Here is a 57,671-nt window from a genome sequence, read left to right as displayed (position 1 = left end):
CTTCGCGGGCCACAAGACCACGGCGTACCAGATCGGCAACACCGTCTACCACCTGCTCAGCCGCCCGGAGCAGAAGCGGCTGGCACTGCGGGACGACGCCTCACTGGCCGCGGCGATCGAGGAGGTCTTCCGCTTCGAGAGCTCCGTGGAGAACTCCACCTTCCGCTGGGCGAAGGAGGACATCGTCATCCGCGACCAGCTCATCCCCAAGGGTGCGCTCGTCCAGATCTCGATCACCGGCGCCAACCGTGACCCGGAGGTGTTCGCCGACCCGAACGAGCTGGACGTCCAGCGTCCGAACGCCCAGGCGGCGCATCTCGCCTTCGGCTACGGCCCGCACTACTGCGCCGGCGCACCGCTGGCCCGGCTGGAGATCCAGCTCGCCCTCGGCACCCTGTTCCGGCGGCACCCGCACATGGCCCTGGCCGTGGCACCGGAGGACGCGCGCTGGATGACCGTGCCGTTCCCCGCCTTCCGCGGACTCGCGGAACTGCCGGTCGTCCTCGACCCGTCCTGACGGGAGCACCATGGAACGCGTGCGGGTCATTCGGCTGCTCCATGTGCGCGAGGGCCGGGAAGCGGACTTCGTGGACTCCTATCAGGGCGTGCGCGAACGTGCCGCGCGTGCCCCCGGGCACCTCGGCGAACAGTTGTGCCGCTCCCTCGACGATCCCGCTCGATGGCTGCTCACCAGCGAGTGGGAGAGCATGGACGCCGTCAAACGGTGGCGGACCGACCCCGACCACCAGATGCTGGTCGAGCCGATGAACGCCTGTCTGCACGACGACCGGTGGACAGGGGCCTTCCAGGTCCGGGGCCTGGTGGCCGAGTAGCGCGGCGGCGGGGCAGGGGACCGAAGGGCGAGACGGGGCTGACCAGCATGTGACCGGCCGGTAGGGTCGGTGCCGTGCCGAAGCCGCTCAGTCTTCCCTTCGACCCCATCGCCCGCGCCGACGAACTCTGGAAGCAGCGCTGGGGAAACGTGCCGTCCATGGCCGCCATCACCTCGATCATGCGCGCACAGCAGATCCTGCTGGCCGAGGTGGACGCGGTGGTCAAGCCGTACGAGCTGACGTTCGCGCGGTACGAGGCACTGGTGCTGCTCAACTTCTCCAAGGCCGGGGAACTGCCGATGTCCAAGATCGGCGAGCGGCTCATGGTGCACCCCACATCCGTGACGAACACCGTCGACCGGCTGGTCAAGTCGGGTCTGGTCGACAAGCGGCCCAACCCCAACGACGGACGCGGCACCCTCGCCTCCATCACCGACAAGGGCCGGGAGGTCGTCGAGGCGGCCACCCGTGACCTCATGGCCATGGACTTCGGGCTCGGGGCGTACGACGCCGAGGAGTGCGCGGAGATCTTCGCGATGCTGCGCCCGCTGCGGGTGGCGGCCCACGACTTCGACGAGAGCTGACTTCGCGGCCGGGGGCGGGGCAAGATCTCCCGGAACGCCTGGTTACGCTCTTCGCATGAAGAAGAGCGTCCTGACCCGCTACCGGGTGATGGCCTACGTCACCGCCGTGATGCTGCTCGTGCTGTGCACCTGCATGGTGTTCAAGTACGGCTTCGACATGGGCGAGGACGTCACCTTCGCCGTCTCCCAGGTCCACGGCTTCCTCTACATCATCTACCTGGTCTTCGCCTTCGACCTCGGCTCCAAGGCCAAGTGGTCGTTCGGCAAGCTGCTGTGGGTGCTGCTCTCGGGGACCATCCCCCTCGCCGCCTTCTTCGTGGAGCGCAAGGTCACACGAGAGGTCGAACCGCTGGTCGGGGACCCGGCGCCGGCTGTCGCCAAGGCCTGACGACACCGCCGTACGCATGCGTACGGCGGTCTGCCATCGACATTTACTTGGACGTCCTAGTAAATTTGAAGCATGGACGCTGACGCCATCGAGGAGGGCCGCCGTCGCTGGCAGGCCCGCTACGACGCTTCGCGCAAGCGCGAGGCCGACTTCACCACGCTCTCCGGGGACCCCGTGGAGCCGGTGTACGGGCCCAGGCCTGGGGACAGGTACGAGGGCTTCGAGCGGATCGGATGGCCCGGGGAGTACCCCTTCACACGCGGGCTGTATCCGACCGGCTACCGAGGGCGGACGTGGACCATCCGGCAGTTCGCCGGGTTCGGGAACGCCGAGCAGACCAACGAGCGGTACAAGATGATCCTCGGCAACGGCGGAGGCGGTCTCTCGGTCGCCTTCGACATGCCGACGCTCATGGGCCGCGACTCCGACGACCCGCGCTCGCTGGGCGAGGTCGGGCACTGCGGTGTCGCCATCGACTCGGCCGCCGACATGGAGGTCCTGTTCAAGGACATCCCGCTCGGTGACGTGACGACCTCCATGACCATCAGCGGTCCGGCCGTGCCCGTCTTCTGCATGTACCTGGTGGCCGCCGAGCGCCAGGGCGTCGACCCGGCTGTGCTCAACGGCACGCTGCAGACGGACATCTTCAAGGAGTACATCGCCCAGAAGGAGTGGCTCTTCCAGCCCGAGCCGCACCTGCGTCTCATCGGCGACCTCATGGAGCACTGCGCGGCCGGCATCCCCGCCTACAAGCCGCTGTCCGTCTCCGGCTACCACATCCGCGAGGCCGGAGCGACGGCGGCGCAGGAGCTGGCGTACACGCTGGCGGACGGGTTCGGGTACGTCGAACTGGGGCTCTCGCGCGGGCTGGACGTCGACGTGTTCGCCCCCGGGCTGTCCTTCTTCTTCGACGCGCACCTCGACTTCTTCGAGGAGATCGCCAAGTTCCGGGCCGCCCGCCGCATCTGGGCGCGCTGGATGCGGGACGTGTACGGGGCGCAGAGCGACAAGGCGCAGTGGCTGCGCTTCCACACGCAGACCGCCGGTGTCTCGCTGACCGCCCAGCAGCCGTACAACAACGTCGTACGTACGGCCGTGGAGGCGCTCGCCGCCGTGCTCGGCGGGACGAACTCGCTGCACACCAACGCCCTCGACGAGACCCTCGCCCTGCCCTCAGAGCAGGCCGCCGAGATCGCCCTGCGCACCCAGCAGGTCCTCATGGAGGAGACCGGGGTCGCCAACGTGGCCGACCCGCTGGGCGGTGCGTGGTACGTCGAGCAGCTGACCGACCGCATCGAGGCCGACGCCGAGAAGATCTTCGAGCAGATAAGGGAGCGCGGACTGCGGGCGCACCCCGACGGCCGGCACCCCATCGGGCCGATCACGTCCGGGATCCTGCGGGGCATCGAGGACGGCTGGTTCACCGGGGAGATCGCCGAGTCGGCGTTCCGGTATCAGCAGTCGCTGGAGAAGGGTGACAAGAGGGTCGTCGGGGTCAACGCCCACACCGGCTCCGTCACCGGCGACCTGGAGATCCTGCGGGTCAGCCACGAGGTGGAGCGGGAGCAGGTACGGGAGCTGGGCGCCCGCCGCGACGCCCGGGACGACGCGGCCGTACGCACCGCGCTCGACGCGATGATCGCCGCCGCCCGCGACGGGTCCAACATGATCGAGCCGATGCTGGACGCGGTACGGGCCGAGGCGACGCTGGGCGAGATCTGCGGCGTGCTGCGGGACGAGTGGGGGGTGTACACGGAGCCGCCGGGGTTCTGACCCCGCACAGCTCTACGCGGCGCCGGTGAGGCCGAGGAGCAGCACGCGCGTGAAGCCGTGCACCCACTCCTCGTCGGCCGGCTCCGCGCTGACCAGGGTGCGATGCACCACCGCACCCGCCACCACGTCGAAGATCAGGTCCACGGTGCGCGCGGCTTCCTCCGGATCATCCGTCTCCGGGGGGAGCTCGCCGCGTTCCTGGGCCCGGCAGCGCCCCCGCAGGACCAGGCCCTTCTGGCGCTCGACGATGGACTGGCGGATGCGCTCGCGCAGGGCGTCGTCGCGTGTCGACTCGGCGACCACCGCCATCAGCCCGCTCTTGGCCTCCGGGCGGGCCAGAATCGCCGCGAATTGCAGGACCACGCCCTCGATGTCGGCGGCCAGGGAACCGCGGTCGGGGAGCTCCAGCTCGTCGAAGAGCTCGGCCACCGCGTCGACCACCAGCTCGTTCTTGCCGGACCAGCGGCGATAAAGCGTCGTCTTTGCAACCCCCGCGCGTGTTGCCACGTCTCCCAAAGTGAGCTTGGACCAGCCCAGTTCGACCAGAGCCTCGCGCGTCGCAGCCAGGATCGCGGCGTCCGCGGCGGCGCTGCGCGGGCGGCCGGGACGGGGGGCGGTGGTGCGGCTCTGCATCCCATGACCATATCCGGGGGGTTCCTGTGTGGTCGTGAGGGAGATCACGGGATGGTGGTGTTCCGGAACCCCGCTCTGCCATTACGCTACGAGTCGTAGCGAAAGCGATGACCACTGACGCGGGTGGGGACCCGGCGTCGAACAGCAGCGGGCCGGACCGGCTTTCGGGCCGTTTTTCACATGCGCGGGCGGATCGGGGGAGGATAGACGCATGCAGCCACGGAACATGTCCATGAGCGGAGTCGTCGACCTCGCCGCGGTGAAGGCGGCCCAGGAGGCCAAGGCAAAGGCGGAGCAGGCGCGTGCCGAGTCCGCCCGGCAGGGCGGGGGAGGGGCCGTGTCGCCCGCCGACCTCGTCATCGATGTGGATGAGGCGGGGTTCGAGCGGGACGTCCTGCAGCGGTCCGCCGAGGTGCCCGTCGTCATCGACTTCTGGGCCGAGTGGTGCGAGCCCTGCAAGCAGCTCAGCCCGCTGCTGGAGCGGCTCGCCGTCGAGTACGCCGGGCGGTTCATGCTCGCCAAGATCGACGTCGACGCCAACCAGATGCTGATGCAGCAGTTCGGCGTGCAGGGGATTCCGGCCGTGTTCGCCGTCGTCGCCGGACAGGCGCTGCCGCTCTTCCAGGGCGCCGCGGGCGAGGCGCAGATCCGCGAGACGCTGGACCAGCTCGTCGCCGTCGCCGAGCAGCGCTTCGGCCTGACCGGTCTCACCGTCGACCCGGACGCCGAGCCCGGGGGCGCCCAGTCCGCTCCCGCCGAGCCGGCCGGTCCGTACGACGCGTTGCTGGAGGCCGCCGTGCAGGCCCTGGACGCGGGCGACTTCGGCGGTGCCGTCCAGGCCTACCAGAACGTGCTGAGCGAGGACCCGGCGAACATGGAGGCCAAACTGGGTCTCGCGCAGGCCGAGTTGTTGCAGCGCGTGCAGGGTCTCGACCCCCAGCAGGTGCGCAAGGACGCCGCCGAGAAGCCGGCCGATGTGCAGGCGCAGATCGCCGCCGCCGACCTGGACCTGGTGGGCGGCCATGTCGAGGACGCTTTCGGACGGCTCATCGAGACCGTGCAGCGCACGGTGGGTGACGACCGGGACGCCGTACGGCTTCGTCTGCTGGAGCTCTTCGAGGTCGTGGGCGGCGAGGACCCGCGCGTGGCCGCTGCCCGCCGGGCGCTGGCGCGCGCCCTGTTCTGACCGGGGCTTCGAGCGGGGCGGTGGCCCCGTTCTGACCAGTAACTAAACGCGAGGGCGCGTGTTGCCCGAGTGAAGGGTTTGCCCTGGAGGGCATCAGAGCGGCCGCGCTTTACCAAATCTTGGTAATCGCGGCCGCAGTTACTGCGGGTAAGTCGAAGCCGTCGTTCTGTCGGAATCTGTCCGGTGATTAATGGACTTGTCCGGTCGCCCGACAACACCCTGCGTCGCTGTCCGAGACCGGCAGGTCGTTGTTCGGTTATCCGCCCGTTACTACCGAGTAACGAAGCCCCTTGTGCGGGCGGCGAGAATGCACCACGATCGGCCACGCTCGGTCCATTCCCGCACCCCGACAGCCGGTTGGGTCACGGGAGTTCCTGGGTCCCCACCGAGCAGAGTCGGCGGCAGTGGCGCCGGCTCTTGGACAGGGGGGTCTTCGCCCACCCGGCGAAGCCTGTCCAGCAAGGTTGTGCGTGATGCGTGTCAGGCGCGACCAGTGGTTGTCGCTCGGGGGTGATCGCCGGTGATCGGTGCGCGGTTCGCGCCTCCGAGGACGGGCGCTCTCCTTCCCGAGGACGTAGCACTTCTCCCATCCCTGCCCGGCTGAGCCGTCGAGCTGACGGTGGCAGCCAGGGCCAGGAGATGTACGTCCGAGAAGGAGGAAATATGGAGTCCCAGGTGCGTGGCGGGACCAGATGGAAGCGGTTCGCTGTGGTCATGGTGCCCAGCGTCGCCGCCACGGCTGCGATAGGTGTCGCCCTCGCGCAGGGCGCTCTCGCCGCGTCGTTCAGTGTCTCCGGTCAGTCGTTCAAGGTGACCACCGACAAGCTCGTCGGTACGGGCTTCTCGCAGTACGGCGCTCTTGACGAGGGCTACACGCTCTCCGGCAAGAAGACGGTTCACCCCGTCGCCGTCTCGGGGTTCAAGTCCGCGACGATCAGCAACATGTGCCAGTCCGTCGTCACCCCGGACATCCCGATCCTCGGGAGTGTCAGCCTGATCCTGCGGGCGGGCCAGGGCGACACGCCGGTCGAGGCCAAGAACCTGTACATCGACGTGGCCGACCTTCAGGCCGACGCCACGTTCGAGAACATCGACATCGGTGTGGCCGCAAAGGACGCCAACAAGGGTCCGGGCATGAAGGGCGGCGGCGAGCAGGCCAACCCCTTCGGCTTCGCCCAGCAGGCCGACAAGGCCACGCTGAGCAACGTGAAGCAGACGGCGTGGGCGACCACCGCCGGAACCTTCAAGCTCAGCGGTCTGAAGATGTCGCTGTCGACGGGTGTCAAGGAGTGCTACTAAGCACTCACCGACGGGCGGGGGAGCCGATGGCGCCCCCGCCCGTCCACTCTCCGCCCGCTTTCTTCACAAGCGGTCACATGCACCACAACTCACCACCACCGCACCACCATCACAGCAAGCCGTAGCAGGGAGCTGTTTTCCATGAGCGCCGAGACTCCTGCCGTATCCGGCCAGTTCGCCCACCGCAGGACGCAGTTCGCCGCCTGGCGGGGTACGCGGCCGTTCTGGGCCGGTCTGTTCGTCATGCTCGGCGGACTCCCCATCGCCTACTTCCCATACGCGAACCTTCAGATCGGCCACCTGACGCTGGCGATGCAGACCGCGGGGGGCTCCAGCTCCCTGATCATCGGTGTGCTGCTCGTCGTCCTCGGCTTCACTCTCTGGTTCCAGAAGCACGTCCGCACCTTCGCGGGCGTCGCGGCGATCCTGCTGGCGCTGGTGTCCATCCCGCTGTCCAACCTCGGCGGCTTCCTGATCGGCTTCCTCCTCGCCCTTGTCGGCGGGGCCATGGCCGTGTCGTGGGCGCCCGCCGGAGACTCCGACGCGCAGCCGGCGCAGACGGACACGACGGGCGGGGAGAGCGCACCCGCGGGTGCCGCGGACCCCGACACCACCATCCTCAAGCCCGTGGTGGGCGAGCCGAACGATCTGTCAGGAACGAGCCCGGCGAACGGGGCGAACGGGAGGCACAGTGCCGGCTGACGAGGTGACCCACGGGACTGAGGTGGACAAGTCCCGTGTGAGAACCGGGCCGCGTCACGCGGCGCCCAAGAAGCCGCTGTTCACCAGGTTCCAGATGCCGGCGGGCAAGGCGATAGCCCTGGCGGCGATGCCGACGGCGGTCCTCATGGGCATGGGCTTCACGCCCACGCTCGCGCAGGCCGACAGCGACAACGCCACCAAGCCGACGTCCAACAGCCTCACCGCGGACGAGTACAAGGAGTGCGTGGCGGCACTGGAGGACGACGCCTCGGCGTCCACGTCCCCCAGCGCCGGCGAGTCCACGGACAAGGACGAGACGGCCGAGCCGACCCCGTCGGCCTCCTCCGGCCAGGACTCCTCGGACTCCAACTCCTCCGACGACTCCTCGGACACGTCGGGTTCTTCGGACTCCGCGGGCGACTCCTCCTCGTCGGATTCAGGTTCCGACGACGCGGCCGAACCCACGCCGACCCCGTCGCCGAGCAAGGCGGGCGAGGAGCAGTCCGGCGACTCGGCCACGGCGTCCCCCTCGCCGTCCGAGAGCGGCGGCAACGTGCTGGAGGAGATCGGCGACGCCATCGAGGGCATCTTCACGGGCGGTTCGAAGGACGAGGAGTCCGCGAGCCCGACGCCGACGACCTCCGCGAGCGCGAGCGAGGAGACGTCCTCCGGATCCGCCGATTCCGGCACGTCCGGCAAGGACACCTCCGAGTCGTCCGACCCCGTCAAGGAGACCGCCGACAAGGCCACCGACGCGGTGAAGGACACCGTCGAGGGCGCCACCGACAAGGCGTCCGAGGCGGCCGAGGACACCACCGAGGCGGCCCAGGAGGCGGCCGACGAGGCCACCGCCACGCCGAGCCCGTCCGCGAGCTCCACCACGGACCCGGAGAACTGCCCGGCCGCCACGGACGAGGAGGGCGGCGTCGACAACCCCGTGCCGCTGCCCGACGACCCGTGGTTCCTGAATGCCAGCTCGCTGCTGCTGAAGGGCGCCGACTACCAGGGCGTCGTCAAGGTGAAGACGGCCGACGGCACCACCAAGAAGGTGCTGAAGTACGTCATCTCCGACGGCACCGACATCGGCGACCTGCACCAGACGGTCCAGGACAAGCAGTCCGGCAAGACCTACCACGTGCAGGCGGCCGAGGGCTCGACGTCCACGATCCGCAACGGCACGACGGTGATGTACACCGAGAGCATCTCCGGCAACCTGCTGGGTCTGATCCCGGTGACGTTCGACCCGGAGCACCCGCCGCCGCTGAACATCCCGCTGATCTACTTCACGAAGGTGAAGGTCACGCAGGCCGGCCAGTTCGGCGGCACCCTGCACGTGCCCGGACTGCACAACTTCGTGACCGACTGAGCCGGGCGCCTCGATCAGACGCCCCCACAGACCCGTTCGGGAGCCGCACAACCGGCCGTGGCCCGGTCCTCCAAGCGAGGGCCGGGCCACGGCTGTGCGCGGCTCACGCGAAGACCATGGGGGACGGAGAGCCGTGTGAAAACCCAGTTGAAGGTGACCCGCGACGGTGACGCGTTCATCGCCCGGCTCACGCCCCGTCAGGTCTCGGCGATGTACGAGGCGCTCAGCCATCTGCGCCATCGGAACCGCGGTGACACGGAGCTGACCCTGTTGGTCGGGGCGGGCCGGGAGGCGGTCGACGCCCTCGTGGAACGCCTGGCCGGACGCCACACGGAGTCACGCGACTTCCGCCTCACCATGGAGGAACTCCACATGGTGCACAGCGCGCTGACCGCCGCGCCCACCATGTTCGTCGACCGCGGTGGCGTCTTCCCGCAGGAGCCGTTCCACATCCGGCTGGGCTTCTACCGGGAGAACTTCGACGCCCTGGCATATGCCGTCGTCCGGGCGGTGGCCGAGGCGTGACACCCGGCGTGGGCCACTCAGTGCGGGGCACCGAGTGTGCAAACGGGCGAGGGCGCCCCCTGCGAGCAGGGGGCGCCCTCACATGCCGTATCAGGGCCTCACAGCGGTCGGCGGCCCGTGCGGTCAGTCCCGCGGGCGGCCGCCGAGGTGGTGGACGCGGACCATGTTGGTGGTGCCGGGGACGCCGGGCGGGGAGCCGGCGGTGATGACCACGATGTCGCCCTCGTTGAACAGACCGAGCTTGACGATCTCCTGGTCGACCAGGTCGACCATCTCGTCGGTGCTGTTGACGAACGGGACCACGTGCGGCTCGACACCCCAGCTGAGCGTCATCTGGTTGCGCGTGGACTCGTCCGTGGTGAACGCGATGATCTGCTGGGCCGCGCGGTAGCGGCACAGGCGGCGGGCGGTGTCGCCGGACTGGGTGAAGGCGACCAGGCCCTTGCCGCCGAGGAAGTCGGCGATCTCGCAGGCGGCACGGGCCACCGAACCACCCTGGGTGCGGGGCTTCTTGCCGGGGACCAGCGGCTGCAGGCCCTTGGACAGCAGTTCCTGCTCGGCCGCGGTGACGATCTTCGACATCGTCTTGACGGTCTCGATCGGGTACGCGCCCACGCTCGACTCCGCGGACAGCATGACCGCGTCGGCGCCGTCCAGGATCGCGTTGGCCACGTCGGAGGCCTCGGCGCGGGTCGGGCGGGAGTTGGTGATCATCGACTCCATCATCTGGGTCGCCACGATCACCGGCTTGGCGTTGCGGCGGCACAGCTCGATGAGCCGCTTCTGCACCATCGGGACCTTCTCGAGCGGGTACTCGACGGCCAGGTCGCCACGCGCGACCATCACGGCGTCGAACGCCAGCACGACGTCCTCCATGTTCGCCACCGCCTGCGGCTTCTCCACCTTGGCGATGACCGGGACGCGGCGGCCGACCTCGTCCATGACCTTGTGCACGTCCTGCACGTCGTTGGCGTCCCGGACGAAGGACAGCGCGACCATGTCGCAGCCCATGCGCAGCGCGAACCGCAGGTCCTCGACGTCCTTCTCGGACAGCGCCGGCACGTTCACGGCCGCGCCGGGCAGGTTGATGCCCTTGTGGTCGGAGACGACGCCGCCCTCGATGACGATCGTCCGCACCTGCGGGCCCTCGACGTCCAGGACCTTCAGCTCGACGTTGCCGTCGTTGATGAGGATCTGGTCGCCGCGCGAGACGTCGCCCGGCAGGCCCTTGTAGGTGGTTCCGCAGATGGACTTGTCGCCCGGGACGTCCTCGGTCGTGATGACGAACTCGTCACCGCGCTCCAGCTCGACCGGGCCCTCGGCGAAGGTCTCCAGGCGGATCTTGGGGCCCTGTAGGTCGGCGAGCACACCGATGGCACGCCCGGTCTCCTGGGCGGCGGCCCGGAGCCGCTCGTAGCGGCCCTGGTGGTCCTCGTGCGTGCCGTGGCTGAAGTTGAAGCGGGCCACATTCATGCCCGCCTCGATCAACGCGACGAGCTGTTCATGGGAGTCGACCGCGGGGCCGAGAGTACAGACGATTTTCGAACGGCGCATGGGACGATCCTATCGGTTTGTTTCGCCGCGGAATATTCCGTCTGGCGGAAGATACAAATGAGCTGCGTAATGCTCAGCCGTGTTACTCGGCCGTTGCTTCAACGGTGTTCTCCCCGACCAGTGCGTAGGTCTGCGTCGCGATCTCCAGTTCTTCATCCGTCGGCACCACCGCGACCGCCACCCGCGCGCCCGGGGGCGAGATCAGCCGCGGCTCGTCACCGCGTACGGCGTTCAGCCCGGCGTCCACCGCGAGGCCCAGTTGTTCCAGGCCCGCCACGGCGGCTTCCCGCACCGGTGCCGCGTTCTCGCCGACGCCGGCCGTGAACGCGATCGCGTCCACCCTGCCGAGCACCGCGTAATAGGCGCCGATGTACTTCTTCAGTCGGTGAATGTAGATGTCGAAGGCCAATTGGGCCCGCTCGTCACCTTCGTCGATCCGCCGGCGGATCTCCCGCATGTCGTTGTCGCCGCACAGGCCGATCAATCCGCTCTTCTTGTTGAGAAGAGTGTCGATTTCCGCGATGGACATTTCGCCAACACGCGCCAAATGGAAGATGACGGCGGGATCGGTGTCACCGGATCGCGTACCCATCACGAGTCCCTCCAAAGGCGTCAGCCCCATGGAGGTGTCCACGCACTCGCCGCCCCGTACGGCGGACGCGGACGCGCCGTTGCCGAGGTGCAGCACGATGACGTTCACGTCCTCGGGCGCCTTGCCCAGCAGCTTCGCCGTGGCCCTGGAGACATACGCGTGCGAGGTGCCGTGGAAGCCGTACCGGCGTATCCGGTGCCGGTCGGCGGTCTCCACGTCGATCGCGTAGCGGGCGGCCGACTCCGGCATCGTGGTGTGGAAAGCGGTGTCGAAGACGGCGACCTGGGGCAGGTCCGGGCGCAGCCCCATGGCCGTACGGATGCCGATGAGGTTGGCCGGGTTGTGCAGCGGGGCCACCGGGATGAGCCGCTCGATCTCGGCGAGTACGGCGTCGTCGATGACGGTCGGCTCGGTGAACCGCTTGCCGCCGTGCACGACCCGGTGGCCGATCGCGGCCAGCTCGGGCGAGTCGATCCCGAGGCCGTCCTTGGCGAGCTCCGCCGAGACGGCCTTCAGGGCGGCGTCGTGGTCGGCGATGGGCCCGGTCCACTCGCGGGCCCCGCCGCCGCTCGCCAGCGGCGTGTGCTTGAGCCGGGAGGTCTCCTCGCCGATCCGCTCGACGAGGCCCACGGCCAGCCGGCTGCTGTCGCGCATGTCGAGCAGCTGGTACTTCACCGACGAGGAGCCGGAGTTGAGGACGAGGACGCGGGTCGCGGTCACTGGGCGGTGGCCTTCTCGGTGGGGGACAGGGCGGGGGACTGGGCCTGAATGGCGGTGATCGCCACGGTGTTCACGATGTCCTGGACCAGGGCGCCCCGGGACAGGTCGTTGACCGGCTTGCGCAGACCCTGCAGCACCGGGCCCACCGCGATCGCGCCGGCCGAGCGCTGTACGGCCTTGTACGTGTTGTTGCCGGTGTTGAGGTCCGGGAAGATCAACACGCTTGCCTGGCCGGCGACTTCGGACTCCGGCAGCTTGGTGGCCGCGACCGACGGCTCGACGGCGGCGTCGTACTGGATCGGCCCCTCGGTCTTCAGGTCGGGCCGCCGCTCGCGCACCAGCTCCGTCGCCTCGCGCACCTTGTCGACGTCGGCGCCCGAGCCGGACGTACCCGTCGAGTACGACAGCATCGCGATGCGCGGCTCCACGCCGAACCGCTGGGCGGTGGCCGCCGACTGGATGGCGATGTCGGCCAGCTGCTCGGCGTTCGGGTCGGGGTTCACCGCGCAGTCGCCGTAGACGAGCACGCGGTCGGCCAGGCACATGAAGAAGACGGACGAGACGATGTCGGCGTCGGGATTGGTCTTGATGATCTCGAAGGCCGGGCGGATGGTCGCCGCCGTGGAGTGCACGGACCCGGAGACCATGCCGTCCGCGAGTCCCTCCTGCACCATCAGCGTGCCGAAGTAGTTCACATCGGAGACGACGTCGTACGCCAGCTCCACGGTCACGCCCTTGTGGGCGCGCAGCTGGGCGTACTTCTCGGCGAAGGTGTCGCGCAGCTCGCTGGTCGCCGGGTCGATCAGCTGGGTGTCGCCCAGGTCGATGCCGAGGTCGGCGGCCTGCTTGCGGATCCGGTCGACCGGCCCGAGGAGGGTGAGGTCGCAGACATTGCGGCGCAGCAGCACCTCCGCGGCATGCAGGACGCGCGGCTCGGTGCCCTCGGGCAGCACGATGCGGCGCATGTCCGAGCGGGCCTGCTCCAGCAGCTTGTGCTCGAACATCATCGGCGTGAGCCGGTCGCTGCTCGGCGCCGAGACCCGCTTCAGCAGGTCGCCGGTGTCGACGTACCGCTCGAAGAGGCCGAGGGCGGTCTCCGCCTTGCGCGGGGTGGCCGCGTTCAACTTCCCCTCCATGGCGAAGAGCTGCTCCGCGGTGGGGAAGCTGTAGCCGGGCACCGAGAGCACCGGGGTGCCCGGGGCGAGGCGGGCGGCGAGGGTGAGGATCTCGTCGCCGGGGCGCTCGTCCAGGGTGAGAAGGAGGCCGGCGATCGGCGGGGTGCCGGCGCTGTGCGCGGCCAGCGAGCCGACGACCAGGTCGGCGCGGTCGCCCGAGGTGACGACGAGGCAGCCCGGGGTCAGGGCCTTGAGGAAGTTCGGCAGCATGGCGCCGCCGAACACGAAGTCCAGGGCGTCACGCGCGAGCCCCGAGTCGTCGCCGAGCAGGACCTTCGCGTCCAGGGCCTGGGCGATCTGCCAGACGGTCGGCGCGGCGAGGGCGGGCTCGTCCGGGACGACGTAGCAGGGCACCGGCAGCCGCGACCGCAGCGCCTGGGCGATCTCGTCCCGGTCGTCCCGGGCGACCCGGTTGGCGACCATGGCGAGCACGTCACAGCCCAGGCCCTCGTAGGCCCGGAAGGCGTTGCGCGTCTCGGCGAGCACCGACTCGGCGGCCTGCTTGCGGCCGCCCACGACGGGTATCACGGACGCGCCGAACTCGTTGGCGAGCCGGGCGTTGAGGGAGAGCTCGTCCGGGAGCTGGGTGTCGGCGTAGTCGGTGCCGAGGACGAGGACCACGTCGTATGTGCGGGCGACGGCGTGGAAGCGGTCGACGAGCGTGGAGACCAGCTCGTCCGTGCCGCGCTCGGCCTGCAGGGCGGACGCCTCGTGGTAGTCCATGCCGTAGACCGTCGCCGGGTCCTGCGAGAGGCGGTAGCGGGAGCGCAGCAACTCGAACAGACGGTCGGGGACGTGGTGGACCAGCGGCCGGAACACCCCCACCCGGTCGACCTGCCGGGTCAGGAGCTCCATGACTCCCAGTTCGACGACCTGGCGGCCGTCGCCGCGGTCGATGCCGGTCACGTACACGCTGCGCGTCACGCGTGCTCTCCGTTTCGTCTGGGGGACCGCAAAATCGCCCACCAGGGTGAGCGAAACCCTCTTGACAATACCCTTGCCGGTAGATAAGGCGCCCGTCAGGTTCGTGGGCCCGACATCCCCCTGGGGACATGAAACAATCGGACTGGCTCACCGGTATCAACAGCGAGCAGGAGACACAGCACGATGCGTATCGGAGTTCTCACCGCAGGCGGCGACTGCCCCGGCCTGAACGCCGTGATCCGGTCGGTCGTGCACCGTGCCGTCGCACAGTACGGCGACGAGGTGATCGGCTTCGAGGACGGGTACGCGGGCCTGCTGGACGGCCACTACCGCAGCCTCGACCTGGAGGCGGTCAGCGGCATCCTGGCCCGCGGCGGCACGATCCTCGGCTCGTCCCGGCTGGAGCGCGACCGGCTGCGCGAGGCCTGCGAGAGCGCCCCCGACATCGCCCGCGACTTCGGCATCGACGCGCTGATCCCGATCGGCGGCGAGGGCACGCTGACGGCGGCCCGCATGCTGTCGGACGCCGGCCTGCCCGTGGTCGGCGTACCGAAGACCATCGACAACGACATCTCGTCCACGGACCGGACGTTCGGCTTCGACACCGCGGTCGGCGTCGCCAGCGAGGCCATGGACCGGCTGAAGACGACGGCCGAGTCCCACCAGCGCGTGATGGTCGTCGAGGTCATGGGCCGCCACGCCGGCTGGATCGCGCTGGAGTCCGGCATGGCGGCGGGCGCCCACGGCATCTGCCTGCCCGAGCGCCCCTTCGACCCCGCCCTCCTCGTCTCGATGGTCGAGGAGCGCTTCGCGCGCGGCAAGAAGTTCGCGGTGATCTGCGTCGCCGAGGGCGCCCACCCGGCCGACGGCACCATGGACTACGGCAAGGGCGACATCGACCAGTTCGGCCACGAGCGCTTCCAGGGCATCGGCACCGCGCTGGCGTTCGAGCTGGAGCGCCGCCTCGGCAAGGAGGCCAAGCCGGTCATCCTCGGCCACGTCCAGCGCGGCGGTGTGCCCACGGCGTACGACCGCGTCCTCGCCACCCGCTTCGGCTGGCACGCGGTGGAGGCTGCCCACCAGGGCCAGTTCGGCAGGATGACCGCGCTGCGCGGGACCGACATCGTCATGGTGCCGCTTGCGGAGGCGGTGACCGAACTGAAGACGGTGCCGAAGGACCGCATGGAAGAGGCGGAGTCGGTGTTCTAGCACCGGACTGCCGGCTGCGCGTCACAGGCTTCAAGAAGGAGACGCAGGCCGGCCGGGACAACCTCCAGTCGAGTACGACCACTGAGACGTCAGGGGGCATCCCCTTGGACGGTCCTCCAGAAGTGCTCCACGATCCGGTCCAGGAACTCACGGCCGGCCGCGCTGGAGTCACTGCCGCCCCCGCCCCAGCTGAGCGTGGCGGTCATCTGACCCTGGTAGTTCTGGTGCAGCTCCTGAAGGGCGTCCTCCAGGACGCGCCGGTCCAGGGGCACCATCTTCCCGACGGGGCGTACGTACGCCTGCCAGCGCGTCGTCACGGCACTGCGCAGCAAGTCGGCGAGCTTCGCGTCACGGCCGGTGACGGTGATGAAGTCCGGCACCGTCAGGCCGAGGGTCTCGGCGAGGGCGGCGGACTGCCGGTCGGTGCCCTGCCAGTCGTCGCTCTCCTCCATGCGGAGGTACGTGCCGAGGTCGTGCCCGACGGTGCGGGCCACGTCCTCGGGGGCGAGGCCACGGGCGATGCGGTGCTCGCGCAACGTCCGAGGCTTGCCGAGCAGTTCACCGGGCGAGCACCACAGCACGCCCGCCAGAGCGGTCAGCTCGCTGTTGTCCGGTGAGGCGATCTCGCGTTCCCAGGCGATGACGAGGTCCTCGGTGACGTAGGGGAGTCCGTACGAGGTTCGCATGCCGTAGGCGACGTGCTCGGGCCGCATGTTGAGGGCGGCGCGCAGTCTGCGGGCGGCGGGGGCGTTGAAGGGGGGAGTGGGCGGGGTACGGCGGCTGGAGCGGTTGGGGGGCTGGTTCGGTTGGGCTTGGGGTCGGCGCACGGGCCACAACGTAGGGCGGCCGGAGTGGGGTGACTACGGTCTGTTCAGCCAGGATCACGGATTGTAGGAAGCTACGGCTACCGGCGGGTTCGACGCCCGGCGGACGCCGTCCGGGGCTGCGCGGGAGATGGGCGGGCGATCGCTCCGACGGGCGGTGGCATTCCCCGCATGGCAACCTCGGTGGGCATATTCGCAGGCGCCGCGCGGTGTCGATCTTCAGATGTCCGCCGGCGGTGCGGCGGGAGGGCATGGCGTGGGTGTCGGGCGTGCGAGCGGGCGTCGAAGGTGAGTACGTCCGACGGCGAGGGCATCGGGCCCGTGGCGGTGGACGGCAGGCGGCTCAATCCCGACGCTCGCCGCGCGCGACGGGACGCCCCTACCCCTTGACCGCCCCGCTCAACGCGAACCCGCCGCCCAGCCGCCTCGCCACCAGCACGTAGAGCAGAATCACCGGCGTCGAGTAGATGATCGAGAACGCCGCCAGCTGCCCGTACACCACCGTCCCCCGATTCCCGAAGAACTCGTTGATGCTCACCGCGGCCGGCATCTGGTCCGGCGTGAGCAGCAGCATGAACGGGACGAAGAAGTTCCCCCACATCATCACGAACGAGAACACCGTCACCACCGCCACCCCGGGCCCCATCAGCGGCAGTACGACCCGCGCCAGCGACTGGAGCGACGACGCCCCGTCCGTCCAGGCGGCCTCCTCCAGTTCCTTCGGCACCCCGTCCATGAAGTTCTTCATCAGCCAGATGGCGAACGGCAGTTGGGAGGCGGCGAAGAAGAAGATCGTCCCCTCCATGGTGTCGATGAGGTTCACCTGCACGAACAGGGCGTACACCGGCACCATGATCGCCGTGATCGGCAGGCTCGTCGCGAACAGGATCGTGAGCAGGAACGGGCGGTTGAAGCGGGACCGGAACCGTGACAGCGGGTAGGCGGCGAGCGCCGCGCACGCAACCGTCAGTGCCGTGCCCCCGCCGCACAGCAGCAGGCTGTTGAGCAGCGGTGTGAAGGTGATGTCCGGGGTGAGGACCGCGTCGAAGTTGTCCAGCGTGACGCCGTCCGGGACCTTCACCTGGAGTTTGGCGTTCGTGTCCAGCGAGGAGAGGAGCACCCACGCCAGCGGGAGTACGAAGGCCGCGGCCACCACCAGGAGGCCGGCGTCGGCGGCCAGGCGGTGCGAGGTGCGCCGGGACGAGAGAGTGCGGGGCATCGGGCGTCACACCTCCGTTCGCAGCAGACGCAGGTAGACCACCGAGAACAACGAGCCCACCACCAGGAGCAGGAGGGCGACCGCCGTGCCGTAACCGATCATGCTCTTCTGGAACGCCTCCTCGTACATGAACAACGGCAGTGTCTGGCTCTTGCCGCCCGGACCGCCCCTGGTCATCACCCAGATCAGGCCGAAGACGGACAGGGTCTGGAGCGTGATCAGCATGAGGTTGGTGCCGATGGAGCGGCGGATCATCGGGAGGGTGATGTGCCACATGCGGCGCCAGCCGCCGGCGCCGTCGACCTCGGCCGCCTCGGTGATCTCCTTGGGGATCTCGTTCAGTGCGGCGGAATAGACCAGCATCGAGAAGGCGGTGCCGCGCCAGACGTTCGCGAACGACACCGCCAGGATCGGGAGGGTGAACAGCCAGTTCTGGGTGGGGAGATGGAGCCAGTCCAGGATGGCGTTCAAGGTGCCCTCGCGGCGGAAGAAGGCGTAGAGGAGAAAGCCCGCGACGACCTCCGGCAGCACCCATGCCGTGATGACGACGGCGCCCACCAGGGTGCGAACGGGCTTCGACGCACGCTGCATCAGCGCGGCCAGGGCCAGGCCCAGGGTGTTCTGGCCGAGCAGGGCCGAGATGACGGTGAAGACGAGCGTCAGCCAGACCGCGTTGCGGAACGCCTCGTCGTCGAACGCCGCACGGAAATTGTCGAAACCGACGAACGAATCCTCGGCCTGGCCGGTGAGCTGAAGGTCGGTGAAGGCGATGTAGGCGCAGTAGGCGATGGGGCCGGCGAGGAAGAGGATCAGCAGGACGACGGCGGGCGTGACGGGCAGGGCCCGCAGGAACGGGACGTGACGAGGGCGGGCGCCGGGCGCGGCCGGTGCGGGGGCCCGGCCCGGCCCCTTCGCGAGGCCGGGGCCGGTGGCGGTCTTCATGAGTGGTGACTCACTTCTCGATCACCTGGCCGTCCGTCGCCGATTTCAGCTCCTCGTCGTACGACCTGGCCGCGTCCTCGACCGAGGCGTCACCTGTCGTCACGCCCTCCATCGCCTCCTGGATCGCGGTGGACACCTTCGGGTACGCCGGGTAGGCGGGCCGGTAGTGCGTCGACGCGACGAGGTCGGTGAAGAACTTGATGCCGGGCTGGGCGTCGACGTACGCGGGATCGGCCGCGACGTCCTTGCGCACCGCGATGCCCGAGTTGGCGATGTACCACTTCTGAGCGTTCGCCTTCGTCTGCATCGTCTTGATGAACTCGAAGGCCATGTCGGGATTGCCCGCCTTGGCCGGGATGGACCAGGTCCAGCCGCCGGACATGCTCACCTTGCCGGGGGCCTGGCCGTTCTGGGTGGGCATGTGGGCGAGGCCCAGCTTCCGCGACCACTCGGGCCATTCGTGGCCGCTGCCCTCCAGCCAGTCCTGCGGGAGCCAGGAGCCGTCCAGGTCGATGCCGAGCTTGCCCTCGGGGAGCAGTTCACCGCGCACGCGGGTACCGAAGTTGGGGTCGAGGGCGTCCGAGACGTCCGGCCCCAGCTTCTCCTTGTACACCGTCTCCACGAACGCGAGGGCGTCCTTGAACCCCTTGCCGCCGGTGATCCACTTCTTGGATGCCTTGTCATAGAGCGGGTCCGTGGCGCCGTCGTTCGTGCCGTAGAGCAGCATCTCGAAGCCCTGCATGGTCGCCGCCTCACCGGCGGGCTTGCCGGTGTAGACGTTGAGGGGGGTGACACCCGGGACCTTCTTCTTGATCGCTCGGGCGGCTTCGAGGACGTCGTCCCAGGTCTTCGGCTGCCAGTCGGCGGGCAGACCGGCCTTCTTGAAGATGTCCTTGCTGAACCACAGGCCCCGCGTGTCCGTCCCGTCCGGGACGCCGTACGTCTTCCCGTCCTCCCCCTTGGCCGCCGCCTTCGCCGTGTCGATGAACTGGCCCCAGTCCTTCCACTTGGCGAGGTAGGGGTCGAGCGGCTTCAAGTACCCGCTGGTGATGTCCGAGTTGATGAGGAACGTGTCCTCGTAGACCAGGTCCGGGGCGGTCTTGGGGGAGCGGAGCATCTGCTGGAGCTTGGTGTAGTACTCCGAGTCCGGGGCCTTGATCGGCACGAACTCGACCTTCTTGCCCGGGTTCGCCTTCTCGAACTGCTTCTTGATGTCCGCGAGGTAGGTGTCCATCACCTTGATGGAGTTGTCCGTGGACTGCTTGAAGGAGACCTTCAGGGTGTCGGGGTCGCTGCCGGATCCCCCACCACAGGCGGTGAGCGTGCCTGCGGCGGCGAGGGTGAGGGCGAGGAGCGAGGGGAGGGCGGGGCGAATTGGGCGGGCGGCTCGGACGGGGCGGGCGGTGGGGCGCACGGGCATGACCTCCTGGGGCCTACGTCGTTGTGGCCTGGGGTTGTCTGCCCGGTGAACCTAAGAGGAGTGGTCTAGTCAGGTCAATGAGTGTGCGTGGGATTGGGCGGTGGATCGGGAAGCTGCTCGGGAAGCTGCTCGGGCCGGGTGACGTCGTTACCGGACCGACCCCGCCGCCGGCACCCACCGATACACCAACTCCGGCCTACCCACCTGCCCATAGACCGGCGCCCGCTCGGCCCTCCCGGCCTCCACCAGGTGCTCCAGATACCGCCGAGCCGTGATCCGGGAAATCCCCACGGCCTCGGCCACCCCCGCCGCGGTGAGCCCCTCCTCGGCCTCCCGCACAGCCCCGGTCACCCGCTCCAGCGTCGGCCCGCTCAACCCCTTCGGCAACGCCGCCGGCCCCGGTGCCCGCAGTGTCGCCAGGGCCCGGTCCACCTCGTCCTGTCCGCTGGCCTCACCGACCGCCGCATGGAACTCGGCGTAGCGCACCAGGCGGTCCCGGAGCGTGGCGAACGTGAAGGGCTTCAGCACGTACTGCACGACCCCCAGCGACACGCCCTCGCGGACCACGGCGAGATCCCGAGCCGACGTCACCGCGATCACGTCCGCGTGGTGGCCGGCCGCTCGCAGCGACCGCGCCAGTTGCAGCCCGTGCACATCCGGCAGGTGCAGGTCCAGCAGCAGCAGATCCACCGGCGTACGCTCCAGCGTGCGCCGCGCCTCCGCACCGGTGTGCGCCTTGCCGACGGCGACGAAGCCCGGTACCCGGCCGACGTACATCATGTGTGCGTCCGCCGCGACCGGATCGTCCTCCACGACCAGGACCCGAATCGCCTGCTCGGCCGACGCCGTCATACGTCACCTCTCGAAACCACCGCACCACCGGAACCCGGGCGGGGCTCGGACTGCTGGGATTGCTGAGATCGCTGGGACTGGTGGGACTGCTGCGCAGGCTCGGTGTCGGGCAAGGGCTCGGCGCCCCCGATCGGCTCCGTGCCCGGCTGGGACTCCGTGCCCGGCTGGGGGGCGGCGTCCAGTTGGGCCTCGGCGCGGGGTTGGGGGCCGGCGTCCGGCCGGGAGCGGGCGTGTGGTTGGGGCTCGCTGCCGTGCAGCGGTCCGGTATCCGGCAGCGGTTCTGCGTCCGGCTGGTGTTCGCCGCCGTGCAGCGGCCTGGCATCCGGCAACGGTTCCGGGTTCGGCTGGTGTTCGCCGTCCGGCAGCGGCTTCGTGCGCGGCTGGGGTCCGCTGTCCGGCAGTGGCTTCGTGCCCGGCATGGGCTCGCCGCCGTGCAGCGGTCCGGTATCCGGCAACGGTTCTGCGTCCGGCTGGTGTTCGCCGTCCGGCTGCGGCTTCGTGCGCGGCTGGGGTCCGCTGTCCGGCAGTGGCTTCGTGCGCGGCTGGGGTCCGCTGCCCGCCAGGTGCTTCGCGTCCGGCAGGTGCTCGCCGCCGTGCAGCGGTCCGGCGTCCGGCTGGTGCTCGCCGCCCCGCAGCGACTCCGCGCCCTCCAGGTGCTCGCCGCCCTCCAGGTGCTCGCCCCCCTCCAGGGCCGCAGCACCTGGCACAGGTTCCGCCCCTTCCCCCCGAACCCCCTCCCGCAAGCGCCCCTCGCCCAGCGGTAGCCGCGCCTCGAACTCTGCCCCGCCCCCGGCAGCCGCCGCCACCGACAGGTCGCCGTCGTGCCGGTGTACCGCCTGTCGGACCAGCGCCAGTCCCAGGCCGCGCCCGCCCGGTCCCGCCGGCTTCGTCGAGAAGCCGCGCTCGAACACCGCCTCCGCGTGGGCGGGATCCACCCCGGCCCCCGTGTCGGACACCCGCAGGACCAGCTCTCCGCCCTGCGTGTACGCCGTCACCGTCACTCGCGCCCCCACACTGCCCTGCGCGGCGTCCACCGCGTTGTCGATCAGGTTGCCGAGGATCGTCACCAGATCCCGGGACGGCAGGGACGGCGGCAGCAGGCGGTCGTCCAGTCTGCTGTCCTGCGAGACGACGAGTTCGACGCCCCGCTCATTCGCCTGTGCCGTCTTGCCCAGCAGAAGCGCCGCCAGCACCGGTTCGCTGACCGCAGCGACGACCTGGTCCGTCAGCGCCTGCGCCAGCTCCAGCTCGGCCGTCGCGAACTCCACCGCCTCCTCGGCGCGTCCGAGTTCGATCAGCGAGACCACCGTGTGCAGTCGGTTCGCCGCCTCGTGCGCCTGTGACCGCAGCGCCTGGGTGAAACCCCGCTCGGAGTCCAACTCGCCCATCAGGGACTGCAGTTCGGTGACATCGCGCAGGGTCACCACCGTGCCGCGGCGCTCACCGCCCGACACCGGTGACGTGTTCACCACCAGCACCCGCTCCGCCGCGAGGTGCACCTCGTCCACCCGCGGCTCGGACGCCAGCAGCGCCCCGGTCAGCGGGGCCGGCAGGCCGAGCCGCGCGACCGACTGCCCCACCACATCGCCGGCCACGCCGAGCAGCTCGCGCCCGCCGTCATTGATCAGCGCCACCCGGTACTGCCCGTCCAGCATCAGCAGCCCCTCACGCACCGCGTGCAGGGCGGCCTGGTGGTAGTCGTGCATACGGCTCAGCTCGGCGGCGTTCATACCGTGGGTGTGCCGCCGCAGGCGGGCGTTGATGACGTACGTGCCGATCGCCCCCAACGCGAGGGCGCCCGCCGCCACCCCGATCAGGGCCGTCAGCTGGTCCTGCACCCGCTTGCTGATCTCCTCGACCCGGATGCCCGCGCTCACCAGCCCGACGATGTGCGAGGGCCGGTTCCCCCCGTCGTAGATCGGTACGACCGCCCGCACGGACGGGCCGAGCGTGCCGGTGTACGTCTCCCTGAAGGGCTCCCCGCGCAGGGCGCGCTCCGTGTGGCCGCGGAAGTGCTGCCCGATCTGCTTCTCGTCGGGGTGCGTCCAGCGGATGCCCTTTGGACTCATGATCGTGACGAAGTCGACCTCGGCGTCGCGCTGGACACGGAGCGCGTACGGCTGGAGCTCGGCCGTCGGATCGGCCGTACGGATCGCCTCCCCCACGGACGGGGCATCGGCTATCGACTGCGCCACCGCCATGGCCTGCCGGCCCGCCGCGTCCTCGGCCTGCCCGCGGTCGCTGACGTACGTGAACACCGCATACCCGGCGACGAGCACCGCTATCAGCACGGCCTGCATGGCGAAGAGCTGGCCGGCCAGGCTGCGGGGTCGCGGGACGGGGATGCGCATGCCGTCAGTGTGCCCCATGGCCGATTTTGGCCGACCAGCCTGTGGATAAGTGGTTCCCGTGGCTCAAGGACGTGACTTGATGTGAGTCACGTCACGTCACTGCCCAGGCCCCGTCTTCGGGTCAGGGTCCTCGGGTCAGGGTCCTCGGGTCAGGGTCTTCGGGTCATGGCTTCCGTCGGCGTCCGCCTTTTCCACCGCCACCGCCGCCACCGGCGAGCGCGGCCACCCCGACAGCGAACTCGCCGGTTGCCACGTGCATGCCGATCTGAAGGTCCGTGATCGGCTTGTGGATGTCGAAAAGGGTGGTGACACCCACGACGATCGAGCCCCGCGAACGCGCGAGCCGCTCCGTCTCCGGGGCCACCGGGATGTCCGGCCAGTGATGGTGGACCTCGCCGCTACGAACCGTCACGGAGACCCTCCGGTCCGCGATCGATGCGGTCAGGCCCCTGGTCGGGACGGCGTCCGGCGACAGCGCGTGCAGCCCACCGTCGAGCCCCAGTTCCTTGAAGACCTCCACCGTCCACACCTGCCACCCCCGAGCGGTCTCCCCGTTCTCCCGGTTCTCCTCGTTCTCCCCGTCCTCCCCCCTCTCCCCGTCGACGTACTGGAGAAGCGCGGCCTCGTAAGACGGATTCACCAGGAAGAACGGGGTGCCGTCGGAGGCCGCGCCGAGCGTCAGCAGGGCCGGCATGACGAACGTCCCCGCACGCCACGTCAGATGCGGAACGTCCGAGACCGGCGCCATCGGCCCCTCGTGCCAGCCGGGCGGGCGGCAGCCGGTGTGATGCAGCGATGCGTTGGCCAGCTCGCCGTCGGCGTACACGGCGAGCGCAGGCCGCCGCCACCGCCGTAGCGGACGGCCGCAGCTCTGGCAGTCGATCGCGCGCAGCTCCTCGCGGAGGTCGGAGAGCACGGACTCCCCGAGCTTCGACCGGGTCACCGGGTCGGTTCGTACCTTGATGCCGGCCATCGCGTTTCTCCGTCCACCGTTTCCGACGCCGCTCGTCCCGGTGCGGAACCTAGCCGCGTGCCACCGGGACCGGTCCCGGTGAACTAAATGAACGGAAGGGTGACCGCCCTCACATGACGGGAGATAGTCACCGCATCGCTGAGTACGACCCCGTCCCCCCTGGGGCTCGCCAGCCGATCAGCGAACCCCCCACCCCGGACGTGAGCCGCACGCCGGTGATACCGACGAAGACGTCAAGGAGGGCAGCCGTGGCCGCCGCCAGTTCCCCCGACAAGGCACCTGCCGCACCCGTCGCCAAAACCAAACGGGACCGCACGCACTACCTCTACATCGCGGTGATCATCGCGGTTGCCCTCGGTATCGCCGTGGGTCTGGCCGCGCCCGACTTCGCGGTCGAGCTGAAGCCCATCGGTACGGGCTTCGTGAACCTGATCAAGATGATGATCTCGCCGATCATCTTCTGCACGATCGTCCTGGGCATCGGCTCGGTACGGAAGGCGGCCAAGGTCGGCGCCGTCGGCGGTATCGCGCTCGTCTACTTCCTGGCGATGTCGCTGGTCGCCCTCGCCATCGGTCTCGTCGTCGGCAACATCCTGGAGCCCGGCACCGGACTCGCGGTCACCGACGCCATCAAGGACGTCGGTCACGCGCAGGTCGACGCCGAGGCCAAGGACACCACCGAGTTCCTGCTCGGCATCATCCCGACCACGATGGTCTCCGCCTTCACCTCGGAGTCGGTCCTTCAGACGCTGCTCATCGCGCTGCTCGCCGGTTTCGCGCTCCAGGCCATGGGTTCGGCCGGGGAGCCGATCCTCCGCGGCGTGCAGCACATCCAGCGGCTCGTCTTCCGCATCCTCGCCATGGTGATGTGGGCCGCGCCGATCGGTGCCTTCGGCGCCATCGCCGCCGTCACCGGTTCCGCCGGTGTGGACGCCCTGAAGAGCCTCGCCGTGCTGATGCTCGGCTTCTACGTCACCTGCTTCCTGTTCGTCTTCATCGTGCTCGGCGCGCTGCTGCGGGTCGTCGCGGGCCTCAACATCTTCACGCTCTTCAAGTACCTGGGCCGTGAGTTCCTGCTGATCCTTTCGACCTCCTCCTCCGAGTCGGCGCTGCCGCGCCTCATCGCGAAGATGGAGCACCTCGGCGTCAGCAAGCCGGTCGTCGGCATCACCGTCCCGACCGGCTACTCCTTCAACCTCGACGGCACCATGATCTACATGACCATGGCGTCCCTGTTCATCGCAGACGCCATGGGTACGCCGATGTCGATCGGCGAGCAGATCCCGCTGCTGCTCTTCCTGTTGGTCGCCTCCAAGGGCGCCGCGGGTGTCACCGGAGCCGGCCTCGCGACCCTGGCCGGTGGCCTCCAGTCGCACAAGCCGGCCCTGGTGGACGGCATCGGCCTCATCGTCGGCATCGACCGCTTCATGAGCGAGGCCCGCGCCCTGACGAACTTCGCGGGCAACGCGGTGGCGACGGTGCTGATCGGGACGTGGACGAAGGAGATCGACCGCGGGCGCGTCGACGAGGTGCTCGCCGGTCACATCCCGTTCGACGAGAAGACGCTCCTGGACGACGGGCACGGGGGTTCGGCGGACGCCGATGGCGATGCCGATGCCGTGCCGGGGCAGGGCGGGGAGAAGGAGCTCGCCAAGGCGTAAGCGCTCTGCTGGGAGAGCCGATGTGAGCTCGGGGGGTGCTGTTGTCGGCGGGCCGCAGGTCGTCTGTGGCTGGTCGCGCAGTTCCCCGGGCCCCTTGGGGCCTTCGGCCCCCGGGGACCGAAGGCCCCAAGGGGCCCGGCCTCCCCTCCGTTCTCCGGACGTCCGGCCCCGCCTGAACCGGGGCCGGACGTCCGGCATGTGCGCCGGGCGGCTGAGATGCTCCCCCGTCTCTCAGCCGCCCGGTCTCGTCGGCAGGGCCGCGTCGTTCAGCCGCGCCAGGTCCCGCGTGCTCAGCTCCAGGTCCGCCGCTGCCGCCGAGTCCCGGATCGTTCCCGGGCGGCTGGCGCCCGGGATCGGGATCACGGACGGGGACCGTGCCAGCAGCCAGGCCAGGGCCGTCTGCTGCGGGCTGACACCGCGTTCGGCGGCGATGGCGTGGAAGGCACTCGGGCGCGCCTCGCCCTCGACCTGTGACGGACCGTCCAGCGAGCTGCGGGAGATGCCGCCCAGCGGGCTCCACGGCAGGAACGCCAGCCCGAGTTCCGCGCACAGGCGGAGCTCGGCCTCACCGTCCCGGACGGCGGGCGAGTACCGGTTCTGCACCGAGACCAGGCGGTCACCGAGGATCCGGTGGGCCGCGCGGATCTGGTCCACGTCCGTGTTGGAGATGCCGGCCAGGCGGATGGTGCCCGCGTCGAGAAGGTCGCGCAGCGCGCCGACCGACTCCTCGAACGGAATCGCCGGATCGGGCTTGTGCAGCTGGTAGAGCCCGATCGCCTCGACGCCGAGCCGCCGCAGCGAGGCCTCGGCGGCCGCCTTGAGGTGACGGGGGTCGCCGTTCACCGTCCAGCTGCCGTCGGCAGGTCTGCCACGGCCGCCCTTGGTGGCCACCAGCAAGCCGTCCGTGTCGCCGCCGTACGCGGCCAGCGCGCGGCCCGCAAGGAGTTCGTTGTGACCGGGCCCGTCGCCCGGCAGATGGTACGAGTCCGCCGTGTCCAGCAGCGTCACCCCCGAGTCCAGGGCGGCGTGCACGGTCGCCAGGGCGCGCTTGTCGTCGGGGCGGCCCTCGATGGACAGCGGCATCAGGCCGAGGCCGATCGCGCTCACTCGGCGGGGTCCGAGAGTGCGGTGGCGCATGTCAGTCGTCGTCCTTTCCGAGGGTCTCGGCGACGGCCTCGGGAAGCCACTGCCGGGCGTGGGTGAACCGGAACCCGAGCCGGGTGGCACGCGAGTTGTCCATGCCGTGGGCGCGGGTGAAGGAGAACGGGGAGACCTCGCCGACCTCGACCCGCCGGAAGACGGCCGCACCGTGCGGGAGGTGCGCGGCGATGGCGTCGCACAGTTCCTCGGTGGTCAGCAGGCCGTGGGAGGCGGCGTTGACCGGACCCGTGAAGTCCTGGCCCACGGACCAGAACAGGAAGTCGGCGATCTCCTCGACATGGATGTACGTCGCCGGATGGTTGGCCACCGGTACGGCGATCGGTGTGCCGCTGCGGATGCGGCTCGCGTAGTGGGCCATACGGCCCGTGAAGTCGTCGTCCCCGCCCAGCACATGGGCGACGCGCACCGCCGCGCACGGAAAGGCCGGGTCGGCGGCGAACACCGCCTCCGCCTGCCGCTTGCCCTCGCCGTAGTGGGTGTCGAGGAACTCCGGGTCGTCCCACGGGAGTTCGAGGTCCACGGCCACACTCAGGGCGTCCACGTCCGGCTCGCGCACGGGGGCGATCGAGTCCTCGTACTCGTACACCTCGACCGTCGACGTCAGTATGTAGCGACGCGTACGGCCGGTGAGGACGCGGCGGGCGATCTCCGCCTGCCGTGGCGTGTAGCAGACCTGGTCGACGACGGCGTCGAACGTCCGCGAACCCAGCGCCGCCGTCAGGGACTTCTCGTCGTTCCGGTCGGCGACGAGGTGAACGGCGCCCGGGGGCGGCGCCGACGAGCCGCGATTGAGAACCGTCACCCGGTCCCCGGCGGCCAGCAGCCGTGCGATCAGCCGCTTGCCGAAATAGCGGTTGCCGCCGATGACCAGTACCTCTCGTGCCTGTCGCATGGCCATAATTCTCCTGGCCCTGCACCGCGTTCTGAAGGGGAAGACATGGGAGATCAGGCCACCACGCCGAAAGAACCGCGGCATCTGCGCTCAGCCGCCAACGAAACATCGGTGGCCTTCGACGCCCTGGACCGGCAGATCCTCGAACTGCTCCAGACCGACGGCCGGATCAAGCTGAGCGAGCTGGGCCGCCGGGTGCGCCTGAGCCCGGCAGCCGTCACCGAGCGCGTACGGCGGCTGGAGACGGCCGGCGCGATCACCGGGTACGGCGCCCATGTCGCCGCCGCCCGGCTCGGCTACGGCATCCAGGCCTTCATCCGGGTCAACCCGCACGGCGGCTACACCCTCCGACACCCGCGCACCCTCGAACTGCTCGACCGCCCGGAGATCACCGAGGTCCATCACGTCGTCGGCGAGGACTGCTGGATCCTCAAGGTGGCCGTCGAGGACACCGCCCACCTGGAGGAGATCCTCGAACAGACCTCGGCGCTGGGCCGTACGACGACGTCGATCGTGCTGTCCTCCCCGGTGCGCAGAAAGCCTCTCCTGCCACGGTTGCCCTGACGTCGGCGTCAAGGATTACGTTCGTATGCATGCGAATCGGCGAGCTGGCCGCGCGGGCCGGGACCACGACGCGCACGTTGCGCTACTACGAGTCGCGGGGGCTGCTGCCCGCGCGAAGGGGCGGCAACGGCTATCGGACGTACGACGAGAACGACCTGAAGCTGCTGCGGCAGATCAGGACGTTGCAGGACTTCGGGTTCGACCTGGAGGAGACCCGGCCCTTCGTGGAGTGTCTGCGGGCCGGGCACCCCGAGGGCGACTCGTGTCCCGCCTCGCTCGCGGTCTACCGGCGCAAGCTGGACGAGCTCGACGCCCTGATCGGCGAGTTGCAGGCCGTGCGGGCCAAGATCGGCCTGCGGCTGGCGATGGCCGAGGGGGATCCACCGTTGTGCGAACTGGGAGGGCAGGAGCTGTGATCAAGGCGGCGGGCGTGGCCGAGGTGACGGACGCGGACTTCGAGGCGGAGGTGATCGGGGCGGAGCTGCCGGTGCTGGTGGAGTTCACCGCGGACTGGTGCCCGCCGTGCCGGCAGATGGGGCCGGTGCTCACGGCCCTCGCCCGAGAGGAGGGCGAGCGGCTGAAGGTGGTCCAGCTGGACGTGGACACCAACCCCGAGACCACCAACGCGTACAAGGTGCTGTCGATGCCGACGTTCATGGTCTTCCGGGGCGGCGAGCCCGTGAAGGCGATGGTGGGCGCCCGGCCCAAGCGGCGGCTGCTGGAGGAGCTGTCCGACGTGTTCGAAGCGGACTGACCTGAGGCGACCTGGCGCAATACGAAGAAATCCCCCGAGCAATTGCGCTCGGGGGATTTCTTTCGTATATTTAATGGTTCGCGACTTCAGTGGAATTGAGTCGCGGAAAAGTTCAGTGAGCACAGTATATCCGGGCGGGAGCTGAATTGTCAAACACCGAATTTCAAGACGGTGAAATGCGGCGGGAGCAGGAATTCATCGACGGCCTGTACGCACGCGTGGACCTGCTGCGCGGCGACACCGAGGACTCCGTCACGGACGCGCTCGGCCAGGGCAACACGCCGATGCAGGCCCGCCTGGAGCGGGACATCCTGGTCGCCGAGCGCTCGGGGCTGCTCGCCGCACTGAATGCCGTGGACGGTTCGCTCTGCTTCGGCCGGATCGACCTGGCCTCGGGCACCACCCACCACATCGGCCGGATCGGCCTGCGCACCGACGACGCCGAGCGCACGCCGATCCTCATCGACTGGCGGGCCGACGTCGCCCGCCCCTTCTACCTGGCCACCGGCCACACCCCGATGGGGCTCAGGCGCCGCCGGCACATCACCACCAGCGGCCGTACGGTGTCCGCCCTGCACGACGAGATCCTCGACCTGGGGGACCAGGAGCGGACCGGCCACGAGGACCCGACCGGCGACGCCGTCCTGCTCGCCGCGCTCAACACCGCGCGCACCGGCCGCATGAACGACATCGTGCAGACCATCCAGGCCGAACAGGACGAGATCATCCGGGCACCGCACCGCGGGGTCCTGGTGGTGGAGGGCGGTCCGGGCACCGGCAAGACGGCGGTCGCCCTGCACCGCGCCGCGTTTCTCCTCTACGAGCACCGCGAGCTGCTCGCCAAGCGCGCGGTCCTGATCGTCGGCCCCAACCCCGCCTTCCTCGGCTACATCGGCGAGGTCCTGCCCTCGCTGGGCGAGACGGGCGTCCTGCTGGCCACGGTCGGCGAGCTGTTCCCCGGCGTACGGGCGACCGCGACGGACACGCCGGAGGCCGCCGCGGTGAAGGGCCGGGCCGAGATGGCCGACGTCCTCGCCGCCGTCGCACGCGACCGGCAGGCGCTGCCCGACCCGGTGATCGCGATCGAGCACGACCGCGAGGTCCTGATGCTCGACGACGACCTGGTGAAGGTGGCCCGCGAACGCACCCGCGACGCGGGGCTCCAGCACAACGTGGCGCGTGAGCACTTCGAGGGCCACATCCTCAACACGCTCACCGAGCTGTACGCCGAGCGCGTCGGCACCGACCCCTACGACGGCTCCAGCCTGCTGGACCCCGCCGACGTCACCCAGATCCGCGACGAGATCGCCGACAACCCCGAGGTGTGGTCCGCCATCGACCAGCTGTGGCCGGTGCTCACCCCGCAGCGGCTGGTCGCGGACTTCCTCGCCGACCCGCAGGACTACCTCTCCGACACGGACGCCGCCGCCGTCCGCCGCCCGGTGACGCGGGCGTGGACGGTCGCCGACGTGCCCCTGCTGGACGAGGCCGCCGAACTGCTGGGCGAGGACGACCGAGTGGCGCGGGCGCGCGCGGACCGCGAACGCGAGACACAGATCGCCTACGCGCAGGGCGTGCTGGACGTGTCGTTCGCCTCCCGGACGTACGAGTTCGAGGACAAGGAGGACAGCGACCCCGAAGGCTCCGAGGTGCTGTCGGCCCACGACATCATCGACGCCGAGCGCTTCGCGGAACGCCACGAGGAGGACGACCACCGCAGCGCCGCCGAGCGCGCGGCGGCCGACCGCACCTGGGCGTTCGGGCACATCATCGTCGACGAGGCGCAGGAGTTGTCGCCGATGGCCTGGCGGCTGCTCATGCGGCGCAGCCCGACCCGCTCGATGACGCTGGTCGGCGACCCCGCCCAGACGGCGGAGGCGGCCGGCGTGGGCTCCTGGTCCAAGATCCTGTCCCCCTACGTCGAGGACCGCTGGGACCACACCCGCCTCGGCGTCAACTACCGCACCCCCGCCGAGATCATGGAGCTGGCCGCGGCGGTCGTACGCGCGGAGCACCCCGGCTTCGAACCGCCGAGTTCCGTACGGTCCACAGGCGTACGTCCCTGGATCCGCGCCACCGACGACCTGCCCGGCGCCGTCGCCAAGGCGATCGCCGAACTCACCCCCGCCGAGGGCCGCCTGGCCGTCATCGCCCCACGCGACCTGCACCGGTCGCTGGCCTCGCGCCTGGACGGCATCACGGCCGGCACCGAACCTGACCTGACACGGACGGTCGTCCTCCTCGACCCCCGCCAGGCGAAGGGCCTGGAGTTCGACTCGGTCCTGGTCGTCGAGCCGGGGCTGTACGGCACGAGCGACCTGTACGTGGCCCTGACCCGGGCGACCCAGCGGCTGGGGGTGCTGCACACGGGGTCGCTGCCGCCGGGCTTGGCCGAGGGCGTGCCGGCGTCGGGGTGACCGCCCCTGGGGGTCGCCGCCCCCAGACCCCCGCTTCGGCCTGAACGGCCTCGTCCTCAAACGCCGGACGGGCTGGGTGGGTCAGCTCGTCCGGCGTTCGAGAGGGTGTCTACGCCGGTCGCAACCACACCGTCGCCAATGGCGGCAGCGTCAGCCGGATGCTGGCCGCCCGCCCGTGCCAACCCTGCGGCTCGGGCTTGACCGGATCAGGGTTGGTGACGTCGCCGCCGCCATACCGCGCCGCGTCCGTGTTCAGCGCCTCGTGCCACGCGGGCACGTCGTCCGGCACCCCCAGCCGGTACTCGTGCCGCACGACCGGCGACAGATTCGACACCGCCAGCAGCGGAGCCCCCTCCGCGTCGTAGCGCAGGAACGCGAGCACGTTGTCGTCGGCGGCGTCTCCCACCACCCACTGGAACCCGGCAGGGTCGGCGTCCCGCTGCCACAGGGCAGGCGTGTGCCGGTACACCGTGTTCAGATCGCGGACCAGGTCCCGCACCCCGCGATGGTCCGGCTCCGCCCCGTACGCCGGATCGAGCAGCCACCAGTCCGGCCCGTGCGCCTCCGACCACTCCGCCCCCTGGGCGAACTCCTGCCCCATGAAGAGCAGTTGCTTGCCCGGGTGGGCCCACATGAAGCCCAGGTACGCGCGGTGGTTGGCGCGCTGCTGCCACCAGTCGCCCGGCATCTTCGAGACCAGCGACCGCTTGCCGTGCACGACCTCGTCGTGGGAGATGGGCAGCACGTAGTTCTCGCTGTAGGCGTACACCATCGAGAACGTCATCTCGTTGTGGTGGTGCTTGCGGTGCACGGGCTCCTTCGCCATGTACTCCAGCGAGTCGTGCATCCACCCCATGTTCCACTTCAGCCCGAAACCGAGACCCCCGAAGCCACCCGGGCCGGCCACATGCGTCGGGCGCGTCACACCGTCCCAGGCCGTGGACTCCTCCGCGATCGTCACGACTCCCGGCACCCGCCGGTACACCGTCGCGTTCATCTCCTGGAGGAACGCCACCGCGTCCAGGTTCTCCCGCCCGCCGTGCTCGTTCGGGACCCACTGCCCCGGCTCGCGCGAGTAGTCGAGGTACAGCATGGAGGCGACGGCGTCGACCCGCAGCCCGTCGATGTGGAACTCCTCGCACCAGTAAATGGCGTTGGCCACAAGGAAGTTGCGCACCTCGCGCCGGCCGAAGTCGAACTCCAGGGTGCCCCAGTCGGGGTGGGCGGACCGCAGCGGGTCCTCGTGCTCGTACAGCGGACGCCCGTCGAACTCGGCGAGCGCCCAGTCGTCGCGCGGGAAGTGCGCCGGGACCCAGTCCATCAGGACGCCGATGCCGGCCTGGTGGAGGGAGTCCACCAGGTACTTGAAGTCGTCGGGGGTGCCGAGCCGGGCCGTGGGCGCGTAGAAGCCGGTGACCTGGTAGCCCCAGGAGCCGCCGAAGGGGTGCTCGGCGACCGGCATCAGCTCGACGTGGGTGAAGCCCAGGTCCTTGACGTACGCGGGCAGCTGCTCGGCGAGTTGCCGGTACGTCAGTCCCGGCCGCCAGGAGGCCAGATGGACCTCGTAGACCGACAACGGCGCCTCGTGCGTCGGCACCGACCCGCGCCGCGCCAGCCACTGAGCGTCGCCCCACTCGTGCTGCGAGGCGTACACGATCGACGACGTGTGGGGCGGGGCCTCGGTCCGGCGGGCCAGCGGGTCGGCGCGCAGGGTCTTCGAACCGTCGGGCCGGGTGATCTCGAACTTGTACAGCTCGCCCTCGCCGATGCCCGGCACGAACAGCTCCCACACGCCCGTACCGCCGAGCGAGCGCATGGGATATCCCGTGCCGTCCCAGAAGTTGAAGGTGCCGGCCAGCGACACACCCCGCGCGTTCGGCGCCCACACCGTGAACCGGGTGCCGGTCACGCCCTGGTGGGTCATCGGTTCGGCGCCGAGCGCCTTCCACAGCTCCTCGTGCCGGCCCTCGCCGATCAGATGCAGGTCGAGCTCGCCCAGCGCGGGCAGGAAACGGTACGCGTCCTCGGTCTCCTGCACCGAGCCCTCGTACCCCACCAGGAACTGGTAGCCCGCCGGCACCTCCAGAAGCGGCAGCAGCCCGGAGAAGAACCCCTCCCCGTCGTCGTGCAGTTCGGCCCGCAGGCTGTCCACGACGACGGTCACCGACAGGGCGTACGGCCTGAAGGCCCGGAAGGCGACACCGCCGGGCACCGGATGCGCGCCGAGGACGGAGTGCGGGGCGTGGTGGGTGCCGTTGAGGAGGCGGTCGCGGTCGGCGGCGTCGAGGGCGGGGGACACGGCCACGTCCGCGGGGGCGGCCGGCAGTTCGACGGGGACCGCTTTTTGGGCGGGGATCTTCTTGGGCGCCGTCTTCTGCGCGGGAATCCTCTTGGCGGAGGCCTTCTTCCCCGCCGTGCTCTTCGACGTGGTCGTGCTCTTCGCGGCGGTGGTCTTCGCGCCCGCCTTCTTGGCCACGGCTTTCTTGGCCACGGCTTTCTTCGCGGTCGCCTTCTTCGCCGGGGCCTGCTTCGCGGCCGTCTTCTTCGCCGTCGTCTTCTTGGCGGTCGCCTTCTTCGCCGCGTCCGCCTTGGCCGCGGTGGCCTTCTTCGTCCCCTTCCTCATGGCGTCCGCGGCCTTCTCGGCGGCATTGGCCGTCTTCGCGGTCGCCTTCTTCGCGACGCTCGTCTTCTCGGCGGCCTGCTCCTGGGACTTCTCCACGGCCGGCTTCTCAGCCGTCTTCTTTGAATCCGAACCGCTGGAGGGAGTGGTGCGGGGGGTCACGGGCGGGGCCTCCTAGGCGAAGGTGGGGAAGAGGGGATGGAGGAGATGGAGGGGGTGGCGGGGATCGCGGAAGGCGAGGTGTCCGCGCCCGCGGCCAGTCGGCTTATGGCGGACAGCGGTACCGGGAGCCAGTCGGGGCGGTGACGGGCCTCGTAGACGACCTCGTAGATCGCCTTGTCGGTCTCGTACGCACGCAGCAGCACCGGATCGGTCCGCGGATCGGCGCCGCTGACCTGTGCGTATCCGGAGCAGTAGGCGGCCCGGCAGGTGTCGGCCCAGCCCGGTACCGAAGGGTCGGCCGAGTGGGCCGCGTAGTCGAAGGAACGCAGCATGCCCGCGACGTCCCGTACCGGCGGCTGTGGCATCCGCCGTTCGGCCAGCGGCTTCGACGGCTCGCCCTCGAAGTCGATCAGCCACCACTGCCCGCCGGGCGAGCGCAGGCACTGTCCGAGGTGCAGGTCACCGTGGATGCGCTGGGCGGTCCAGGTGCAGCCCTCGGCGGCGAGACCGGCCAGCGCCTCGAAAGCGGACCGCAGGCCGGGCGCGTACGGCCGCAGCGCGGGCACCGCCTGCGCTGCCGCGTCGAGCCGCTCGACCATGCCGTCGACCAGTTGCTGCACCTGCGTGTGCCCGAGGGTGACGGTCGGCAGCGTGCGGGCCAGTGCGGTATGCACCTCGGCGGTCGCGCGCCCGAGCGCCCGTGCCGCGGACGCGAAGTCCTCGCCCTTGGCCAGCTCGCGCAGCGCCAGCTCCCAGCCGTCCGCGGCGCCCTGCACGAAGGGCTGCAGCACGCCCAGCACATACGCCTCGTCCGCCGGTGCTCCGGCAGGTGCGAGCTCCGCCCGGATCCACGCCGTCGGCGCGGGCACCCGGTCGCAGCCCTCGCGGGCCAGTGCCAACGGAAGCTCCAGGTCGGGGTTGACGCCGGGCACGACCCGGCGCAACAGCTTCAGGATGAACGTATCGCCATAGATGACCGACGAGTTCGACTGTTCGGAGGTGACCAGGCGCGGCACCAGACCGGACCGGATCTCCTGGCTGTCGTCCCGCTCGAAGCGCAGTCCGCCGATCCGGGCTCCGGTGCGCAGCGCCTCGAGGAGGAGCTCGGTGGGACGGGTGTCGTACAGGGCGTCGTACACCGTGCGTCCGGCGAGCGGGCCGTCGGCCACGTGTCCGATCAGCGCGGGCGCCAGCCGGGGCGGCAGGGCCTCGCGCTCGCCTATCAACAGCTGGTAGCAGTCGGCGGGCTGCTCGGGCGCGCCCGGCACCGGCGCGATGGCCTGGTGCGCGCGCACGAGCAGGTGGTACAGGCCCAGCTTGCCGCCGGGCGGAAGCAGTTCGGTGGCCGCCACCAGAGAGAACCCGGTGACCGGACGGCCCTTGCCCGCGAACCAGCGCTGCCGTGGCAGCCACTCCCGCAGCAGGGGGTCCAGCGAGGCGAGAAGACCTGGTGAGGTCGTGAGGGTGCGGGTGACGGCTTTCGACATGGCGTCACGTCCTTTCCCCGGGCCGGGCGGGGTGGTTACTGATGCGTGCCCCGGGCGGGGCGGGAGAAACCGCCCCGCCCGGGCTCTCAGGCGGCGTCCTTGCGCAACCGGAACCAGTAGAAGCCGTGGCCTCCGAGGGTCAGCAAGTACGGCAGGTCACCGATGGCCGGGAATCGCACCCCGCCGAACAGCTCGACCGGATGGCGCCCGTTGAACCGGCGCAGATCCAGCTCCGTCGGCTGCGCGAACCGCGAGAAGTTGTTCACGCACAGCACGAGATCGTCCTCGTATTCGCGCAGGAAGGCGATCACGGCCGGATTCGACGACTGGAGTTCCGTGTAGGAGCCGAGTCCGAACGCCGGATTCTGCTTGCGGATCTCGATCATGCGGCGGGTCCAGTGCAGGAGAGAGGACGGCGAGGACATGGACGCCTCGACATTCGTCACCTGGTAGCCGTGGACGGGATCCATGATGGTCGGCAGATACAGCCGTCCCGGGTCGCACGACGAGAATCCCGCGTTGCGGTCCGGCGTCCACTGCATGGGAGTCCGTACGGCGTCGCGGTCGCCGAGCCAGATGTTGTCGCCCATGCCGATCTCGTCGCCGTAGTACAGGATCGGCGAGCCGGGGAGCGACAGCAGCAGGGCGGTGAACAGCTCGATCTGATTGCGGTCGTTGTCCAGCAGGGGTGCCAGCCGGCGCCGGATTCCGATGTTGGCGCGCATGCGGGGGTCCTTGGCGTACTCCGCCCACATGTAGTCGCGTTCCTCGTCGGTGACCATCTCCAGGGTCAGCTCGTCGTGGTTGCGCAGGAAGATGCCCCACTGGCAGCCGGACGGGATGGCCGGGGTCTTGGCGAGGATTTCGGAGACGGGGTAGCGGGATTCCCGTCGCACGGCCATGAAGATCCGCGGCATCACCGGGAAATGGAAGGCCATGTGGCACTCGTCGCCACCGCCGGCGTAGTCGCCGAAGTAGTCGACGACGTCCTCCGGCCACTGGTTGGCCTCGGCGAGCAGCACCGTGTCCGGGTACTGGGCGTCGATCTCCTTGCGCACCCGCTTGAGGAGTTCGTGCGTCGCGGGGAGGTTCTCGCAGTTCGTTCCCTCCTCCGCGTACAGATACGGCACCGCGTCCAGCCGGAATCCGTCGATTCCCAGGTCCAGCCAGAATTTCAGCGCCGAGAGGATCTCCTCCTGGACGGCCGGGTTCTCGTAGTTCAGGTCCGGCTGGTGGGAGAAGAAGCGGTGGAAGAAGTACTGCTTGCGGACCGGGTCGAAGGTCCAGTTGGAGGCCTCGGTGTCGACGAAGATGATGCGGGCGTCGGCGTACTGCTTGTCGTCGTCGGCCCACATGTAGTAGTCGCCGTAGGGGCCGTCGGGGTCGCTTCTCGATTCCTGGAACCACGGGTGCTGGTCGCTGGTGTGGTTCATGACGAAGTCGATGATGACCCGCATGCCGCGCTGGTGGGCGGAGTCGACGAATTCGACGAAGTCGGCGAGGTCTCCGAATTCGGGCAGGACGGAGGTGTAGTCGGAGACGTCGTATCCGCCGTCGCGCAGGGGTGATTTGAAGAAGGGCGGCAGCCACAGGCAGTCGACGCCGAGCCATTGCAGGTAGTCGAGTTTGGCGGTGAGGCCTTTGAGGTCGCCCACGCCGTCGCCGTTGCTGTCCTGGAAGGAGCGGACCAGGACCTCGTAGAAGACGGCGCGTTTGAACCAATCCGGGTCACGATCCTTGGCAGGAGTGTCCTCGAAGGTGTCCTGAACGGGCTCGTTGACGATCATTTTATGGGTGACCCTCCGATCTGCGGGGTGGACGGTCGCAGGACGGTGAGGATGTGCGCGGGACGAGTGCCCGGTTCGAGACGCACGTAATTCGCCCTGCCCCAGTGATAGGTCTCGCCGGTGAGCTCGTCGCGCACCGGCACCGACTCGTGCCAGTCCAGGCCGAGTTGCGGCATGTCCAACGAGACCGTCGCCTCCTGGGTGTGGTGCGGGTCGAGGTTGGCGACCACCAGAACCGTGTTCGATCCGCTGCGCTTCGAGTACGCGATCACCGCTTCCTGGTCCGCGTGGTGGAAGTGGAGATCGCGCAACTGTCGCAGGGCCGGATTCGCCCGCCGGACGGCGTTGAGCTGGGTGAGCAGGGGTGTGACGGTGCGGCCTTCGCGCTCCGCCGCCTCCCAGTCGCGAGGACGGAGCTGGTACTTCTCCGAGTTCAGATACTCCTCGCTGCCCTTGCGCAGGGGGGTGTTCTCGCAGAGCTCGTAGCCGCTGTAGATGCCCCAGGTGGGGGAGAGGGTCGCGGCCAGCACCGCGCGCACCTCGAAGGCGGGCCTGCCCCCTTCCTGGAGGAATTCGTGCAGGATGTCGGGGGTGTTGGCGAAGAAGTTGGGCCGCATGTAAGAGGCCGTTTCGCCGGAGAGTTCGGTGAGGTACTCGGTGAGTTCCTGTTTGCCGTTGCGCCAGGTGAAGTACGTGTAGGACTGCTGGAAGCCGATCTGGGCCAGGGTGTGCATCATCGCGGGGCGGGTGAAGGCCTCGGCGAGGAAGATGACGTCGGGGTCGGTGCGGCCGATGTCGGCGATGACCTGCTGCCAGAAGACGACGGGTTTGGTGTGCGGGTTGTCGACGCGGAAGATGCGCACGCCGTGGGCCATCCAGTGGCGCAGGATGCGCAGGGTTTCCTCGACCAGGCCGTCCATGTCGGCGTCGAAGGCGATGGGGTAGATGTCCTGGTACTTCTTCGGCGGGTTCTCGGCGTGGGCGATGGTGCCGTCGGGGCGGTGGTGGAACCACTCGGGGTGTTTGTCGACCCAGGGGTGGTCGGGGGAGCACTGCAGGGCGAAGTCGAGGGCGACTTCCAGGCCGAGTTCGCTAGCCCGGGCGACGAACCAGTCGAAGTCGTCGAGGGTGCCGAGGCCGGGGTGGACGGCGTCGTGGCCGCCCTCGGGGGAGCCGATGGCCCAGGGCACGCCGACGTCGTCGGTGCCGGCGGAGAGGGTGTTGTTGGGGCCCTTGCGGAAGGTGGTGCCGATCGGGTGGATCGGCGGCAGGTAGACCACGTCGAAGCCCATGGCGGCGATGGCGGGCAGTCGGCGGGCGGCGGTGCGGAAGGTTCCGTGGGGCTGCTCGGGGGTGCCCTCGGAGCGGGGGAAGAACTCGTACCAGGAGCCGAACAGGGCCCGCTCCCGTTCCACCAGCAGGGGCAGTGGGTCCGAGGCGGTGACCAGGTCCCGCAGCGGATACCGCCCCAACACCGCGTCCACCTCGGGCGTCAACGCGGCCGCCAGCCGCCAGGCGGCCGGGCGGTTCTCGTCCCGCAGCGCCTCGACGGCCGCGAGGATCACCGACCGCCCCTCGCTCTCGGGGATCTCGGCGGCCGCACGCCCGTACAGCCGCGCGCCCTCCTCCAGGACCAGTTCCGTGTCCATCCCGGCCGGGATCTTGATCTGTGCGTGGTGCCGCCAGGTGGCCACCGGATCGCCCCAGGCCTCGACCCGGTAGGTCCAGTGGCCCGGCTCGCCGGCGGTGACGGTGGCGCCCCAGCGGTCGGTGCCCGGGGCGAGTTCGCGCATCGGCGTCCAGGGGCCGGGCCGGCCGTCCGGGTCGGTCAGTACGGCGTTGGCGGCGACGGCGTCGTGTCCCTCCCGGAACACGGTCGCCGAGATCTCGAAGGTCTCGCCGGTCACGGCCTTCGCGGGCCTGCGCCCGTGCTGGACGACCGGGCGGACGTCGAGGACGGGTATGCGCCCGACACCGGCCGCCGTGTCGTTCGCGGAGGATCGCTCCGGAGCCGGCGGTCCGGGGTCGGCGCGTGCGGTGCGGGGGGCTGGGGGTGCTTCGGTGCGCGACGTCGGGGGTGAGGACGACTGGTGGTGCATGGCGGGCATGACCGCTCCTGTCCGCGTCATCTTGGGTGGGCGGATGGCTGTGGGGAGGTGGGTCCTGCGTGGTTCGTTCCGGCGCGCGCCCGGGGGCGCACGGGTGGGGTTACCGCTGGAGCCTTCCCACCCTATTCGGGTACGCAATCCGGCACTTTGTTAACTACTCACGCGTATGTCTACACACAAGACCGGCCCCGTTCCTGAAGAACGGGGCCGGTGCCGGTAATTCGGCGTGAAGAGGCCGCTATGAGCCCGGTACCTGCAGCAGTTTGTTCGGCGAACCGAGCCCCCGCCCGGAGACCTTCCCGGTCACGGCCTGCGCCACCAGCGCCTTGGACACCTGTGCGGGCTTCGCCTTGGGATGGCCGGCCAGATAGAGCGCGGCCACACCCGCGGTGTGCGGCGACGCCATCGACGTCCCCGAATAGGTCGCCTTGCCGGTGTCACTTGCATACGACGCCGAAGTGATGGACACGCCCGGGGCGAATACGTCCAGAACCGAACCGAAGTTGGAGAAGCCCGCCCGCGCGTCCTTTCTGTCGGTGGCGCCCACGGTGATCGCCTCCCGCACGGCAGCGGGGGAGTACTGGCCGGCCGGCAGCCCGTCGTTGCCCGCCGCGACCGTGTAGGTCACGCCGGACGCGATGGAGTTGCGTACGGCGGCGTCCAGTTGCGAGTTGCGGTAGCCGCCGAGGCTGACGTTGGCGACGGCCGGCTTCCTGGCGTGCCTGGTCACCCAGTCGATACCGGCGATGACGTCGGCCGTACTGCCGCCGCCGGCGTTGTCTAGGACCCGCACGGCGACGACCTTGGCCTTCTTGGCGACGCCGTACTGCTTGCCCGCGATGGTGCCGGCGACATGGGTGCCGTGGCCGTTGCCGTCGCTCGCTGTCCTGTCGTTGCCGACGAAGTCCCACCCGTGGCTCGCCCGGCCGCCGAAGTCCTTGTGCGAGATGCGGATGCCGGTGTCGATCACGTACACCGTCACGCCCGCGCCCGCCGACTCCGGCCAGGTGTAGCTCCTGTCCAGCGGCAGGTTCCGCTGGTCTATGCGGTCCAGTCCCCAAGTTGGCGGGTTCTTCTGCGTGTGGTCCAGGGTCACTCGGGTGTCCTGGACGACCGACGCGACCCGGGAGTCGGCCGCGAGCCGCTTGGCCTGTCTCTCGTCGGCCTGGACGGCGTAGCCGTTGAGGACCGTGCCGTAGGTATGGCTTATTTTCGCCCCGTACTTCTCGGCGAGGCTTTTTCCGGCCCCCGACGGAGCCTTCGTTCCCCCCTTGAGCGTCACCAGGTAACTGCCGCTGACGGAGCCGGGGTCCCCGGCGCCGAGTATCTGTCCCTCCGGTGCGGCGTGCGCGGGCATGGTGGTGGCCGAAAGTGCGATGACACAGGTCACCGCGGTCAGACCACCGGCCCGGCGCAGACGCCGGATGCGCGTCCGTGCCATGGTGTGAGTTCCCCTCCTCAACTCGGCGCACCACGGCCCCGGAACACGGGGTGCACCCCGCCTGGGCCGGCGCGCCACCGCTCAGCCTCTCGTGGTGTGAGAAGTCGCCACAAGGAGGCCTACGGGGGCGGAATCGGCCATACCGGGCGCCGGGGATCCGTAAAGGTTGCGGCGTTTTCCGGACGTACGTGCTCTGTTCGCCGCGCTTGACACTCACAAAAACGCACGGTGGTTGCGAACCCCCGCATACCGATACTGTCGGTGGCGATGACGGGACCCACACCGCCGTGTGTCCCCTGCCACGCGCTGCCCGAGGTGGAATGTGAAGGCGATCCGTCGATTCACCGTCCGTCCAGTGCTCCCCGAACCCCTCCGGCCCCTCAGCGATCTGGCGCGCAATCTGCGCTGGTCCTGGCATGCGGAGACCCGCGATCTCTTCCAGTCCGTCGACCCCGAGTGCTGGGCCGCCTCGGGCAACGACCCCGTACGGCTGCTGGGCAGCGTGTCGCCCGGGCGGCTCGCGGAGCTGGCCGAGGACCGCCGCTTCCTGCGCCGGCTGGCCGCGGTCGCCGGTGACCTGAACGACTACGTCACGGGCGGGCGCTGGTACCAGGACCAGTCCGCCGAACTGCCCACCGCCGTCGCCTACTTCTCACCCGAGTTCGGCATCACGGCCGCCCTGCCGCAGTACTCCGGCGGCCTCGGCATCCTCGCCGGCGACCACCTCAAGGCGGCCAGCGACCTCGGCGTACCGCTCATCGGGGTCGGCCTGCTGTACCGGCACGGCTACTTCCGCCAGACCTTGTCCCGCGACGGCTGGCAGCAGGAGCACTACCCGGTCCTGGACCCCAACGAGCTGCCGGTCGCGCTCCTGAAGGAACCCGACGACACCCCCGCGCAGATCTCCATCGTCCTGCCCGGCGGCAGGCAGCTGCACGCCCGCGTCTGGCTCGCCCAGGTCGGCCGCGTCCCCCTGCTGATGCTCGACTCGGACGTCGAGGAGAACGACCTCGGCGAACGCGGCGTGACCGACCGGCTCTACGGCGGCGGCAGCGAGCACCGGCTGCTGCAGGAGATGCTGCTGGGCATAGGAGGAGTGCGGGCGGTCCGGACGTACTGCCGTCTGACCGGCCACCCCGAACCCGAGGTCTTCCACACCAACGAGGGCCACGCCGGCTTCCTCGGCCTGGAGCGCATCGCCGAACTCTGCGCGGCGGGCATGGACTTCGACCCGGCACTGGAAGCCGTCCGCGCCGGCACGGTCTTCACCACCCACACGCCCGTCCCGGCCGGCATCGACCGCTTCGACCGTGAGCTGGTCGCCCACCACTTCGGCCCCGACGCCGAACTCCCGGGCATCGAGGTCGGGCGGATCCTCCAGCTCGGCATGGAGACCTACCCGGGCGGCGAGCCCAACCTGTTCAACATGGCCGTGATGGGCCTGCGCCTGGGTCAGCGCGCGAACGGCGTCTCGCTGCTCCACGGCAACGTCAGCCGTGAGATGTTCTCGGGCCTGTGGCCGGGGTTCGACCCCGACGAGGTGCCGATCACCTCCGTGACCAACGGCGTCCACGCCCCGACCTGGGTCGCCCCCGAGGTCTTCCGCCTCGGCGCCCGCCAGATCGGCGCCCAGCGCACCGAGGACGCCATGAGCGTCGGCGGCTCGGACCGCTGGGACGCGGTCGCGGAGATCCCCGACCAGGACGTCTGGGAGCTGCGCCGGAACCTGCGCGAGCAGCTGGTGACGGAGGTACGGGACCGTCTGCGCACCTCCTGGCGCCAACGCGGCGCCGGGACGGCCGAGCTGGGCTGGATCGACGGCGTCCTCGACCCCGACGTCCTGACGATCGGATTCGCGCGGCGGGTCCCCTCGTACAAGCGGCTGACGCTGATGCTGAGGGACCGCGACCGGCTGATGGACCTGCTGCTGCACCCGGAGCGGCCCATCCAGATCGTGGTGGCGGGCAAGGCGCACCCGGCGGACGACGGCGGGAAGCGGCTGGTCCAGGAGCTGGTCAGGTTCGCCGACGACCCGCGGGTCAGGCATCGGATCGTCTTCCTCCCGGACTACGGCATGGCGATGGCCCAGAAGCTCTACCCGGGCTGCGACATCTGGCTCAACAACCCGCTGCGTCCCCTGGAGGCCTGCGGCACCTCCGGCATGAAGGCGGCGCTGAACGGCTGCCTCAACCTCTCCGTCCTGGACGGCTGGTGGGACGAGTGGTTCCAGCCGGACTTCGGCTGGTCCATCCCCACCGCGGACGGCACCGGCACGGACCCGGACCACCGCGACGACATAGAGGCGGCGGCGCTGTACGACCTGCTGGAGCAGCGGGTGACCCCGCGCTTCTACGAGCAGGGCCAGAACGGCCTGCCGGACCGCTGGATCGAGATGGTCCGCCAGACCCTGACCCTGCTCGGCCCGAAGGTCCTGGCGGGCAGGATGGTCCGCGAGTACGTGGAGCGCCTCTACACCCCGGCCGCCCACGCCCACCGCGCGATGACGCCGGACGCGGCGCGTGAGCTCGCGGGCTGGAAGGCGCGAGTGCGTTCGGCCTGGCACGGCGTCACGGTGGACCATCTCGAGACGTCGGCGGCGACACCCACCGCGGAACTCGGCTCCACGCTCAGCCTCCGGGTCCGCGTGGGCCTCGGTGACCTCGGGCCGGACGACGTCGAGGTCCAGGCGGTCTCGGGCCGCGTCGACTCCCAGGACCGCATCGCGGACGCCTCGACGGTTGCGCTGAAGCCGACGGGCAGCCCGGACCCGGAGGGCCGGTGGGTGTACGAGGGTCCGCTGGCCCTGGACCGGACGGGACCCTACGGCTACACCGTCCGGATTCTGCCGTCGCACCGGCTGCTGGCGTCGAGTGCGGAGTTGGGGCTGGTGGCGGTGCCTTCCGAGGACGTGGGGGAGGGGGCGGGGGTCCTGCTGCGGTGACGTCGTCCCGGGGGGGCTGGGGTGTCCCTCAGTCCCCCTCGGTCTCGCACATCTGCCGCAGCACATTGCCGCACCGTCGCGCGTACGCGTGCTGCAGCCCCCGCGTCGCAGGTCCCCCCGCCCGCGCATACCACTTGGCCGCGCGGCTGAAGGCCTGCACGGTCAGCCACACCGTCCCGTCCCCCGTGCGGTCCACGAGGAAGGCCTCCTCGCCGCATTCGGGATGACCGGAAAGCGTGCCGTACGCCCAGCCCACCCGGCGGTGCTCCTCCGCCGTCCAGACGACCCGGCACGGTGCCTTGATCAGTCCGGCCAGGGTGACCGTGACGTCGACCTCGGGGGCCGCCCGGTCGGCGGACGCCTCTATGCCGACGCCCATCGAGCGGTGCATTTCCCAGGTCATGACCGCTTCGGAGGCTCGGCGGAAGACATCCTCGCCCTCTCCTATGCGGGTGCGCACATGCAGGGGGTGGAAGCCGGGCGGGCAGAAGCCGTTCTCCCGGGTCGCGCCGACGTCGTCGTACGTGAAGGACATGGGCCCAAGCGTAGGGCGGCACCCGGGGATGCCTTCCTCCCGGGTGCCGCCCCATTCCACTACGCCTGCGTCAGCTGACGTTGATGGCCGACCAGGCGGCGGCCACCGTCTTGTACTCCGTGCTGGTGGAGCCGTACAGGGCGGACGCCGCGCTCAGGGTCGCCGTGCGGGCGGCCTTGTAGTTCGTCGTCGACGTCATGTACTCGGTCAGGGCCTTGTACCAGATCGCGGCGGCCTTGGCGCGGCCGATACCCGTGACCGTCGAGCCGTTGGACGTCGGGGAGTTGTAGCTCACCCCGTTGATCGTCTTCGCGCCGCTGCCCTCCGACAGGAGGTAGAAGAAGTGGTTCGCGGGGCCCGAGGAGTAGTGCACGTCCAGGCCGCCCAGCGAGGACGACCAGCTGTCCTTGGACGCGCCGTCCTTGCTCGGCTTGTCCATGTAGCGCAGCGGGGTGCCGTCGCCGTTGATGTCGATCTCCTCGCCGATGAGGTAGTCACCGACGTCGGCGGAATTGTTGGCGAAGAACTCCACCGACGTGCCGAAGATGTCGGAGGTGGCCTCGTTCAGGCCGCCCGACTCGCCGGTGTAGTTCAGGCCCGCGGTGTTGGAGGTGACGCCGTGGGTCATCTCGTGGCCGGCCACGTCCAGCGACGTCAGCGGGTTGGTGTTGCCCTCGCCGTCGCCGTACGTCATGCAGAAGCAGCTGTCGTCCCAGAACGCGTTGACGTACGCGTTGCCGTAGTGGACGCGCGAGTACGCGGCCTTGCCGTCGTTCTTGATGCCGCTGCGGCCGAAGGTCTCCTTGTAGAAGTCCCAGGTCTCCTGCGCGCCGTAGGCCGCGTCGACGGCGGCGGTCTGGTCGGTGGAGGAGCTGGAGGCCGTGCCGGTGCCCCATGTGTCGTCCGCGTCGGTGAACAGCGTTCCGGCGGAGGAACTGGTGCTGCGGGCCTTGTTGTACGTCTTGTGGCCGCCGCGCGTGCCGTCCGTGAGGTTGTACGTCGAGCCCGACTTGGTCGTGCCGAGCGTGACGGTGCCCGAGTACAGGCTCTTGCCGGTGCCGGTCTCGATGCCCTGGTACTCGAACAGCTTCTTGCCGGTGGCGGCGTCGGTGATGACGTGCAGCTCGTTCGGGGTGCCGTCGTCCTGGAGGCCGCCGACGACCGTCTCGTAGGCGAGGGCCGGCTTGCCGTTCGCGGCCCAGATCACCTTGCGGGGCGCCTGGTCGGCCGCGGTCTTCTCCGAGCCGGCCGCCTTGGCAAGCTTCACGGCCTGGCTCTCGGCCTTGTCCGCGGTGACCGCCGGCTTGAGCGAGGCGACCTTGATGGTGGCCTTCGTCGCCTTGGTCACGCCCTTTCTCGCGCCGGCCGCCGACTCGTGGACGACCAGGTCGCCGCCGAGGACCGGCAGGCCCGCGTAGGTGCGCTCGTAGCGGGTGTGGACCGAGCCGTCGGCGTCCTTGACGACATCCTTGACGACCAGCTTCTCCTGGGCGCCGAGGCCTATCTCGTCGGCGGTGTCGGCCGCCTTCGCCTGCTGGTCCTTGATGAGGGTGGTGCGGGCCGCGGGGGCGAGCGCGACCGGTACGGCGAGCGGGGCGGCCTTGGTGCCGGCGCCCGCGGGGGCCGCGGCGGCCGAACCACCGGTGGTCAGCGCGGTGGTGAGGAGAGCCCCGGCGGCCACGGTGGTGGCGATGGCCAGGGTCGTGCGCTTGCGACGCGCGTAGAGGGGGGTCACACGAGCTCCTTTTGTGGGGGAGGTGCATTGGTGCTGGTGCGGCGGGTGGGGGAAGCGTGACACCTGCGGCGCGTACATGTCAGGAGGGGACGGTGATGTTGGCCAAGATTTGACTGTTGGGTGAATGTTTCAGAAATATGAACGGGCGCCGTCCCGGCGGGAGTTGAACCCACCGAGACGACGCCCTGTCTTTGTCGGACCGTCAACTGGCCTACGGGAAGGTCAGCTTCCAGCTGTTGATGTAACCGGTGTCGATGGCCGCGTTGTCCTGGACGCGCAACTGCCAGGCACCGTTGGCGACCTCGGAGGACGCGTTCACGGTGTAGGTGGCGTTGAGGTTGTCCGCGCTGCCGCCGGTGCCGTAGCCCTTCAGCGTGTACGCCGTGCCGTCGGGGGCGACCAGATCCACCTTGAGGTCACCGATGTAGGTGTGGACGATGTCCACGGCGACCTGGAGGTTGGACGGTGCGTTGCCGGTCCGCCCGGAGACGGTGATCGGCGACGTGACCGCCGCGCCCCGGTCCGGGATCGCCACGTCGGTTCCGCTCTCGAAGGACGTGCCGCCGCCTCCGCCGCCGGGCCGGGGGCCGACGCTGATGCCCGCCCACGCGTCCTGGACCGCCTTGTACTCGGCGCCGTCGGTGCCGTAGAGGTCAGCGGTGGCCGCGAGGGTGCCGGTGCGGGCGCCCGCGTAGTTGGTCGTCGACGTGAACTTCGTGGTGAGCGCGCGGAACCAGATCTTCTCCGCCTTGTCCCGGCCGATACCGGTGACCGGAAGGCCGTCCGACGTGGCCGAGTTGTACGTGACACCGTTGATGGTCTTGGTGCCGCTGCCCTCCGACAGGAGGTAGAAGAAGTGGTTCGCCGGGCCCGACGAGTAGTGCACGTCGATCGAGCCGATGCCCGAGTACCAGCTGTCCTTGGACGCGCCGTCCTTGCTCGGCTTGTCCATGTAGCGCAGCGGGGTGCCGTCGCCGTTGATGTTGATCTCCTCGCCGATGAGGTAGTCACCCACGTCGGAGGAGTTGTTGGCGAAGAACTCGACGGTCGAACCGAAGATGTCGGAGGTGGCCTCGTTCAGGCCGCCGGACTCGCCGCTGTAGATGAGGCCGGCCGTGTTCGAGGTGAGCCCGTGGGTCATCTCGTGCGCGGCCACGTCGATCGACGTCAGCGGGTTGGTGTTGCCCGAGCCGTCGCCGTACGTCATGCAGAAGCAGCTGTCGGACCAGAACGCGTTGACGTAGTTGTTGCCGTAGTGGACCCGCGAGTACGCGCCCACACCGTCGCCGCGGATGCCGCTGCGCCCGTGCACGTTCTTGTAGTAGTCCCAGGTCAGCTGGGCACCGTAGTGCGCGTCGGCGCCGGCGGACTCCAGGTTGGACGGGGTGCCGTTGCCCCAGACGTCGTCGGGCCCGGAGAAGAGGGTGCCGGTGCCGGAGGTGCCGCGGTTCAGGTTGTACGTCTTGTGCCCGCCGCGCGCCCCGTCCGTGAGGTTGTACGTCGACCCGGACTGGGTGGTGGTCAGGTTGACCGTGCCGCTGTAGACCGTGTTGCCGGTGCCGGTCTCGATGGCCTCCCACTCGTACAGCTTCGCGCCGGTGGTGGCGTCGGTGACGACGTGCAGCTCCTGCGGGGTGCCGTCGTGCTGGAAGCCGCCGACGACCGTCTCGTACGCCACGGTCGGCTTGCCGTCCGCGGCCCAGATCACCTTGCGGGGCGCCCGGTTGACGTCGGGGCTCTTGGCCTTCTCCGCCTTGGCCGCGGCCAGCGCCTGCTTCTCCGCCTTGGCGGCGGGAACGGCGGCGGTCGTGGTGGCCGGCTTGATGGCGGCCCGGGTCGCCTTGACGACGGCCTCGGTCGCGCCCGACTTCGCCGTCTCGACGACGAGGTCGCCGCCGAGGACGGGCAGGCCGTCGAACGTCCGCTCGTAGCGGGTGTGGACCGTGCCGTTGCCGTCCTTGAGGACGTCACGGACGACCAGCTTCTCCTTGGCGCCGAGGCCCAGGTCCTTCGCGGTGTCCGCCTTGCCGGCGTTGGCCTCGCGGATCAGCTCGGCGCGCTGGGCGGGGGACAGCTTGACCGACTCGGCGCCCGGTATGACCTTGCCCGCCGCCGACGGTGCCTTCTCCGGGGCTGCGGTGGCGGCGCCCGACTGGACGGCCGCCGCGATCAGGGCGGAGACGCCGACGAGAGCGACGGCGGCTGCGCGGCGGTGCGTGGTGTGACGCGTCGTGTGGGAGGTGCGTCTGTGGGAGGAACTGTCTCTCAACACTGACTCCTTCTGCGCGGCCGCGGATCACACGGCCAGGGGAGACCGGCCGGCGGGTGGGCCGTCCGGGCAGAGCAAGTGGTACGCAGAACGACGTGCGCGTGCGGAAACTCGACGTGCGCGTGCGGAGTTCAGCCGCGGGCGCCGCAGTGTGACGGCGCTGTGGGGTTGCTGTGTCGCGGCCGTGGGAAGAGTGGCAGGTGGTTGCGGTTTCTGTCAGGACCGCGTCAGGAAGTTGGCCGGAAATCGTTCGTTGTCCGGGAGTTCACGTTCGATAAACGGATCGGACGCGTCAATCGTCGAAGCGCGCGAGATCGCGCAGCCACGCAGCCGCGTTGCCGTCCGACGGCGCCCGCCAGTCGCCGCGCGGCGACAGCGAACCGCCGGCCGAGACCTTCGGCCCGTTCGGCATCGCCGAGCGCTTGAACTGTGCGAACGCGAAGAAGCGACGGCAGAAGACCTCCAGCCAACGCCTGATCTCCGCCAGGTCGTACGCCACCCGCTTGGCCTCGGGGAAGCCCGGCGGCCAGGCGCCGGCGTCCGGGTCGTGCCAGGCGTGCCAGGCCAGGAAGGCGATCTTCGACGGGCGGAAGCCGTACCGCAGCACCTGGAAGAGCGTGAAGTCGTGCAGCGCGTACGGCCCGATCTTCGACTCGGTCGACTGCATCTCCTCGCCCGGCACCAGCTCCGGGCTGATCTCCGTGTCCAGGATCGCGGCCAGTGTCCTGCCGGTCTCCTCGTCGAACTGGCCGCTGGTGATGACCCAGCGGATCAGGTGCTGGATCAGCGTCTTCGGCACACCGGAGTTGACGTTGTAGTGGCTCATCTGGTCGCCCACGCCGTACGTGGACCAGCCCAGCGCCAGCTCCGACAGGTCGCCGGTGCCCAGGACGATGCCGCCGCGCTGGTTGGCGAGCCGGAACAGGTAGTCGGTGCGCAGGCCGGCCTGCACGTTCTCGAAGGTGACGTCGTACACCGGCTCGCCGGACGCGAACGGGTGGCCCATCTCCTGAAGCATCAGCCGCGCCGTCGGCGTGATGTCCAGCTCGGCCGGGGTGACGCCGAGCGAGTTCATCAGCTTGTGGGCGTTGCTCTTGGTGTGGTCGCTGGTGGCGAAGCCCGGCAGGGTGAACGCCAGGATGTCGCTGCGCGGGCGGCCCGCGCGGTCCATCGCCCGGGCGGCGACGATCAGCGCGTGCGTGGAGTCCAGCCCGCCGGACACCCCGATGACCACCTTGGGGCCGCCGATCGCGCCCAGCCGCTGCTGGAGGCCCGCGACCTGGATGTTGTACGCCTCGTAGCAGTCCAGGGCCAGACGCTCGGCGTCGGCCGGCACGAACGGGAAACGCTCGACCCGGCGCTTGAGACCCAGGTCCGCCGCCGGCGGGTCGAGACGGAAGCCCACCCGCCGGAAGTCGCCGGTGCGCCCGGCGTGCGTGCGCCGGTTGTCGTCGAACGTGCCCATCCGCTGCCGCTCCTGCCGCAGCAGGTCGAGGTCGACGTCGGCGACCGCGTACTGCTCGTCGAGCGCGAACCGGTCCGTCTCGGCCAGCAGGGCGCCGTTCTCGTAGATCATGGTCTGCCCGTCCCAGGACAGGTCGGTGGTCGACTCGCCCAGACCGGCCGCCGAGTACACGTACGCCGCGAGACAGCGCGAGGACGCCGAGCGGCACAGCAGCCGCCGGTCCTCGGCCCGCCCGACCGTGATCGGGCTGCCCGAGAGGTTGGCCAGCACCGTCGCACCGGCCAGGGCCGCCTCCGCGCTCGGCGGCACCGGGACCCACATGTCCTCGCAGATCTCCGCGTGCAGCACGAGACCGGGGACGTCCTGCGCCTCGAAGAGCAGATCCACGCCGAACGGCACTTCAGTGCCGCCGACCCGGATCGTCCCGCCGCGCTCGTCCTCACCGGACGCGATCTGCCGCTGCTCGTAGAACTCCCGGTAGTTCGGCGGGTACGACTTGGGCGAGACGCCGAGGATCCGGCCGCGGTGCACGATCACCGCGCAGTTGTAGATCCGGTGCCGATGACGCAGCGGGGCGCCCACGACCAGCACCGGCAGCAGGTCCGCCGACCCCGCCACGACCGACTGGAGCGCCTGCTCCACCTCGTCGAGCACCGCGTCCTGGAGCAGCAGGTCCTCGATCGAGTACCCGGTCAGGCCCAGCTCGGGGAAGACGGCGACGGCGACGCCCTCCTGCGCGCACCGGCGCGCCTGCCGCAGAACCGCTTCCGCGTTGGCGTGCGGGTCGGCGATGACGGTGTGGCCGGTGCACGCGGCGACGCGCGCGAAGCCGTGCTGGTAGAGCGACCAGAAGTTCAACGGACTTCCCCAGGAGAAGCGGACAGTGCTGGCATCGAGCATAGATCGCCTGATCAGGCCTACGCCGTTCCGGGCGACGCGGGCCGCTCCCCGTGCCAGGACCGCCACAGTGCCGCGTACGCCCCGTCCGTCGCGACCAGCTCGTCGTGGGTGCCGAGCTCGGTGAGGCGGCCGTTCTCCATCACGGCCACGCGGTCCGCGTCGTGCGCGGTGTGCAGGCGGTGGGCGATGGCGATGACGGTACGGCCCTTCAGTACGGCGGCCAGGGCGCGCTCGGTGTGCCGGGCCGTCGCCGGGTCGAGCAGGGCCGTCGCCTCGTCGAGGATCAGCGTGTGCGGGTCGGCCAGCACCACGCGCGCGAGGGCCAGCTGCTGGGCCTGCGAGCCGTCCGTGCCGTGCCCGCCGTCGCCCAGCGTCGTGTCGAGGCCGTCGGGCAGCCGCCGTACCCAGGCGTCGGCGCCGACCGCGGTGAGCGCGGCCCACACCTCCTCGTCCGTGGCGGACGGCTCGGCGATACGGAGGTTGTCGCGGACCGAGCCGAGGAAGACGTGGTGCTCCTGGGTGACCAGGACGACCTGACGGCGCAGCTGCTCCGGGCCGAGCGCGACGACCGGGACACCGCCGACCGTCACCGAGCCGGCGGTCGGCGCGTCGACACCGGCGAGCAGCCGGCTCAGGGTCGTCTTGCCGGCGCCGGACGGGCCGACCACCGCCAGCCGTTCCCCCGGCCGAACGGTCAGGTCGACGTCGCTGAGGACCTCGCCGCCGCGGTCGTAGGCGTAGCGCACGCCGGTCACGTCGATGCGGTCGTCCGTGGGAGTGGGGGAGTCGGCGTCCGTCGCCTGCGGGGCGCGGGCCAGGCCCTCCACGCGGGCGAACGAGGCGCCGCCGCTCTGGAGTTGCTCGACCCGCATCAGGATCTCGTCCAGCGGACCGACCATCTGCTGCAGATACAGCGCCGCCGCCACCACCGTGCCCAGGCTGATCGTGCCCCGCGCGTGCAGCGCCCCGCCGACGAGCAGGACCGTCGCCACGGGGACGAGATAGGCGATCTCGACCGACGGGAAGAACACCGTGCGCAGGAAGAGGGTGTGCAGGCGGGTCCGGCGCGACTCCTCCAGCGCGTCCCGGCTCGCCGTCACCCGCCGCCGCTCCAGCCGCAGTGCCTCCACCGTACGGGCGCCGGACGCGGTCGCCGCGAGGATCTCCGCGACGTCCGAGGTGGCCGCCCCCTCGGCGAGGTAGCCGGTGCGGGCCCGGCGCAGATACCAGCGCAGCACCGGCCACAGGCCGGCCAGACCGAGCAGACCGCAGGCGCCGAGCAGCGGGTCCAGCGCGAGGACCGCGCCCAGCAGGAACAGGACCTGTACGGAGTTGATGAGCAGCTCGGGCCCGGCGTCGCGCAGGGTGGTGCCGACGGCCGCCACATCGGCGGTACCTCGCGCGGTCAGGTCCCCGGTGCCGGCCCGCTCCACGACCGACGCGGGCAGTGCGAGCGTGCGGTTCACGAACTCCTCGCGGACCCGGGCGAGGGTGCGTTCGCCGAAGCGGTGGCCTACGTAGCGGGCCCAGCGGGCCAGCAACAGCTGGGCTGTTGCCGCTATCAGGATGGCCAGGGCGAGCTGGTCCACGGTCGTCACGCCTGCGCCGCGTCTGACTTCGTCGATGATGCGGCCCACCAGCCAGGGGGCGGCCAGGCCGGCGAGCGCGGCGAGGGCGTTCAGGGCGAGTACGGCTGTGAAGGAGCGGGCGTCGGCTCGGATCAGGCGGGTGGTGGCTTGGCGTACGTCTTGCCGTTCGGCGATGGGGAGGGCTGTGCGGCTACGAGTTCGGGACTTGGGGTTGTTTGCCGGGTGCGGGTGCGATGTGGCTTGTCGCGCAGTTCCCCGCGCCCCTTGAGGGCGTTTGGCTTTCGTCACCTGGCAAGCTCCTCGGCGTCTTCGTCCCGGGCAACCAGGGCCCTGTATCCCGGCTCTCCGGCCAGCAGTTCTCGGTGGGTGCCTGTTGCTGCCACCTTGCCGTCGACCAGGTAGTGGACCGTGTCCGCTCGGGCCAGGACCAAGGGGGACGTCGTCGTCACCAGCGTCGTACGGCCCCGTCTCGTCGAGTGCAGCCGTTCGGCGACCCGTGCCTCCGTGTGGGCGTCCAGGGCCGATGTCGGCTCGATCGCGAGCAGCACCTCCGGGTCCGCCAGCAATGTGCGGACCAGGCGGACGCGCTGGCGTTGGCCGCCGGAGAGGTTGCGGCCCTGGGCGTCGATCGGGGTGTCGAGGCCGTCGGGGAGGCCGCGGACGATGTCCTCGGCGACTGCCGTGTACACCGCTTGAGTGATCGCCGACTCGTCCCGGTCCGCGTGGCCGGCCACCAGCTCCCGCAGCGTGCCCGCGAACAGGTCGGCCTCGTGGTCGGCGACCAGGATGCGCTCCCGGACCTGCGGTAACGCGATCTCGCCCAGGGGCACTTCGCCCCAGGTCGCCGCCGACGGGACGTAGCGGCCGAGGCGGTCGACGACGGCCGTGGCGTCGGCCGGCAGCGCGGCGGCCAGTGCGGTGAGCCGGCCGGGCGGCACCCGCACCCCGGACGTGGGGTCGTGCAGCGCCGCCGGCTCCGCGGGCGCGTCCCGGGTGCCGGTGTCCGCCATCGGCTCCAGCCGCAGGAACCCCACGACCCGCCGCGCCGCCACGACGCCACGGCTGACCTGGTAACCGCACTCGATGAAGAACGCCACCGGCCCCACCAGCACCGCGACATAGCCGTACACCGCCACCAACTCGCCCACGGTGATGCCGCCCTGGGCGGCCAGCCGCGCCGCCAGCCAGGTCACCACGGCCAGGAACAGCGTGGGCAGCCCCACGCCGAGCGCCTGCACCCAGCTGGTCACCGCCCCGACCCGGTAGCCCTGCGCCCGCAGCCGCTGCGAGTCGTGGTGGAAGGCGTCGGCGACCAGGCCCTTGCCGCCGAGGCCGTTGAGGACGCGCAGGCCGCCCGCGAGGTCGGCGATCCGTGCGGTCAGTACGCCCTGCCGCTCCCGGTACTCCGTCTCCGTGCCCTGCAACCGGCCCAGCAGCGGCCCGACGAGCACGCCGACCAGCGGCATCCCGAGCAGCACCACGACGGCGATCGGCACCGACACCGACACCAACAGACCGGCGACCACCAGATAGGCGACGACAGCACCGACACCCGGGCCGACGACGGTCAGGGACTGGCTGATGGTCTGGACGTCGCCCACGCCGATCGTGACGACCTCCCCGGCCCCGATCCGGCGTGGCAGCGTGGCGCCGAGTCGTACCGCGTGGCCGATCAGCACCTTGACCGTGCGGAAGTTGCTGTCCATCCGCACCCGCGTCATCGTGCGGTGCCGCATGATGCTCAGCCAGGCGTTGAACGCCCCCACCGCGACCAGCGCGGCCGTCCACCCCGCCAACGCACCCTGGTCACCGGCCGCCAGCCCGTCGTCGACGGCACGGGACATCAGGTACGGGGTCGCCGCCAGCAGCACCATCCACACGCTGGAGATCAGCGCCCCCATGGCGGACCGCATGGGCTGGCGCATGACGAGCCACCACAGATAGCGCCATCCGCCACGACTGTCGGGTGTCCCCGGATTCTCGTACGCGTCGATCATCGTGCCCCGTGCCCCGTTCGTCGTCCCTCGTGCCGCCCGACTACGCCAGACTGTCCCGCCACGCCCGATGCAGATCCGCGAACCTGCCGGTCCCCGCGACGAGTTCGGCCGGAGTGCCGTCCTCGACGATCCGCCCGTGCTCCATGACCAGCACGCGGTCCGCGATCTCGACCGTGGACAGCCGGTGGGCGATGACGACGGCCGTACGCCCGTGCAGCACCGTCGACATCGCGCGCTGCACCGCCCGTTCGCCGGGGATGTCGAGGGAGCTGGTCGCCTCGTCGAGGATCAGCACCGCCGGGTCGGCGAGCAACGCCCGGGCGAACGCGACCAGTTGGCGCTGACCGGCGGAGATACGGCCGCCCCGCTTGCGTACGTCGGTGTCGTAGCCGTCGGGGAGCGAGCTGATGAAGTCGTGCGCGCCGATGGCCTTCGCCGCCTGCTCGATCTCCTCGCGGGTGGCGTCGGGGCGGCCGATGGCGATGTTCTCGGCGACCGTGCCGGAGAACAGGAACGCCTCCTGCGTCACCATCACCACCCCGCGCCGCAGCTCGGGCACGGCGAGCTCGCGCAGGTCGACGCCGTCGAGCAGGACCCGGCCGTCCGAGGGGTCGTAGAAGCGGGCGAGCAGCTTGGCCAGCGTCGACTTGCCCGCGCCGGTGGAGCCGACGACCGCGACCGTCTGCCCGGCCGGGAACGTGAGGTCGAAGCGGGGCAGCACCTCGCCGCCGGTGCGGTAGCCGAACCGGACGCCGTCGAAGACGACCTCGCGGCCGGGGTGCTCCGACTCGAGGGCCGGAAGCTGCCGGGGTGCCTGCGGCTCGGGCACGGACGGGGTCTGGGCGAGCAGTCCGGCGATCTTCTCCAGGGACGCCCCCGCCGACTGGTACGAGTTGAGGAACATGCCGAGCCGGTCGATCGGGTCGTACAGCCGCCGCAGATACAGCACGGCCGCCGCCAGCACACCGAGGGCGAGCGTGCCGCCCGCGACCCGGTAGGCACCCCACAGCACGATCCCCGCGACGGCCGTGTTGGCGACGAGCCGGGAGCCGACGACGTAACGGGCCATCTCCAGCAGCGCGTCGCCGTTCGTCCGCTCGTGCCGGGTGTTGAGGACCAGGAAGTCGGCGTCGTTGACGGCCTCGCGGCGAAAGGCGCGCACCGGGCGGATGCCGTTCATCGTCTCGACGAACTTCACGATCACGGTGGCGATCGCGGTGGAGCGCACGGTGTACACGCGCGCGGCGCGCCGCCGGTAGCGCCGTACGAGGAGGTACAGGGGCGCGAAGGAGGCCACGGCGACCGCCCCGAGGCCGAGGTCGAGCCAGAGCAGCATCGCCGAGATGTAGACGAAGGAGAGGATGACGGTGACGAGCTCCTGCAGGCCCTCGTCGAGCAGCTCCCGCAGGGACTCCACGTCCGTCGTGGAGCGGGAGATGAGCCGCCCGGACGTGTAGCGCTCATGGAAGTCGAGGCTCAGGGCCTGGGCGTGGCGGAAGATACGGCCGCGCAGGTCGAGCAGCACGTCCTGGTTGACGCGGGCGGAGAGCAGGATGAACGCGTACTGCAGCACGCCCGACGCCACCGCGCACAGCAGATAGCCGGCCCCGACCGCGACCAGCGGCCCGAGATCGTCGCGGCGGAACGCCGGTACGGCCGTGTCGATCGCGTACGCCACCAGCAGCGGGCCCGCCTGCACCGCCGCCTGCTGGAGCAGCAGGAGCAGGGTGGTCACGGCGACTCGTGCCTTCATGGGGGCGAGCAGGGAGCGCAGCAGGGCGGCGGTGGCGCCCGGCGGAGTGGGCAGGACGTCGTGGTCGAAGGGGTCGTCGGGCCGGGGGGATTGGGGCCCTTCCTCGGCCGGCTCTTCCTTGTCCGGCTCTTCCTTGTCCGGTGCGGTGGCGGTCGTCGCCGTCATCGGTCGGCCTCCTCGGTCCCGGCCATGAGGTGGGCGTATTCGGCGTTCGTGCGCAGCAGTTCGTGATGGGTGCCGACGGCGGCGATGCGGCCGCCGGAGAGCAGGGCGACGCGGTCCGCCAGGAGCACGGTGGACGGGCGGTGGGCGACGATGAGGGCGGTGGTCTCCGCGAGCACGTCCCGCAGGGCGGCCTCGACGGCGGCCTCGGTGTGCACGTCGAGGGCGGACAAGGGGTCGTCAAGGACCAGGAAGCGGGGCCTGCCGACCACCGCCCGCGCGAGCGCCAGTCGCTGCCGCTGGCCGCCCGAGAGGCTGAGGCCCTGCTCGCCGACCTGGGTGCCGGTGCCGTGCGGCAGGGCGTGCGCGAAATCGGCCTGCGCGACGGCGAGCGCCCGCTCCAACTCGGGTTCTCCCGCGCCGTCCGAGGCCCCCATCAGCACGTTCTCCGCGACGCTGGCCGAGAAGAGGGTGGGCTCCTCGAAGGCGACGGCGACGAGTTCGCGCAGCGTGTCTCTGGGGAGCTCGGCGATGTCCTTGCCGTCCAGGGTGATGTGGCCGGATGTCACCTCGTGGAGGCGGGGGACGAGGGCGGTGAGGGTGGTCTTGCCGCTGCCCGTTGCGCCGACCAGGGCCATGGACTCGCCGGGGCGGATGTGGAGGCCGATGCGGGTGAGGACGGGAGGGGAGTCGGTGGGGGCGTCGGGGTAGCGGAACGAGACGTCGTGGAAGCGGAGTCCCTTGTCCTTGAGCCCCGTTGAGCCGGTGGCGGTGGCGGCCGGCGCAGTGGTACCAGCCGCGGTCGGCTTCTCCTGCTCGGCGTCCATCACCTCGAAGTACCGCTCCGTAGCCGTCGCCGCCTCCTGGCTCATCGCCAGCAGGAAGCCGATCGAGTCGACGGGCCAGCGCAGCGCGAGTGCCGTCGACAGGAACGCCACCAGCGTGCCCGCCGACAGCTGACCGTCCGCCACCTGGATCGCGCCCAGCACCAGTGCCGCCCCGATGGCCACCTCTGGCAGCGTCACGATGACACCCCAGATCGCGGCCAGCAGCCGGGCCTTGCGCAGTTCCGTGCCGCGCAGGGTCCGTGACAGCTCGCGGAACGCGCGGGCCTGGCTGCGGTGCCGGCCGAACCCCTTGATGATCCGGATGCCGAGCACGCTCTCCTCGACGACCGTCGTCAGATCACCGACCTGGTCCTGCGCGCGGCGCGCCACCGTGGCGTAC

At 70.3% G+C, this 57,671-nt stretch carries 43 protein-coding genes (2 of these 43 running past the window's edge); 17 read left to right on the top strand and 26 right to left on the bottom strand.

The annotated features are described in order from the left end of the window. The 5 genes from OG331_RS17355 to OG331_RS17335 form a co-directional block, all read left to right on the top strand. A protein-coding gene (locus tag OG331_RS17355; protein ID WP_406197126.1) for a cytochrome P450 crosses the window boundary here: on the top strand, positions 1–517 show its final stretch. 752 nt of this gene lie to the left of the window's left edge; the window shows 517 of its 1,269 coding nt (coding positions 753–1,269); its start codon lies off the left edge, out of view; the stop codon is at positions 515–517. A gap of 10 nt (positions 518–527) precedes the next feature. Beyond that, entirely contained in the window at positions 528–833 is a 306-nt protein-coding gene (locus OG331_RS17350; RefSeq protein WP_406197124.1) for an antibiotic biosynthesis monooxygenase family protein, read from the top strand. 74 nt (positions 834–907) lie between these two features. Beyond that, positions 908–1,417, top strand: a complete 510-nt coding sequence (locus OG331_RS17345) for a MarR family winged helix-turn-helix transcriptional regulator (RefSeq protein ID WP_406197122.1) — start codon at positions 908–910, stop codon at positions 1,415–1,417. Between the two features lie 55 nt (positions 1,418–1,472). Beyond that, entirely contained in the window at positions 1,473–1,805 is a 333-nt protein-coding gene (locus OG331_RS17340; protein ID WP_328879251.1) for a DUF3817 domain-containing protein, read from the top strand. A 72-nt stretch (positions 1,806–1,877) separates the two neighbouring features. Next, positions 1,878–3,578, top strand: coding sequence for a methylmalonyl-CoA mutase (locus OG331_RS17335; protein ID WP_406197119.1), 1,701 nt, complete (start codon positions 1,878–1,880; stop codon positions 3,576–3,578). A 12-nt stretch (positions 3,579–3,590) separates the two neighbouring features. Here the strand turns inward: OG331_RS17335 and OG331_RS17330 are convergent, their stop codons facing one another. Beyond that, a complete protein-coding gene (locus OG331_RS17330) occupies positions 3,591–4,211 on the bottom strand; it encodes a TetR/AcrR family transcriptional regulator (RefSeq protein WP_406197116.1) in 621 nt (206 codons plus the stop codon). Between the two features lie 211 nt (positions 4,212–4,422). Here OG331_RS17330 and OG331_RS17325 point away from each other — a divergent pair, with 211 nt between their 5' ends. From OG331_RS17325 to OG331_RS17305, 5 genes are all read left to right on the top strand, one after another. After that, positions 4,423–5,397 (top strand): tetratricopeptide repeat protein, encoded by a 975-nt coding sequence (locus OG331_RS17325; RefSeq protein ID WP_406197114.1) that lies wholly within the window; start codon positions 4,423–4,425, stop codon positions 5,395–5,397. Positions 5,398–6,060: 663 nt separating this feature from the next. Then, a complete protein-coding gene (locus OG331_RS17320) occupies positions 6,061–6,696 on the top strand; it encodes a DUF6230 family protein (RefSeq protein ID WP_406197112.1) in 636 nt (211 codons plus the stop codon). A 141-nt stretch (positions 6,697–6,837) separates the two neighbouring features. Beyond that, entirely contained in the window at positions 6,838–7,398 is a 561-nt protein-coding gene (locus OG331_RS17315; protein ID WP_406197110.1) for a DUF6114 domain-containing protein, read from the top strand. Beyond that, on the top strand, positions 7,388–8,764 hold the full coding sequence (locus OG331_RS17310; protein ID WP_406197108.1) for a hypothetical protein: 1,377 nt from the start codon (positions 7,388–7,390) through the stop codon (positions 8,762–8,764). The genes OG331_RS17315 and OG331_RS17310 overlap by 11 nt, the downstream gene beginning before the upstream one ends. Positions 8,765–8,899: 135 nt before the next feature. Further along, positions 8,900–9,289: a hypothetical protein gene (locus OG331_RS17305; protein ID WP_406197106.1), complete on the top strand. Its 390-nt coding sequence runs from the start codon at positions 8,900–8,902 to the stop codon at positions 9,287–9,289. A 123-nt stretch (positions 9,290–9,412) separates the two neighbouring features. Here the strand turns inward: OG331_RS17305 and pyk are convergent, their stop codons facing one another. The 3 genes from pyk to pta form a co-directional block, all read right to left on the bottom strand. After that, a complete protein-coding gene (gene pyk, locus OG331_RS17300) occupies positions 9,413–10,843 on the bottom strand; it encodes a pyruvate kinase (protein ID WP_328879244.1) in 1,431 nt (476 codons plus the stop codon). An 82-nt stretch (positions 10,844–10,925) separates the two neighbouring features. Beyond that, positions 10,926–12,155 (bottom strand): acetate kinase, encoded by a 1,230-nt coding sequence (locus OG331_RS17295; protein ID WP_406197104.1) that lies wholly within the window; start codon positions 12,153–12,155, stop codon positions 10,926–10,928. Then, entirely contained in the window at positions 12,152–14,254 is a 2,103-nt protein-coding gene (gene pta / locus OG331_RS17290; protein WP_406197102.1) for a phosphate acetyltransferase, read from the bottom strand. The genes OG331_RS17295 and pta overlap by 4 nt, the downstream gene beginning before the upstream one ends. 183 nt (positions 14,255–14,437) lie before the next feature. On the opposite strand from pta, the gene OG331_RS17285 reads away from it, so the two are divergent. Further along, positions 14,438–15,463 carry an ATP-dependent 6-phosphofructokinase gene (locus OG331_RS17285; RefSeq protein ID WP_391392961.1) on the top strand — a complete coding sequence of 342 codons (1,026 nt, stop codon included), beginning with the start codon at positions 14,438–14,440 and terminating at the stop codon, positions 15,461–15,463. A gap of 89 nt (positions 15,464–15,552) precedes the next feature. Here the strand turns inward: OG331_RS17285 and OG331_RS17280 are convergent, their stop codons facing one another. From OG331_RS17280 to OG331_RS17250, 7 genes are all read right to left on the bottom strand, one after another. Further along, the gene (locus tag OG331_RS17280) at positions 15,553–16,299 is read right to left on the bottom strand and encodes an XRE family transcriptional regulator (RefSeq protein WP_406197098.1); all 747 of its coding nucleotides are present in this window, start codon (positions 16,297–16,299) and stop codon (positions 15,553–15,555) included. Between the two features lie 367 nt (positions 16,300–16,666). Further along, positions 16,667–17,506, bottom strand: a complete 840-nt coding sequence (locus tag OG331_RS17275) for a carbohydrate ABC transporter permease (protein WP_406197095.1) — start codon at positions 17,504–17,506, stop codon at positions 16,667–16,669. 6 nt (positions 17,507–17,512) lie between these two features. Then, positions 17,513–18,448 carry a carbohydrate ABC transporter permease gene (locus OG331_RS17270; protein ID WP_406197092.1) on the bottom strand — a complete coding sequence of 312 codons (936 nt, stop codon included), beginning with the start codon at positions 18,446–18,448 and terminating at the stop codon, positions 17,513–17,515. 10 nt (positions 18,449–18,458) lie between these two features. Next, positions 18,459–19,868: an extracellular solute-binding protein gene (locus OG331_RS17265; RefSeq protein WP_406197089.1), complete on the bottom strand. Its 1,410-nt coding sequence runs from the start codon at positions 19,866–19,868 to the stop codon at positions 18,459–18,461. A 147-nt stretch (positions 19,869–20,015) separates the two neighbouring features. Continuing rightward, positions 20,016–20,720: a response regulator gene (locus OG331_RS17260; RefSeq protein ID WP_406197086.1), complete on the bottom strand. Its 705-nt coding sequence runs from the start codon at positions 20,718–20,720 to the stop codon at positions 20,016–20,018. Continuing rightward, positions 20,717–23,071: an ATP-binding protein gene (locus OG331_RS17255; protein ID WP_406197084.1), complete on the bottom strand. Its 2,355-nt coding sequence runs from the start codon at positions 23,069–23,071 to the stop codon at positions 20,717–20,719. Before OG331_RS17255 ends, OG331_RS17260 begins: the two co-directional genes overlap by 4 nt. A gap of 163 nt (positions 23,072–23,234) precedes the next feature. Beyond that, positions 23,235–24,044, bottom strand: coding sequence for a hypothetical protein (locus tag OG331_RS17250; protein ID WP_406197082.1), 810 nt, complete (start codon positions 24,042–24,044; stop codon positions 23,235–23,237). A gap of 248 nt (positions 24,045–24,292) precedes the next feature. Between OG331_RS17250 and OG331_RS17245 the strand changes: the two genes are divergently transcribed. Beyond that, complete coding sequence (locus tag OG331_RS17245; protein WP_406197080.1) at positions 24,293–25,705, top strand: cation:dicarboxylate symporter family transporter; 1,413 nt, start codon at positions 24,293–24,295, stop codon at positions 25,703–25,705. Positions 25,706–25,936: 231 nt separating this feature from the next. On the opposite strand, the gene OG331_RS17240 is transcribed toward OG331_RS17245, so the two are convergent. Beyond that, positions 25,937–26,842: an aldo/keto reductase gene (locus OG331_RS17240; RefSeq protein ID WP_406197078.1), complete on the bottom strand. Its 906-nt coding sequence runs from the start codon at positions 26,840–26,842 to the stop codon at positions 25,937–25,939. 1 nt (position 26,843) lies between these two features. Beyond that, positions 26,844–27,758, bottom strand: coding sequence for an NAD-dependent epimerase/dehydratase family protein (locus tag OG331_RS17235; RefSeq protein WP_406197076.1), 915 nt, complete (start codon positions 27,756–27,758; stop codon positions 26,844–26,846). Positions 27,759–27,803: 45 nt separating this feature from the next. On the opposite strand from OG331_RS17235, the gene OG331_RS17230 reads away from it, so the two are divergent. From OG331_RS17230 to OG331_RS17215, 4 genes are all read left to right on the top strand, one after another. After that, entirely contained in the window at positions 27,804–28,322 is a 519-nt protein-coding gene (locus OG331_RS17230; RefSeq protein WP_406197072.1) for an Lrp/AsnC family transcriptional regulator, read from the top strand. A gap of 29 nt (positions 28,323–28,351) precedes the next feature. Further along, positions 28,352–28,738, top strand: coding sequence for a MerR family transcriptional regulator (locus OG331_RS17225; RefSeq protein ID WP_362380467.1), 387 nt, complete (start codon positions 28,352–28,354; stop codon positions 28,736–28,738). A gap of 14 nt (positions 28,739–28,752) precedes the next feature. Then, entirely contained in the window at positions 28,753–29,076 is a 324-nt protein-coding gene (locus OG331_RS17220; RefSeq protein ID WP_406210073.1) for a thioredoxin family protein, read from the top strand. Between the two features lie 176 nt (positions 29,077–29,252). Next, positions 29,253–31,493, top strand: coding sequence for a HelD family protein (locus OG331_RS17215; protein ID WP_406197069.1), 2,241 nt, complete (start codon positions 29,253–29,255; stop codon positions 31,491–31,493). A gap of 109 nt (positions 31,494–31,602) precedes the next feature. On the opposite strand, the gene glgB is transcribed toward OG331_RS17215, so the two are convergent. From glgB to OG331_RS17190, 5 genes are all read right to left on the bottom strand, one after another. Further along, a complete protein-coding gene (gene glgB / locus OG331_RS17210; RefSeq protein ID WP_406197067.1) occupies positions 31,603–34,275 on the bottom strand; it encodes a 1,4-alpha-glucan branching enzyme in 2,673 nt (890 codons plus the stop codon). Then, complete coding sequence (locus tag OG331_RS17205) at positions 34,272–35,762, bottom strand: maltokinase N-terminal cap-like domain-containing protein (RefSeq protein WP_406197064.1); 1,491 nt, start codon at positions 35,760–35,762, stop codon at positions 34,272–34,274. The genes glgB and OG331_RS17205 overlap by 4 nt, the downstream gene beginning before the upstream one ends. Before the next feature lie 86 nt (positions 35,763–35,848). Continuing rightward, the gene (treS, locus tag OG331_RS17200) at positions 35,849–37,549 is read right to left on the bottom strand and encodes a maltose alpha-D-glucosyltransferase (RefSeq protein WP_406197061.1); all 1,701 of its coding nucleotides are present in this window, start codon (positions 37,547–37,549) and stop codon (positions 35,849–35,851) included. Further along, positions 37,546–39,657, bottom strand: coding sequence for an alpha-1,4-glucan--maltose-1-phosphate maltosyltransferase (locus tag OG331_RS17195; RefSeq protein WP_406197058.1), 2,112 nt, complete (start codon positions 39,655–39,657; stop codon positions 37,546–37,548). The genes treS and OG331_RS17195 overlap by 4 nt, the downstream gene beginning before the upstream one ends. 238 nt (positions 39,658–39,895) lie before the next feature. Continuing rightward, complete coding sequence (locus tag OG331_RS17190; protein ID WP_406197055.1) at positions 39,896–41,098, bottom strand: S8 family peptidase; 1,203 nt, start codon at positions 41,096–41,098, stop codon at positions 39,896–39,898. A gap of 322 nt (positions 41,099–41,420) precedes the next feature. Between OG331_RS17190 and OG331_RS17185 the strand changes: the two genes are divergently transcribed. Next, entirely contained in the window at positions 41,421–44,039 is a 2,619-nt protein-coding gene (locus tag OG331_RS17185) for a glycosyltransferase family 1 protein (protein WP_406197052.1), read from the top strand. A gap of 28 nt (positions 44,040–44,067) precedes the next feature. Here OG331_RS17185 and OG331_RS17180 read toward each other — a convergent pair whose 3' ends face one another. From OG331_RS17180 to OG331_RS17145, 8 genes are all read right to left on the bottom strand, one after another. Continuing rightward, a complete protein-coding gene (locus OG331_RS17180) occupies positions 44,068–44,574 on the bottom strand; it encodes a DUF1990 domain-containing protein (protein WP_328879222.1) in 507 nt (168 codons plus the stop codon). Between the two features lie 70 nt (positions 44,575–44,644). After that, positions 44,645–46,309, bottom strand: a complete 1,665-nt coding sequence (locus tag OG331_RS17175) for a M4 family metallopeptidase (RefSeq protein ID WP_406197049.1) — start codon at positions 46,307–46,309, stop codon at positions 44,645–44,647. A 211-nt stretch (positions 46,310–46,520) separates the two neighbouring features. Continuing rightward, a complete protein-coding gene (locus OG331_RS17170; protein ID WP_406197047.1) occupies positions 46,521–48,578 on the bottom strand; it encodes a M4 family metallopeptidase in 2,058 nt (685 codons plus the stop codon). Between the two features lie 292 nt (positions 48,579–48,870). Then, on the bottom strand, positions 48,871–50,901 hold the full coding sequence (locus tag OG331_RS17165) for an NAD(+) synthase (RefSeq protein WP_406197045.1): 2,031 nt from the start codon (positions 50,899–50,901) through the stop codon (positions 48,871–48,873). A 59-nt stretch (positions 50,902–50,960) separates the two neighbouring features. Continuing rightward, complete coding sequence (locus OG331_RS17160; RefSeq protein WP_406210070.1) at positions 50,961–52,706, bottom strand: ABC transporter ATP-binding protein; 1,746 nt, start codon at positions 52,704–52,706, stop codon at positions 50,961–50,963. Positions 52,707–52,816: 110 nt separating this feature from the next. After that, positions 52,817–54,529, bottom strand: coding sequence for an ABC transporter transmembrane domain-containing protein (locus OG331_RS17155; protein ID WP_406197042.1), 1,713 nt, complete (start codon positions 54,527–54,529; stop codon positions 52,817–52,819). 40 nt (positions 54,530–54,569) lie between these two features. Continuing rightward, positions 54,570–56,447: an ABC transporter ATP-binding protein gene (locus OG331_RS17150; RefSeq protein WP_406197039.1), complete on the bottom strand. Its 1,878-nt coding sequence runs from the start codon at positions 56,445–56,447 to the stop codon at positions 54,570–54,572. Beyond that, a protein-coding gene (locus OG331_RS17145; RefSeq protein WP_406197036.1) for an ABC transporter ATP-binding protein crosses the window boundary here: on the bottom strand, positions 56,444–57,671 show its 3' portion. Its footprint extends 602 nt past the window's final position; 1,228 of the gene's 1,830 nt are visible here — the last part of the coding sequence; its start codon lies off the right edge, out of view; its stop codon occupies positions 56,444–56,446. Before OG331_RS17145 ends, OG331_RS17150 begins: the two co-directional genes overlap by 4 nt.

It is taken from the genome of Streptomyces sp. NBC_01017, from assembly GCF_045162795.1.
GTDB classification, from domain to species: Bacteria; Actinomycetota; Actinomycetes; order Streptomycetales; family Streptomycetaceae; genus Streptomyces; species Streptomyces machairae.
Note: the sequence above shows the minus strand (reverse complement) of the source record. Positions and strands in the feature narration are given on the sequence as shown.

Excerpts from the sequence above, each read along its gene's own strand:
- OG331_RS17195 (WP_406197058.1), bottom strand. The coding sequence starts at position 39,657 with ATGCCCGCCATGCACCACCAGTCGTCCTCACCCCCGACGTCGCGCACC.
- OG331_RS17265 (WP_406197089.1), bottom strand. The coding sequence starts at position 19,868 with ATGCCCGTGCGCCCCACCGCCCGCCCCGTCCGAGCCGCCCGCCCAATT.
- OG331_RS17270 (WP_406197092.1), bottom strand. The coding sequence starts at position 18,448 with ATGAAGACCGCCACCGGCCCCGGCCTCGCGAAGGGGCCGGGCCGGGCC.
- OG331_RS17255 (WP_406197084.1), bottom strand. The coding sequence starts at position 23,071 with ATGCGCATCCCCGTCCCGCGACCCCGCAGCCTGGCCGGCCAGCTCTTC.
- OG331_RS17325 (WP_406197114.1), top strand. The coding sequence starts at position 4,423 with ATGCAGCCACGGAACATGTCCATGAGCGGAGTCGTCGACCTCGCCGCG.
- OG331_RS17215 (WP_406197069.1), top strand. The coding sequence starts at position 29,253 with ATGCGGCGGGAGCAGGAATTCATCGACGGCCTGTACGCACGCGTGGAC.
- OG331_RS17335 (WP_406197119.1), top strand. The coding sequence starts at position 1,878 with ATGGACGCTGACGCCATCGAGGAGGGCCGCCGTCGCTGGCAGGCCCGC.
- OG331_RS17315 (WP_406197110.1), top strand. The coding sequence starts at position 6,838 with ATGAGCGCCGAGACTCCTGCCGTATCCGGCCAGTTCGCCCACCGCAGG.
- OG331_RS17225 (WP_362380467.1), top strand. The coding sequence starts at position 28,352 with ATGCGAATCGGCGAGCTGGCCGCGCGGGCCGGGACCACGACGCGCACG.
- treS (WP_406197061.1), bottom strand. The coding sequence starts at position 37,549 with ATGATCGTCAACGAGCCCGTTCAGGACACCTTCGAGGACACTCCTGCC.
- OG331_RS17250 (WP_406197082.1), bottom strand. The coding sequence starts at position 24,044 with ATGGCCGGCATCAAGGTACGAACCGACCCGGTGACCCGGTCGAAGCTC.
- pyk (WP_328879244.1), bottom strand. The coding sequence starts at position 10,843 with ATGCGCCGTTCGAAAATCGTCTGTACTCTCGGCCCCGCGGTCGACTCC.
- OG331_RS17205 (WP_406197064.1), bottom strand. The coding sequence starts at position 35,762 with ATGTCGAAAGCCGTCACCCGCACCCTCACGACCTCACCAGGTCTTCTC.
- OG331_RS17350 (WP_406197124.1), top strand. The coding sequence starts at position 528 with ATGGAACGCGTGCGGGTCATTCGGCTGCTCCATGTGCGCGAGGGCCGG.
- OG331_RS17285 (WP_391392961.1), top strand. The coding sequence starts at position 14,438 with ATGCGTATCGGAGTTCTCACCGCAGGCGGCGACTGCCCCGGCCTGAAC.
- OG331_RS17320 (WP_406197112.1), top strand. The coding sequence starts at position 6,061 with ATGGAGTCCCAGGTGCGTGGCGGGACCAGATGGAAGCGGTTCGCTGTG.
- OG331_RS17190 (WP_406197055.1), bottom strand. The coding sequence starts at position 41,098 with ATGGCACGGACGCGCATCCGGCGTCTGCGCCGGGCCGGTGGTCTGACC.
- OG331_RS17230 (WP_406197072.1), top strand. The coding sequence starts at position 27,804 with ATGGGAGATCAGGCCACCACGCCGAAAGAACCGCGGCATCTGCGCTCA.
- OG331_RS17240 (WP_406197078.1), bottom strand. The coding sequence starts at position 26,842 with ATGCGCCACCGCACTCTCGGACCCCGCCGAGTGAGCGCGATCGGCCTC.
- OG331_RS17340 (WP_328879251.1), top strand. The coding sequence starts at position 1,473 with ATGAAGAAGAGCGTCCTGACCCGCTACCGGGTGATGGCCTACGTCACC.
- OG331_RS17260 (WP_406197086.1), bottom strand. The coding sequence starts at position 20,720 with ATGACGGCGTCGGCCGAGCAGGCGATTCGGGTCCTGGTCGTGGAGGAC.
- OG331_RS17275 (WP_406197095.1), bottom strand. The coding sequence starts at position 17,506 with ATGCCCCGCACTCTCTCGTCCCGGCGCACCTCGCACCGCCTGGCCGCC.
- OG331_RS17180 (WP_328879222.1), bottom strand. The coding sequence starts at position 44,574 with ATGTCCTTCACGTACGACGACGTCGGCGCGACCCGGGAGAACGGCTTC.
- OG331_RS17155 (WP_406197042.1), bottom strand. The coding sequence starts at position 54,529 with ATGATCGACGCGTACGAGAATCCGGGGACACCCGACAGTCGTGGCGGA.
- OG331_RS17150 (WP_406197039.1), bottom strand. The coding sequence starts at position 56,447 with ATGACGGCGACGACCGCCACCGCACCGGACAAGGAAGAGCCGGACAAG.
- OG331_RS17330 (WP_406197116.1), bottom strand. The coding sequence starts at position 4,211 with ATGCAGAGCCGCACCACCGCCCCCCGTCCCGGCCGCCCGCGCAGCGCC.
- OG331_RS17235 (WP_406197076.1), bottom strand. The coding sequence starts at position 27,758 with ATGCGACAGGCACGAGAGGTACTGGTCATCGGCGGCAACCGCTATTTC.